Raw genomic sequence first — 57,671 nt, 5'->3', positions numbered from 1 at the left:
GCCAATCGTCAGCACGATGTCGTGGACATTGGCGATCATCGCGCCGAGCGCGAACTGCCACTCGAAGCGGAACCAGAGATAGATCAGGATCGACACGATCGCGAGCATCAAGCCGATCATGCCGTAGGCGAGCAATTCGCCGGAAACGCGCGGGCCGACTACCTCGACACGGCGATAGTCGACGGACTCACCGAGCGCGCCGCGGACCTTGCCTACGGCGTCCTGCTGCGCCTTATCGCCGCCGGGCTGTTCGGCAACGCGGATCAGCACTTCAGACGGACCGCCGAATTGCTGCAATTGGACGTCGCCGAGGCCGAGGCCGTTCAGGGTCGTACGCATCGCAGCGATATCGGCGGTACCGGACTTGGCCCGCACTTCCAGGAGCGTTCCGCCCTTGAAGTCGATGCCGAAATTCAGGCCGTGGGTGAAGAACAGCGTGATCGCGACGATCGAGAGCAACGCCGAGATCGGGAAGCTGATGCGGCGGAAGCGGGTGAAGTCGAAATGCGTATCGTCGGGCACGAGGCGCAGCGACGGCAGCAGGCCGAACACCGAGACCACGGTTAACACGGCAATCAGGATGCCCAGGCCGATGAGAACGAGATGAGTCACAATGGGCCTCTCAGATCGGCACGGTTTGCGGCCGCTTCCAGCGCACCCACCCGGCGACGATCAAGCGCGTCATGGTGAAGGCAGTGAACACCGTGGTGATGATGCCGATGCCGAGCGTCACGGCGAACCCGCGCACCGGACCGGTGCCGATATAGAACAGCACCGCGGCAGCGATGAAGGTGGTGATATTGGAGTCGAGAATGGTCGCCAGCGCCCGCTTGAAGCCGGCGTCGATCGCCGAGATCGCATTGCGGCCGCCACGCAGTTCCTCGCGGATACGCTCGTAGATCAGCACGTTGGAGTCGACCGCGATACCGACCGTCAGCACGATGCCGGCGATGCCGGGCAGCGTCAGCGTGGCATTGAGCAGCGACAACAGGCCGAAGATCATCGCAACGTTGATCGCAACAGCGATGTTGGCGAACACGCCGAACAGGCGGTAAGTGATCAGCATGAACACGATGACCAGGATCGAGCCGACATAGGCGGCGAGTTCGCCCTTCGCGATCGAGTCCTGGCCGAGGCCGGGACCGACCGTGCGCTCTTCGACGACCGTCAACGGTGCCGGCAGTGCGCCGGCGCGCATCAGAATCGCCAGATCGTTGGCAGACTGCACGTTAAAGCTGCCGGAAATCTGCCCCTGTCCCCCAGTGATCGGCTCGCGGATGACCGGCGCGGAGAGCACCTTGCCGTCGAGCACGATAGCGAAGGGCTGGCCGACATTCTCGCTCGTCGCCTGGGCGAATTTGCGCGCGCCGGCCGAGTTGAATTTGAAGCTCACGATCGCCTCACCGGTGCGCTGGTCGAAACCGGGCTGCGCGTCGGACAACTCGCTGCCGGAAACCAGAACCTGCTTCTTGACGACGGTGGGAGGATTGGGCGGCGACGCGCTCGGAAGCAGCTCGGAATCCGGTGGCACCGCGCCTTGCAGGGCCTGGTCGGACGATACCGTGGTATCGACCATCCGGAATTCCATTTTCGCCGTCTTGCCGAGCAGTTCCTTCAACCGCGTCGGGTCCTGGAGACCGGGGACCTGCACCAGGATACGGTCCGTGCCCTGCCGCTGGATCAACGGCTCGACGGTGCCGAGTTCGTTGACGCGTTTTTCGACGATCTGGATGGATTGCTCGATCGTCTTGCGCAGGCGATCAAGCGTCGCCGCCGGTGGCACGCTCAGGCGGATCACCCCGCCGCTGGCGTCCGCGACATCGAGGTCACGTTGTCCGCTCGATCCCATGAGCCCGCCGATCGGTTGCGCGAGGTCGCGCAGCTTGGACAGCGCCTGCGCCACGTCCGCGTCCTTGGAGATGCGAACCTCAACGGCATCGTTGCGTGTTGTAAGGCCGGTGTAGACGATCTTGGCCTCGCGCAGCACACGCCGCACGTCGTCGCGAATCGCCTCCAGCCTTTCCTTCTTCACATAATTCGAGTCGACTTCGAGCAGCAGATAGGAGCCACCCTGCAAATCGAGGCCAAGCACCATGCGCCGCTGCGCCCAGGCGGGCCAGCTCTTGACCTGCGCTTCCGGGAAGAAGTTCGGAACGGCGCACAGGCAGACCACCAGCGCCGTCAGAACGATCGCCAGCACCTTCCACCGCGTGAAATACAGCATCGAGTTACCTGTCAGATTCCCAAAAAGGCGGCGCGGCGATCAGTTCGCGGACGCCTCGTCCTTGGCATCGCCCTTCGCCGGCTCGCCCTTGGCGCGCACGCCCGAAATCATCTGCCGCATCTGCCGCACGCGGACGCCGTCCGAAATCTCGAACTCGATCTGGTCGTCGTCGACGACCTTGGTGACCTTGCCGACCAGGCCACCGGTGGTGACAACGGTGTCGCCGCGACGGATGTTCTTCACCAGTTCGGCGTGATCCTTCACCTTCTTCTGCTGCGGACGTAGAATCAGGAAGTACATGATGACGAAGATCAGTGCGAACGGCAGCAACGACATCAACATGCTGTTGGCATCGCCGCCGGCTCCAGCCTGGGCAAACGCAGGAGTAATCAGCATTCGAACAATCCTCGGGTAAGACGGGGAAGAACCGGCAGTGCCTGGGTGGCCCCTCAGGCGGTATGGCGGTCCGGACAAATTCGCGCGGACTATAGCGGCCGCGGTCCCAATTGCAACGTTAACGGACCCTCATTTAGGGCGCTTGCGGGAGGAGCGCCAGCCCGATAAGGCTGCGCCGTCAGGAACCGGAAAAATGCCGAAAAAAGCCAAGAAGAAAGCCAAGAAGAAAGCTGAGAAAACCGCCAGCAAAACCGCGTCCAAAGCAGCCGCCAAGACGCCGGCCAAGGCCGCGACAAAACGACCGGCGAAGGCACTCGACCGCGATACCGCCGAGCGGATCGCGGCCGCCCTGGAGACCATCGCCAGCAAGCTTGCAGCCGCCTCCCCGGCCCCGAATCCTGCCAAGTCGTTCGACGCGGCCGACGCCTTTGTCTGGCATCCGGATGGGCGCCTCGCACCCGTTCCGCACGTCAGCCGCGTCGAGATCGGCCTGCTCAAAGGCGTCGACCGGATGCGCGACATCCTGATGGAGAACACCGAGCGCTTCACCAATGGCCTTCCCGCCAACAACGCACTGCTTTGGGGCGCGCGCGGCATGGGCAAGTCATCGTTGGTAAAGGCCGCTCACGCCAGCATCAATGTCGACCGCAAGCCGGCCGATCGGCTGAAGCTGATCGAGATCCACCGCGAGGACATCGAGAGCCTGCCCGGCCTGATGGAGCTTTTGCGCAGCTCCTCATTCCGCTTCATCGTGTTCTGCGACGACCTCTCCTTCGACGGCAACGACGCGTCCTACAAATCGTTGAAGGCCGTGTTGGAAGGCGGCATCGAGGGGCGCCCCGACAACGTCATCCTCTATGCGACATCGAATCGGCGGCATCTGCTGGCGCGCGAGATGATCGAGAACGAGCGCTCGACCGCGATCAATCCCGGCGAAGCTGTCGAGGAAAAGGTCTCGCTGTCAGATCGCTTCGGCCTCTGGCTCGGCTTCCATCGCTGCAGCCAGGACGAATATCTGGCAATGGTAAAGGGCTATTGCGACCATTTCGGCATCAAGCTTGCCGACGAAGCACTCGAGCGCGAGGCGCTGGAATGGTCGACCACCCGCGGCTCCCGCTCCGGCCGCGTCGCCTGGCAATTCACGCAGGAACTGGCGGGCCGGCTCGGCGTGCGGCTGGGCGGGAAGTAGTTCCGTGAGCGGAAAGTAGCCTGACCTGCTTCCAAACCCACGATTGTCATCCTCCGCGAAAGCGGAGGATCCAGTACGCCGAGGCATCTCGGTTCAAATGAAGGTCTCTGGAAACTGGGTCGTCCGAACGAGCCGGACGACGACAGCCTTGAACTCACGCGCCGTTGAGGAATTGCAGCGGATCAAGCGGCGACGAGCCCTTGCGGATCTCGAAGTGGAGCTGCGGCGAGCCGACCTCGCCTGATTGACCCGACTTGGCGATCACCTGGCCACGCTTGATGGTGTCGCCACGCTTCACCAACAGCTCACTCGTATGGGCATAAGCGGTGACATAGCCGTTGGGGTGGCGAACCAGCACGAGGTTGCCGTAGCCCTTCAGCTCGTTACCCGAATAGGCGACGACGCCGTCTTCGGCAGCTTTCACCGGCGTGCCCTCGGGCACCGCGACATTGATGCCGTCATTGACCTTGCCGTTGGTCTTGGAGCCGTAGGCGGTGATGACCTTGCCGCGCACCGGCCAACGGAAGGTCGGCAGCGCGCCGGTTGCATCGCCCGACTTGACCGCCGGCGTATCCGCCGCGGCAGCCACAGGCTGTTCGACGCTCGCGGTCGGCTGGACCAACCGCGCGCTCTGCTGCGGCAGCGCAGTTGCGACCACCTTCGGGGTGGGTGCTGCCGCCACAGCGGCGGACGCAGGGGCAACAGCCGGCGCAACCGCGGCGGCTTTCGCGCCGGGCACAGTGAGCTTCATGCCAAGGCTGAGCTTGGCCGACGGTTCGAGATTGTTGGCGTGAGCGAGCTCGGCCACGGAGATGTGGTGCTGGTGCGCGATGCTGTGCAGCGTGTCGCCGCGATTGACAAAGTGGACACCAGGAGGAGCGACAGGCGCGGCGGCCACGGCAACCGGCTTGACGACCGGCGCCGCCACCGCGGGAGCGGCGGCCGTTGCGGTCGGGCGAGGAATGATCAGCTGCTGCCCCGGCGAGAGCGCGCGCGGCCCCTTGTAACCGTTGGCGCGCAGGATATCGGCCGTCGACACGTTGTAGCGCCTGGACAGCAATTCCAGCGTATCGCTGGTACCGACGATGATGGTGGTGCCGCTGCGGGCCGCGGCGACCGAATGCGGAACGGTGCCGGTGGATTCAAGCTGCGGGCGCGCCGGCGGCGGCGCGTAGGACGCAAGCCCGCGCCCTCCTCCGGAGACACCGCCACCCGAGACCGGATAGGACTGCGGCGCCGATACCGGCGGCGGCAACGGCTGCGATTGATACTGCGGGTTCTGCGAATATTGCTGCTGCGGCCGCGCATATTGCGGCAGCTCACGACGCTCCGGCGGCTGCTGCACCGCACCAGTCGGCTGCGGATCAAGCGCGAACGGATTCTGCGAGTAGGAATTTTGGGAGAAGCGCGACGACATATCGCCGCTGCAGCCGGCAAAGGCCACGGACATCAGCGCCAGCACCGCCACTTGCGGCACGCGACGCGAGCAAAGCAACTCGACAATACCTGACATGGTTACTCACTCGTACGCAACAAAAGACCGTTTTGAGTAAACACGTGTCGAGTAAATAAGCGCTTAACCCTGGGAATAAGACGTTGGCGGCAAGCCGCAATCCGCGATCCTAAAGCTCGCGCGCAATCCCTGGCAGCGCCGGCACGAAGCGCACATCGACCAAATTCTTGCGCTCGAATCCGCTCTCGGTCCTGACCACGCGGACGAGCGTCTGGGCGCCCTGATGCGGCCCGACCGGCGCAATCAGAACACCGCCCGGCTCAAGCCGCTGCGTAAGCTTGTCCGGTATCTGTTCCATCGCCGCAGTGACGATGATGCGATCGAAATCGCCAGCACCGGCCGGCACATCGTAGCCGTCCCCGAGCAACACCTCGACATTGAAATAGCCGAGCTTTTCAAGCCGCTTGCTGGCGCTGTCGGCGAGCGTCCGGTAGCGCTCGATGGTCAGCACCTGCTTGCACAGCCGGGACAGGATCGCGGCCTGATAGCCGGAGCCGGTCCCGATCTCGAGCACGCGGTGCCCCTTCTGCAGCTGCAACTGCTCCGTCATGTAGGCGACCACGAAAGGCTGGCTGATGGTCTGCCCGCAGGCAATCGGTAGCGCGCTATCGCGATAGGCATAAGCGCGGTCATGCGCCTCGACGAAAACCTCGCGCGGCACCTCCTCCATGGTCCGCAGCACGGCCTGGTCGCTGATCCCCCGCCGCCGCAGGGCGAGCTGAAACATCATTTTCTCGGGCGGATCTGGGTTCACGGCCATGCTCATCAGCGTCTCTGGAGCGTTTTCGAGCGAAGTGGATTCGCAAATACAGGTTTCTCAGGCAGCTTCATGCCACTTGAATTCGCAATGTCGCGTTAAGGAAAAATTTCCCGTCAGTCTTGTTCCTGACTTGGAACCCGGAGCCCTGTTTCTCGTTGCCGCCGGGGCGACCGCCCTCATATCATCGGGTGCGGCGCGCGATCAAAAGCACCGAGCACGACATCGGCCCGGGGCCCGGGCTGGCATGGAGACCGCGACTGGCTGTCGAGCAGAACCTAGCTCAACGAGGCCCACTCGGCGATAGAACGATTCGCGGTTGCGCGCTTGGGAATGCGGCAATTCCCCAACGTTTGCATTGCGCCCCTTGGTGTTATTTGCGAGCTTGGTTCCGGGACGGGCAAGGATTCCATCATGCTAGCGACACGGCCGGCGGGCTGTTCAGTTTTCCTCGTGGAAGACGAGGTCATGATCCGGATGATGGTCGCCGACATGCTGGAAGAGCTCGGCCACAGCGTCGCAGCCGAAGCCGGCGAAATCGGCGAAGCGGTCAAGCTCGCGCAATCCACCGATTTCGACCTCGCGATCCTGGACGTCAATGTCAACGGCAAGGTGATCACCCCGGTCGCCGAGCTGATCAACGCGCGCAACCGCCCCTTCATTTTCGCGACCGGCTACGGCTCCTCCGGCCTGCCTCCGGAATATCGCGACCGTCCGGCGTTGCAGAAGCCGTTCCAGCTGGAAACGCTAGCGCAGGTGATTGCCAGCGTGATGAAGCGCGCGCCGGTTTAGCCGTTACTTCAGCGTCGCGGTCAGCGTTTCGGAAAACACCTCATCGGTCCGGTCGAGCCGCAACGGCGTCACCGAGACGTAGCGCGCGGCGAGCGCTGCGAGATCGGTGCCCTCCGCCGGCGTATCCAGCATCGCGGCGCGCTCGAAGCCTATCCAGAAATACGGATTGCCGCGGCCGTCGTGGCGGCGGTCGATCTTCAGGAAGCCGAGATTGCGCTTGCCCTGCCGCGTGACCCGGATGCCCTTGACCTCGTCCGGCATGCAGGACGGGAAGTTGACGTTGACGACCGTGTTCTTCGGGATGCCGGCATCGAGCGCCTTGCGCAGGATGTCGGGGCCGAATTTCAGCGCCGTCTCCCATAGCGGCTTGTCGCGCGTCTCCAGGCTGAATTCCTGGGAGAGCGCAAACGACGGGAAGCCCAAGATCGTGCCTTCCAGCGCGCCGGCGATGGTGCCGGAATAGACGACGTCCTCGGCGACATTGCGGCCCTTGTTGACGCCGCTCAACACGAGATCTGGCAACTTCTCGCCGAGGATGTGACGCGCGCCCATGATCACGCAGTCGGTCGGCGTGCCACGCACCGCAAAATGCCGCGGGCCGACCTCGCGCAGGCGCAACGGATCATTCAGCGACAGCGAATGCGAGACGCCCGACTGGTCGAGCTCCGGGGCGACGATCCAGACGTCATCGGACAAGGCCCGCGCGATCTGCTCGACGACCTTCAGGCCGGGAGCGTGGATGCCGTCATCATTGGTGCAGAGAATTCGCATCCGTCAAAGTGCCTTTTGTTCTGGTTCGGCGCGGTTTCGACGCGGTTTTCTTGGGGCTCGCAAGCCGTCTTAACCGGCTAGGGGCGCGGAGGCAAACCCGGCAGATCTCCGCGCCAGCGCGTCAACCTGGCGCGCCACGGCTGGACGAATCTGCCTTTGCCGGCGATCTTGTGGCCGACCACCGGCCAGGTCGGCTGTGGCCGCACGAAGGGGGCTGGATCGGCCGGCTTAACCACTGGTGTCGCAGGTGGCGGCGGCTTGGGCGGCTCAGATTCGACCAATGCGGGCTTTGCCGGTTCGGATTCGGGCGGAGCGGCTATAGCTGCCTCGGCCGGCTTTGCTATTGGCACGACCTCGGCCGACTTCGACTTCAGCTTTGCCAGCAACTCCTCGAGCGCGGGCACCGCCAATGGCTCGAGAGCACGCTTCACAGGTGGCACCGCGCTGGCTATGGCCGCAGTCGCCTCCGGCTCAAGCGGCACGGGCGTACCTGGAGGTGCGGCATCGAAAAACCGCGCCCGCGCCAGTTCGAGCGCCTTGTCAAAGTCCGGCCTGTCGATCCACGCCTTGCCCTGCATCGACTGGATCAGGCCGGCTTCCCACAATCTGGAAACCGCGATGTCGTAATAGCCCATCTGCTTCTGATTGATCAGTTGCAGCCCGTGACCCGTGACGGCCCATTGCCGACCAAGCCAGTGGATGTCACGGTGGAGTGGCATCACACTGGCCCCGCCTTACATGCCGTGCTCGATGACCTTGAGCCCGCCCATATAGGGCTGCAGCACATCGGGCACCGCGATCGAACCATCCTGTTGCTGATAGGTCTCCATGACCGCGATCAAGGCGCGTCCGACCGCCGTGCCGGAGCCGTTCAGCGTGTGCACGAAACGCGGCTTGCCGTCGGGACCGCGATAGCGCGCGTCCATGCGGCGCGCCTGGAAATCACCGCACACCGAGCAGCTCGAGATCTCGCGATAGGCGCCGCCATCGCCCTGCCCAGGCATCCAGACCTCGATGTCGTAGGTCTTCTGCGCCGAGAAGCCCATATCACCGGCGCACAGCGTCATGACGCGGTAGTGCAAATCGAGGCGGCGCAGCACCTCCTCGGCGCAGGCTAGCATCCGCTCATGCTCGTCCTTGCTGGTCTCTGGCGTCGTGATCGAGACGAGCTCGACCTTGGTAAATTGATGCTGGCGGATCATGCCACGGGTGTCGCGGCCGGCGGCGCCCGCCTCGGCGCGGAAGCACGGCGTCAGCGCCGTGAGCCGCATCGGCAGCTCCTTGTCGTCGAGAATGGATTCGCGCGCGAGATTGGTCAGCGAGACCTCGGCGGTCGGAATGAGACCGAGGCGTTCGCTGCGCAGATCGCCATTGGGCGCGGCGAGTAATTCGCCCTTGATCGCCCAGAACTGGTCGTCCTCGAACTTCGGCAATTGTCCGGTGCCGAACATCGCGGCATCGCGCACCAGGAGCGGTGGATTGATCTCGGTGTAGCCGTGCTCGTTGGTGTGCAGATCGAGCATGAATTGCCCGATCGCGCGCTCGAGCCGCGCCAGGCCTCTCTTCAGCACAACGAAGCGCGCGCCGGACAGTTTCGCCGCCGCCTCGAAATCCATGTCGCCGAGCGCGGTGCCGAGATCGTCATGTGGCTTGGGCACGAAGCCGTAGTCGCGCTTCTTGCCGAAGACGTGACGCTGGACATTGCCATGCTCGTCGGTGCCAGCAGGCACTTCATCGAGCGGCAGATTTGGAATCGCGGCCAATTCCTTCGTCAGCTCCTCGTCGGCCGTTTTCGCGGTCGTCTCAAGCTGCGGCATCGTGGTCTTCAGCTCGGCAACTTCAGCCATCAGCTTCGCCGAACGCGCCTCGTCCTTGGCCTTCTTGGCGTCGCCGATTTCCTTCGACGCCGCATTGCGGCGCGCCTGCGCCTGCTCGGACGCCAGGATCGCGGCACGGCGCCGCTCGTCGATCGCGAGCAGCGACGGCGACAAGGCCTCGAGTCCGCGGCGCTTCAGGCCGGCGTCGAAGGCTGTCGGGTTGTCGCGGATCGCTTTGATGTCGTGCATGGCGGTCGGGGTCCTAACGTCGCTCTTGCAGATAGCGTTGTATGTCAACGTTTTGCAGCGGGCCTCCACTAGCACAACTGTCATCGCCCGCGAAGGCGGGCGATCCAGTATTCCAGGAGCGTGTGTGACCTATTGTGAGGCCGCAGCGTACTGGATACCCCGCTTTCGCGGGGTATGACACTGAATGTGCGGTGAAACGGCCCTACTCGGCCGGATCGGCCGCCGGCGGGGCGCCCGACGAGGCGGCCGCGGCGGCAGCCTTCTTCTCAACCATCCGCACCGCGATAATGGAGCCCTCGTACAGCAAAAGCAGCGGGATCGCCAGCGAGGCCTGGCTCAGCACGTCGGGCGGGGTCAGCACGGCCGCGATGATGAAAGCGACGACGATGAAATAGCGCCGTTTCTCCTTGAGCATCTTCGAGGTGACGATGCCGATCCGCCCGAGCAGCGTCAGGATCACCGGAAGCTGGAACGCGATGCCGAAGGCGAAGATCAGCGACATCGTCAGCGACAGATATTCGCCGACCTTGGGCAGCAACTGGATTTGCGCGGTTTCCGGGCCCGACGTCTGCTGCATGCCGAGCGAGAACCGAACCAGCATCGGCAGCACCACGAAATAGACCAGCATCGAGCCGAGCACGAAGAAGAACGGGGTCGCGATCAGATATGGCAGGAACGCGCCGCGCTCGTGCTTGTAGAGGCCGGGCGCCACGAACTTGTAGATCTGGGTCGCCACGATCGGAAACGAGATGAATCCGGCGCCGAACAGCGAAAGCTTCAATTTGGTGATGAAATATTCCAGCAGCGCCGTGTAGATGAATTTCGAGTTCTCCGGCCCCGCCACCCAGACGAACGGCCAGACCAGGATGTTGTAGATCTGCGTGGCGAAGAAGAAGCAGAAGATGAAGGCCACGCCGAATCCGAGCAGCGCCTTGATCAGCCGCGAGCGCAGCTCGATCAGATGATCCATCAAGGGGGCCTTGCTGGCCTCGATATCTTCGGCACTCATGACGCTCTCGCGTCCTTCAGAACTTCGGGCTGGGCGGGCGTGATCTCCTCCTCAGGCGCCGGTTGCGGCCGCACTTCTTGGGTGATCGCGAGCGGTTCGCTGGTGGCAACGTGGGTCTCGGCCTCGACGAAAGTTTCCGGCGTCGGTGCGGCCGGTGTCGTGGGCGTTACCGGTGCATCGCTTGCCGATGTCACCGGCGCATCGATCGCGGACGCCACCTGCGCATCGACGGGCTTGTCGATTTGCAGGGAGTCAGTGACGTCCTTCTGCAGTGAGGTCATGATGTTGCCGCTGGTGAAGCCGGTGGCGGCTTCCTTGACCTCGTCGAAGCTCTTCTTGAGGTCGGCCATTTCGGCCTCGCGCATGGCCTCCTGGAACTGGCCCTGGAATTCGGAGGCCATCTTGCGGGCCTTGCCCATCCATTGCCCGACCATGCGCAGCACGCCCGGCAGTTCTTTCGGGCCGATGGCGATCAGCGCGACGACCGCGATGACAACCAGTTCACTCCACCCGATATCGAACATGAAATCTTCCGCTTAAAGCGCGCCGCAATGACCCCAATCCTCCTAACTGGAATTAGGGCTGCCGGCGCTTTTTCTCGACCGGCGTCCATAACGCTTTCGAGCGACGGCGTCACCGTCCCGCGCAAAGAAAAACGTCGAAATGCGCGTCAGTACAATGATGTCAGCCGGGCTTGGGCCTCAGACGGCCTTGCTGCCGACATCCTGGCGCGCGGCCGACGGCGCCGCATTGTGATCGAGCGCCTTGGCGGGTTCGGACTTGTCGGCGACCTTGTCGTCGTCCTGCATGCCCTTCTTGAAGGCCTTGATGCCCTGGGCAACGTCACCCATGAGGTCCGAAATCTTGCCGCGCCCGAACAGCAGCAGGACCACTGCGATCACGACGATCCAGTGCCAAATGCTAAGCGAACCCATCCTGCAAACCTCCAGAAATGGCCGGCGAACCGACCTGAACTTTGCCGGAAGGTAGGCCCGCGGGGTGTCAAAAACAAGGACTTCAGCCGCGGCAAATCGCTGTCGCGGATACGTAATATTGCTAGCCTTAACCGGGAATATTCCGGGCTATTCGCCCTTCTCCTCAGGCCCCGCATCGCCACCCTCGTCGGCGCCGCTGGCTTCGGGCTCGGAGGCGTCCGGTGCGGAGGCTTCGGGCTCGAAGGCTTCCGGCCCGGCTGCGGGCGCGAGCAGCAGTTCCAGCGTGTCGCCGGGCTCAAGCGGCTCCTCGTCCTCGCGCAGCGTCACGTCGTCGGATGGCGAGGGAACGCTGAAGCCGGTCGGCAGACGCGAGTCGAGCAGGCCAGTGCCCTTCAGCTCGTCGAGCCCCGGCAGGTCGCCGAGCGCTTCCAGGCTGAACTGCGACAGGAACCCGTCGGTGGTCCCGAACGTCAGCGGACGACCTGGCGTCTTGCGGCGGCCGCGCGGCCTGATCCAGCCGGTCTCCAGCAGCACGTCGATTGTTCCCTTCGACGTGATGACGCCGCGGATCTCCTCGATCTCGGCGCGGGTCACCGGCTGATGGTAGGCGATGATCGCAAGCACCTCGATCGCGGCGCGCGACAGCTTGCGGGTCTCGGTGCTCTCCCGCGTCATCAGCCACGACAGGTCGCCGGCCGTGCGGAACGTCCACTTGTTGGCAACGCGAACCAGGTTGACGCCACGCGGGGCGTATTCCGCCTGCAACTGCGCCAGCGCCACCTTGATGTCGACGCCGTCGGGCATCCGCTTGGCCAGCGTCGCCTGATCGATCGGCTCGGCCGAGGCGAACAGCAAGGCTTCCAGGAGCCGCAATTCTTCGGGACGCGCCATCGAATCCGCCGGAGCAACCTCCTCGGTATCTTCTACGCGCTTTTCCGCCAGGCTTGCCATGGCTTGCTCTCCTTCTTCCACTTACTCAACCGAGAGATCCGGAGCAGCCATCGCGGCTTGCGCTGGACGCTTTCGGAAATAGATCGGCGCGAACGCCTGCTTCTGATTGATCTCCATCCCACCTTCGCGAACCAGCTCGAGGGCCGCGGCGAAGGTCGATGCGAAGACCGTCGCCTTCTGCGTGGGATCGGCGATGAAGTTCAGCAAATACTCATCGAGGCAGCTCCAGTCCTCGGCGATGCCGACCAGCCGCTCCAGCGAGGCGCGCGCTTCGGCAAGCGACCAAACGGTCCGCTTGGCCAGGTGCACCGTGGTCAGCACGCGCGACTGGCGCTGCGTCGCATAGGCCGACAGCAGGTCGTACAGCGTGGCCGTGAATTTGGGATGGCGGATTTCCGCGATCGATTCCGGATTGCCGCGCGGGAAAATATCGCGCTGGAACTGCTGCCGGTTCATCAGCCGGTTCGCCGCCTCGCGGATCGCCTCCAGCCGGCGCAGCCGGTTGGCAAGCGCGGTCGCCATTTCCTCGGCGCTCGGCCCCTCCGCGCTCGGCGGTTCCGGCAGCAGCAGCCGCGACTTCAGGTAGGCAAGCCACGCCGCCATGACCAGATAGTCGGCCGCCAGTTCGAGGCGGATCTTGCGGGCGGCCTCGATGAACGAGAGATATTGATCGGCGAGCGCGAGGATCGAGATCTTTGACAGGTCGACCTTCTGCTGCCGCGCCAGCGTCAACAGCAGGTCGAGCGGCCCCTCGTACCCCTCGACGTCGACCACGAGCGACGGCTCGCCTTCCGCGAGATCGGCCGGCCGCCCCGTTTCGAACGATAGAATTTCAGCGGTCATGCCGTCCCTACCCGATCCATCAACGCATCCAGTTCCGCGCGTGCCGCCTGCCGATCGAGCGGCTGCGGTGGCTTTCGCGCGGCCAGTGCCCGGTTGGCGCGCTCAAGCGCCGTGCCGGTCAATTCCGGCGTCTCGCGCACAACCTCGCGCATTTCGTCGATATTGCCGTTGCAGTGCAGGACCATGTCGCAACCGGCGGTAACGATGGCCCGGGTCCGCTCCGCGATCGATCCGGCCAACGCATTCATCGACACGTCATCACTCATCAACAAACCTTGGAACCCAATCACGCCGCGAATCACCTGCTCGATGATTGTCGCAGAAGTCGTCGCCGGTTGGGCGGGGTCCAGCGCGCTAAACACAACATGTGCGGTCATCGCCATCGGCAGGTCCGCAAGTGGTTGGAATGCGGCAAAATCGGTCAATTCCAGCTCGGATCTGGAGGTATCGACCATCGGGAGCCGAAAATGGCTGTCCGCCGTGGCCCTTCCATGACCGGGGATGTGCTTGAGAACGGGAAGCACACCACCCTGCTCCAGCCCCTCGGTGACGGCACGGCTGATGGCGGCGACCTTGCCCGGCTCGGTTCCGTAGGCCCGGTTCCCGATCACCGCATCCGCCCCGGCGATCGGAACGTCAGCCAAAGGCAGGCAATCGACGGTAATTCCGAGGTCGATCAGGTCGGCCGCGATCAGGCGTGAACTGAGCCTGGCCGCCGCGAGGCCGAGCTTCGGATCGATGTCAAAGAGCTCGCTGAAGCTCGCGCCGGGCGGATAGACCGGCCAGTGCGGCGGGCCCAGCCGCTGCACCCGGCCGCCTTCCTGGTCGATCAGGACCGGCGCATCGGCATCGCCAGTGGCATTCCTGAGTTCCCGAACCAGCGCAGCGACTTGCGCCGGCGTCTCGATGTTGCGCTTGAACAGGATAAAGCCCCATGGCCGCTCGGCGCGAAGGAATTCGCGTTCCGCGTCGGTGAGGACCAGTCCAGATACGCCCGTGATGAATGCGCGGTTCGCCATGCGGCCGATTAGGCCGCATGGGGCGCACGGGTCAAGGAAACGGCCGTTAATTCCTTTGGACGACGCACTGTCCGCCGGCAGATTTCAGGCTGCCACAGAACTGCGACGCCTCATCCGGCGAGCCGAACGGCCCGACCATGGCGCGGTAATAGACGCCCTTTTCGCCGAGATCGGCCCGCTTGATCACGGGAGGACGCGACCCGAGCACGGCCGGGAACTTGCTCTGCAGCGCCCGGTATGACGCCTGAGCGTCAGCCTCGTTCTTCTGTGAGGACACCTGAACCAGATATCCACCGCCGCTGCTGACCGGGGCCGGAGCAGGCGTCGTCGACGCGATCCGGGTCGGAGGCGCGGCCGGATCAGGCTGGGCGCCGGGAGCCAACGACATCGGCGCATTGGCGCTCGCATTGGCCGAGGCCGGGTTGCCGCGCGACACCAGAGGCTTTGCCCCAGGTTTGGCCGGCGCAGGGGCTGCGGCAGTCGCCGCCGGTGTGCCATCGGGCATATCGCCCTTGACGGACAGGGTCCGGATCTTGCGCGGCTCGCTGTTCGACAGCGCCCCGTTAGGTACGACCGGCGGAGGTGGCGCGACCGGCGCTACGCTGGCGACCGGCGGCGGGTTCGCATTCAGCGGCACGACACGGGGTCCGCCAGCCTTGGCGTTGACGTCAACAGGCGTTTCCTCGCGCGATACGATCTTCTCGGTGCCGTCACCCGCGGCCATCCGGTCCGGGGTTTTGGCCGGCGCATCGGCCTGGGCCGGGATCACCTTGGTCGGGGTGTTGTCGGCCTTGATGATCGGCGGGTCGCCACTGCGGGGCGAGCCGACATAGGTGCGGTACGCGAACGCACCGCCGGTCCCGATCACCGCAAGCGCCAACACCGCGGCAACCGTGATCAGGCCGCTCGAGCGCCTGCGCGGTTCGGGCTCGTCCTCGTAGCCCTGATAGGCATAGGGATCGTCAGGATAGGCCGGGTCGCGCTGAAGGTCCTGCTCGCCCGCTTCCAATTGGCCATACAACGCGTCGTCGTAGCGCGACGGATCGGCGTCGTGGTCGGCAGCCTGGTACTGCGGCTCTTCCTGATAGGTCTCAACCGGCTGATAGGTCTGGACCGGCTCGGGCGCAGGCTGCGCCGGCTGGGGCGCGTAGCGGTGCAACGGATGCACCGCGCTCGGCTGATAATCCGGCTCAGGCTCTTCGTAGTCGATCTCTGGTGACGGCTGCGGCGGTGGCGGCACGACGGCTTCCTGACGCGCGCGCTGCATCCAGGGCGGCGGGCCCGCGGGCGGCGCATCGTCATCTTCCACCGACGACTGAGAGGGCTGCGCCCGGACATTGGCGCGCGACTGCAGCGGGTGCGGCAGCGGCTTGTTGGCCGTGCCGAACGCGTCTGTCTGGCCGATCAGCCTGGCCAATTCGGCGAGCGGGTCGCTATCGGCCTTGGGCGCCGCATCGGGATGACCACGATCGTAGTCATCAGCGGCGGAAAAAGGTCGGTCCTGATATCGATCAGCCATCGTGTTGATGCATCCCCTTCGGGACAGCGCCAAATCGCCGGTACAGCCGGTACAAACGAATTGGCCCCTGCCAGATGCCCCCACGAATCCCCACTCGTGAGAGCCAAATGCCCCTGCCTACCGCATCTCGGTTGGAGCCTGGACGCCTAGTACAGCTAAGCCCGATGCCAGAACCGAGACGACGCCCTGAACCATTGCCAGTCGCGCCCTCGTGATCTCTGCATCATTAGTGATAATGAAGCGTAAATAGGGCAAATCGCGCCCCTTGGTCCAAAGCGCATGAAATTCGCTGGCCAAATCATACAGATAAAAAGCGATTCGGTGGGGTTCATGTGCAACCGCCGCCGCCTCGACCATCCGCGGATAGAGCGCCAGCTGCTTCAGCAGCTGGAGCTCGGCCGGGTCGGTCAGCCGGTCGACGGCGGCATTCCGCAGGTAGGCCAGCCGGCCATCATCGGCCTCGGGCAGATCCGGAACCGCCTCCTCCCGCGCGTTGCGGAAGATCGAATGGCCGCGGGCGTGGCCGTACTGAACGTAGAAGACGGCGTTGTCCTTGGATTGCTCGATCACCTTGGCGAGGTCGAAATCGAGCACCGCGTCGTTCTTGCGGAATAGCATCATGAACCGCACGGCGTCGGAGCCAACCTCGTCGACGACCTCGCGCAGGGTGACGAATTCGCCAGAGCGCTTCGACATCTTCACCGGCTCGCCATCGCGGAGCAGCTTCACGAGCTGCACGACCTTGACGTCGAGCGACGCCTTGCCGGCAGAGATTGCCTTCACGGCGGCCTGCATGCGCTTGATGTAGCCGCCGTGATCGGCCCCGAACACGTCGATCAGATTAGTGAATCCGCGCTCAAACTTGTTCCTGTGGTTGGCGATGTCGGACGCGAAATAGGTGTAGGAGCCGTCCGATTTGATCAGCGGACGATCGACGTCGTCGCCATAGGCAGTGGCCCGGAACAGCCACTGTTCGCGGTCCTCGTAATCCTCGACCGGCTTGCCTTTCGGCGGCGGCAGGCGGCCCTCGTAGATGTCGCCCTTGGCGCGCAGGAAATCGATGGTCTCGGCAACCTTGTTGTTGCCAGACGCGATCAGCGACCGCTCGGAGAAGAACACGTCGTGATGGATGTTGAGCGCGGCGAGATCGCCCTTGATCATCTCCATCATGTCGGCGATCGCCTTGTCGCGCACGATCGGCAGCCACGCAGCGTCCGGCATCGTCAGCAGCTTGTCGCCGTATTGCTTCGCCAGAGCTTCTCCGACCGGCACCAGATAGTCGCCGGGATAGAGCCCTTCCGGGATCGCACCGATATTTTCGCCGAGCGCCTCGCGGTAGCGCAGGAAAGCCGAGCGCGCGAGCACGTCGACCTGGGCGCCGGCATCGTTGATGTAATATTCGCGACAGACGTCGAAGCCGGCAAATTGCAGCAGGCTGCACAACGCGTCGCCGAACACGGCGCCGCGGCAATGGCCGACATGCATCGGCCCGGTCGGATTGGCCGAGACGTATTCGACGTTGACCTTCTCGTCCCTGCCGATACCGCTCTGCCCGTAGGCCGAACCGGCGGCCAGCACAGCGCGCAGCGCATTGGCCCAGACCTGCGGCTTCAGTGTGAGGTTGATGAAGCCGGGTCCGGCGACATCGACGGACGCCACCAGCGCGTCGGCGCGCAGCCGCTCCGCGATCTTGTCGGCGAGCTCGCGCGGCTTGGCCTTGGCATCCTTGGCAAGCACCATCGCGGCATTGGTCGCCATGTCGCCATGGCTGGGATCGCGCGGCGGCTCGACCACGACGCGGGCGAGATCGATGCCCGCCGGCCAGTTGTCCTCGGCGGCAACAGTGCCACAAACGGCGTGCACGCGCGCCAGCACGTCGGCGAAAAGATGAGGTGAAGCAGTGGTATCGGCCATGGGGGGCGCCTAACGCAAATCCGGGGTCGAGTCAAAAAGCCTCTGGTGCTCGATCAGGGCGAAACGGTCGGTCATTCCAGCGATGAAATTGCCGATCCGCCTGCTCCGCGCGCCCTCGGTCTCCTGCTCGGTGCCCTCGATCCATTCGCCCGGCAGGTCGGCGGGCGATCGCCGGTAGCGTTCGAATAGGTCGCGCACCACCTGTTCCGCCTCCCCCATGACCTGCATTACCCGGCGATGATGATACATCCGCCGGTACAGGAACGCCTTGATCGCCGCCTCCTGCTCGGCCACGTCAGGTGGAAACGCGATCAGCGGTGCGTGGTGATGGCGCACGTCGTGGGCGGACTGCGGCCGGGCGGCCTCAAGGCGCTTGCTCGCCTCGGCGAAGACAGCGCCGATGAAGTGAGAGATCAGCTCGCGCACCAGCTCGGCGCCCCGCCTGACCTCATCGAGCCCGGGATAATGCCGGTCGATCTCGCCGATGATCTCGGCGGCCAGCGGCATCTCCTTGAGATCGTCGACGGCGAACAGCCCGGCGCGCAGCCCATCATCGATGTCATGGGCGTCATAAGCGATGTCGTCGGCGAAGGCCGCCACCTGCGCCTCGAGCGAGGCGTAGCTCCAGAGCTCCAAATCGTAGGTCCTGTTGTAGTCGGCAATCCCGACCGGAATGCCGGTTTCGACGTAGCGCCCAGCCGGCGAGCCGCCGCGCTCGGTCAGCGGGCCATTGTGCTTGACGATGCCCTCGAGCGATTCCCAGGTCAGGTTCAGCCCGCCGAATTCGGGATAGCGATGCTCCAGCGAGGTCACGACGCGCAGCGTCTGCGCGTTGTGGTCGAAGCCGCCATGGCCGTTCAGGCACTCGTCGAGTGCCCGCTCCCCGGCATGGCCGAACGGTGGATGGCCGAGGTCATGCGCCAGCGCCAGCGTCTCGGTCAGGTCCTCGTCGAGCCCAAGCTGCCGGGCCAGCGCGCGGGCAACCTGCGCCACCTCCAGCGAATGTGTCAGCCGGGTGCGGTAGTGATCGCCCTCGTGGAAGACAAAGACCTGGGTCTTGTGCTTGAGGCGGCGGAAGGCGGTGGAATGGATCACCCGGTCGCAATCACGCCGGAACGGGCTCCGGGTCCGGCTTGGCGGCTCCGCAAACAGCCTGCCGCGGCTGCGATCGGGGTCGCAGGCATAAAGCGCGCGGGGGGCAGCCATTCCGACCGACACGGTATTTTAGTCCTTATCCATTTGATTCCATGGCCCGACGCACTTAACTATGTGGGGTGCGGGATACCAAGTGAATTGGGTATGACGCCGTCTACCGGAGACCGACCATGACCTCTGCCATCACCGTCAGCGAGCGGGCTGCCCGCCGCATCGGGCAAATCCTCAGCAAAGAGGGCGACGGCGCCAAGCTGCGCATTTCGGTCGAGGGTGGCGGCTGCTCTGGTTTCCAATACAAATTTGACGTCGAGCGCACCCAGGCCGATGATGACCTCGTGATCGAGCGCGACAACGCCGTGGTGCTTGTCGACCCCGCCTCGGTCCCGTTCCTGGCAGGCTCGGAAGTCGACTTTGTTGACGATTTGATCGGCGCCTCGTTCCGCGTTGTCAATCCGAACGCCACCGCCTCCTGCGGCTGCGGCACCAGCTTCTCGATCTAACTTTTTGCACGGATAGGGCCTGCTCCGTCGCGACCACCTCGCGCAGCTGCACCGCGCGTGGTAAGCCGCGCGTGAAATTTTGCGGCTTCGATCCGGGTCCTTCGCATGCGCATTGCTACATGGAACGTCAATTCGGTCCGGCAACGGCTCGAACATCTCGTGAGCTGGCTGAAGGAATGTTCTCCGGACATCGTCTGCCTGCAGGAGATCAAATGCGTCGACGAGGCATTTCCCCGTCTCGAAATCGAAGCGCTCGGCTACAACGTCGTCACCCACGGCCAGAAGACCTTCAACGGCGTGGCGCTACTGTCGAAATTGCCGTTCGACGAGACCAAGTCGGGGCTGGCCGGCGACGATGAGGACGCCCACGCCAGATTCCTGGAGGGCGTCGTCACGCTGAAGCACGGCGTGGTCCGGGTGGCCTGCCTTTATCTGCCCAATGGCAATCCCGCGAATACCGACAAATATCCCTACAAACTCAAATGGATGTCGCGGCTTCTTGAGTACTCGAAGGAGCGGCTTAAGACCGAGGAGCCGCTAATCCTCGCCGGCGACTTCAACGTGATCCCAGCCGCCCGCGACGTCTACAATCCGGCCGCCTGGACCGACGACGCGCTGTTCCGCCCCGCCACCCGGGAAGCCTTCCAGTCGCTGCTCGGCCTCGGACTGACCGACGCGCTACGCGCGGTCAACGACGACCCCGGCCAGTATACTTTCTGGGACTACCAGGCCGGCGCCTGGCAGAAAAACTGGGGCATCCGGATCGATCACCTGCTGATGTCGCCGCAGGCCAGCGACCGGCTGATCGATGTCGGGATCGACAGCTACGTGCGCGCCTGGGAGAAGCCGTCCGACCACGTGCCGGTCTGGGCCGATCTGGATTTCGAGACGGCGTGACCCCCAACTAGAAAGTCAGCTGCACCTTCATTGAGCGCGAGCGATCGCTGGCGAGTTCGAAGGCATCGACCGCCGACTCGAACGGAACTGACGCCGACACCAACGGCTTCAGGTCGACCAACCCCTCGCCCATCAGCCGCAGCGCCAGCTCGAATTCCGGATCGAACCGGAACGTGCCGCGGAGTTGCAGCTCCTTGGCGACGATGGTGTTGATCGGCAGCGTCATCTCGCCGCCGAGCCCGACCTGGACGATGACAGCACCCGGCCGCAACAGGTCGAGCGCCGACCGCAGCGCTGCCTGATTGCCGGAGGCCTCGAACAGCACATCGAGCTGCCCCTTGCCGGCCTTGTAAGGTTCGAGCGCGGCAGCGTCCGTGGCGCTGTTGATCGCCAATGTCGCCCCGAGCTTCCGCGCGATCGCAAGCGGCGCCTCGGCGATATCGGTCGCGACGATCTCGGATGCTCCGCCATAGCGCGCGACGACCACCATCAGCGCGCCGATCGGACCGCAACCCGTGACCAGCACCCGCTTGCCGAGCAGGCTGCCGGCCTGATGTTCGGCGTGGAGACAGACTGCAAACGGTTCGGCCATTGCCGCTTCCGCGAACGACAGACGGTCCGCGATCGGGATCGCCTGCGAGCCGTCGACCGTCACGAACTCACGAAAGCCACCCTGCACATGGGGAAAGCGCATCGCACTGCCGAGGAAGCGCATGTCGGTGCATTGGTTACGCATGCCCTCGCGGCAATAGGAACATTGCCCGCACGGCAGGCTCGGATTGATCGCGACGCGCATGCCGGGCCGGAGGTGGGAAGCACCTGCGCCGACATCGGCAATCGTTCCTGATATCTCGTGCCCCAGCGCCATCGGCTCTCGAATCCGCACCGTGCCGAAACCGCCGTGATGGTAGTAATGCAGGTCGGACCCGCAGATGCCGCCGGCCGCGATCTTGACGCGCACCTGATGCGGCGCCGGCGCGGGATTCTCAAAACTGTCGATCCGCAAATCGTGGGGAGCGTGGATGACGACGGCGCGCATGGCCTACTCTCTCGATTGATGTCCGGCCGGATTGTCGCGGTCACATCGCCGCGAGCATTCCGCCGTCGACATAGATGATCTGTCCGTTCACGTAACTGGAAGCCTCCGAAGCCAGGAAGATCGCAGCGCCGACCAGCTCATCCGGCTTGCCCCAGCGTTTCGCTGGGACGCGCGACATCAGCCAATTGTTGAACTCGGGATTCGACATCAGCGCCTCGTTCATGTCGGTCAGCATGTAGCCCGGCCCGATCGCGTTGGCCTGGATGCCGCTCACCGCCCATTCGACCGCCATCGCACGCGTCAGATTGCGGATGCCGCCTTTCGCCGCCGTGTAGGGTGCGATCGTCGGCCGCGCCAATTCGCTGCCGAGCGATCCGATATTGATGATCTTGCCGCGCTTGCGCGGGATCATCCGCTTGGCCGCCTCGCGCCCGATCACGAAGGCGCTGGTCAGATTCGTCTCGATCACCTTGCGCCACTCATCGGTCGTGAATTCGACCAGCGGCTTGCGATGCTGGATACCGGCATTGTTGACGAGGATGTCGACCGCGATGCCCTCGCGGTCGAAACGTTCGAAGGCGCCGACGACCGCCGGCTCGTCGGTGACGTCGAAGGCTGCGCCCTCAGCCTTGTGTCCGGCGGCACGGAACTCGGCAACCGCTGTTTCGACCCGTGCGGGGTCGACGCCGTTGATGATCAGCCGCGCGCCGGCCGCAGCCATGCCCTCGGCGATAGCGCGACCGAGGCCGCGGGAGGAGCCAGTGACAAGCGCCGTGCGGCCGGAGAGATCGAACAAAGCGGTGCTCATTTAGAATCCTCAAGCGTTGGAACGGCGCACGGTCAGGTCGGAACGGTCGTAGACGGCCGGAAGCAGATCGACGCCGAGGCCCGGCCCTTCCATCGGGTAGACATAGCCATCTTTGATCACAGGCATGGTGGTGACAAGCTCGTTGTACCAGCCCCTGTAGAACGCGCGTACCGATTCCTGGATCAGGGTGTTCGGTTGGCTGAACGACATGTGGATCGCAGCGATGAAGCCGATCGGGCCGATGCAATCATGCGGCGCGAACGGCCGATGATACGTCTCGGCCATCGCCGCGATCTTGCGACCCTCGGTGAGGCCGCCGGTCCAGCAGAGGTCCGCCATCACCACATGCATGGCATCGCGGTCGAGCATGTCCTTGTAGGGGAAGCGCGAGCCGAGCGTCTCGCTGGCGCAAACCCAGACGTCAGTCGAGCGCGCATATTCGGCCAGCGCCTGCGGCGAATTCATCCGGATCGGATCCTCGTACCAGGTCGGCTTGTAGGGATCGATCGCGCGCGCGATCTGCTTTGCGGCCGGGAGATTCCACAGCGAATGGAGTTCGACCATGATCTCCATTTTGTCGCCGACGGCCTTGCGGATTTTCTCGAACGGCTCGAGCGCCTGCTTCATCTGGGCGGCCGTGATGTAGAGGCCGTTGTTCTCCTGCGCAGGCGGATCGAACGGCCAAATCTTCATCGCCGAGATGCCGCTCTCGAGCAGGCTTTCGGCGAGTGCGTCGGCGCGGGTCATGAATCCATCGAGGTCTTCGTATGGACCCGCCGCCTCGCCGAGGTTCCAGTTCGACACTGGACGGATGTTGGTGGAGCGGACATATTGGGTGCCGGCGCAGGTGTTGTAGATGCGCTGCTTGTCGCGGCAGAGACCACCGAGCATCTGGTGCACCGGCTGGCCGCAGACCTTTCCGAACAGATCCCATAACGCGATGTCGATGGCCGATGCCGCGCGATACTCGACACCGGTCGACGACTGCGCCATCGGCAGATTGAGCATGTCGCGATGGATCGCCTCGATGTGCAGCGGATTGCGCCCGAGCAGCCGCCCGGCAAACGTATCGTGGATCTGCGCCTCGACCGCGCCGGCGCCGTAGAAGGTCTCGCCGAGCCCGATCAGTCCGGTGTCGGTGTGGACGCGGACCCAGATCACATTGGCGAACTCTTCCGTGCGCAACGTTTCGATCGAGGTGATCTTCATCGCGATGTCCTCCCGGGGCACCGCTTCGCGCGGGGCCATGTTCTTGATTGCGAGTGCGCCCCCCTGTTGCGGAGGCCCTTTGGGTCGATTGATACGACTGCTTGTAATATTTCACAACATGTTTTAAGTGACGATCAGCAAGATCGGTCCGCGCGATGAACGCAGGCTGGCAGGAGGAAGCAAAATGGTACGGCGCAAACGCACGCTTGAAGTTGTGCGTTCCGACGCGAGGGACGCGGCACAAGGCCGGCGCAACCGCATCAATTTTTTCGAACTCGCCTATCAGCGGATCGAGGAACTGCTGGTCAATTGCGCACTCAGGCCGGGCCACTCCCTCACCGTGCAGGACCTGCAGGACCTCACCGGCTTCGGACGCACCCCGGTCCACCACGCCGTCAACACGCTGGCCGCCGACACGCTGATCATCATCCGTCCGCGCCATGGTCTGCAGATCGCGCCGATCGATCTGGCGCGCGAGCGTATTCTGCTGGCGCTGCGGCGCGACATCGAGCGCTTCGTCATTCGGCTGGCCGCCGAGCGCGCCAGCCTCTCGCACCGCAATCAGGCGCTGCACATCGAGCGGGTGATGAAGGACAAGCGGGCGACGCTGACGCTCGACGAGTTCAATAATCTCGACCGCCGCATCGACAGCCTGATCCTGGGCGCCGCCGGCGAGCCGTTCCTGGCGCATACGCTGCGGCCGCTCCACACCATCTATCGCCGCATCGGCTTCATCCATCACCGCCACATGCCCGGACAGGCTGAGCTAACAGGCACGATCGATAGCCATCTCGCCATTCTCAGTGCGGTCGCCAACCGCCGCGTCGATCGCGCGATGGCGGCGAGCGATGCGCTGATCGATTACATGGACACGATGTTCGACGGCATGGAAGCCGGCATCGATCCGCGGTTGCTCGATTGCAGCATCGAGCCGCTGCTCGGGGCGTAACAGATCACGGGACACTTGTTTACAGGACACTTGATTTCACGACACTTGGGAGCAACGGCGATGTCGACAATGGCAATTCCACAGCAGCAGGCGGCGATCGACGGCGCGGTCCGCCACCTCGTCACCAATTACAGCCCCAAGGGCAACAAGGTCGGCTGGCTGATGATGGCCTCGATCCTGGTCGAGGCCTGGGATCTCTATTCGATCGCCTTCGTGCTGATCTTCATCAAGGAGCAGTACAATCCGGATCCGCTGATGCTCGGGCTCGCCGCGGCCGGTACGCAAGGCGGCGCCCTGATCGGTGCGCTGATCGGCGGCTGGCTGTCCGACAAGATCGGCCGCCGCGTGATGTTCATCGCGACCATGATCATGTTCATCGTGCTGGCGCTGGCGCAGGCCTTCGTGCCCAACGTGACCTGGCTGATCGTGATCCGCTTCCTGCTCGGCATTCCGCTCGGCAGCGATATCTCGACCGGCTACACCTACATCATGGAATCCATGGCCAAGGGCGAGCGCGAGGTCATGGGCAATCGCTGGCAGTTCATGTTCGCGGTCGGCGAAGTCCTGACGATCGGCGTCATCATCCTGTTCCTGCTTGCCGACATCAACCACGAGACGCTGTGGCGCGTCACGCTCGGTCTCGGCGCCCTGCCGGCGCTGATCATCCTGATCATGCGCCACGATGTGCCGGAAACCGCGGTCTGGCTGGTGCAGCAGGGCCGCTTCCGCGAGGCCAAGCAGGTGGCGCGGCAGATGTACAACGACGATCTCGCGATGCTGCCCGACCAGGACGTTGTGGTGCCGAAGCCGCGCACGACCGCCTTCATCGCCGATTTGCGCAAGGATCCGATCCGCTGGCGCGCCACGGTCTACGGCTGGATCGCCTGCTTCGCCCAGGCGAGCGAATTCTCCACCTTCGCGTTCTATTTGCCGGTGCTGTTCGCGATGGTCGGGGTCTCGACGATCCTCGGCAACAACCTCGTGACCATGGCGCTGTTCGCGTTCGCTGCGGTGTCGGGCTGGGTCGGGCCGTTGCTGACGCCGAAGATCGGCCACCGCGGCATCAGCATCGCCGGCTTTTCGATCGTGCTGGTGTCGCTCTTGGTCGCGGCGGGTGCGCTCTACACCGACCACAAATACGTCCTGCCGTTCGCGGCTGCCGCCATGCTGTGGGGCCACTATTGGGACGCCTCGAACTGCATGACGATCCCGACCATGGTCGCCCGGCCGCAGTACCGCGGCACCGCGTCGGGCTTTGCCTACATGTTCGTGAAGCTGCCGTCGTTCCTGGCGATCTTCCTGTTCCCGTCGCTGTTCGCCGCGATCGGCCAGGCCAACGCGACGCTGTTCGTCGCGATCTTCCCGCTGATCGGGCTGCTTGCCGCGATCTTCATCCTGCCGGAGGTCTATGGCTACGAACAGGACTGACGGGGATCAGTCGCGACGGCCCTGCACCCAGTGCTCGAGCATCTGCAGCGCCATGGCGCGGTCGTCCTCGGAGGCCTTGGCCATCGCGCGGTTGTAGCCGTCCTTGATCCAGGCCTCGTCGGCCGTGGCGCTGTCGCGTGCCAGGGCGAGCCACATCAGGCCGCGTGCCCGCTGCGGCGGCACGCGGTCGCCATTGAACAGCATCTGGCCAAGCAGTGCCTGCGCCTGGTGCTGGCCCTTCTGGGCGGCAAGGCCAAGCCAGCGGGCGCCGTAGCGGAAATCATCCCGCGAGGCGTCCGGCGTCTTCAGGTACAGCCGGGCCAAATCGTACTGGGCGTCGGCGTTGCCGAAATAGGAGGCAGCGTAGGAGAACATCTCCCGCGCACGTTCGGTGTCCGGCTTGATCTTGGAATTGGGAATGCCGCTCAGATAGTAGCGGCCGAGCGCCACGAAGGCATTGGCCACGATCGAGGCCTGCGGCGCCGACGGCGAGTCCTCGGCATGCGCGTTGGCGATCCGGCTGAAATATTCGAAGGCGCGCATGTCGTCCTGGGCGACGCCGTCGCCTTCCGCATACATCTTGCCAAGCTTCCACTGCGCCACGGGGTGGCCGGCCTCGGCCAGCGACATGACGCTCGAATTTGGCAAATCCGTTGGCGTGACGGGGTTCGCGGCCCGCTTCAGGGCTGCGGTACCGGGCTGCGGGGCAACCACGGGAAGAGCGGTGTCTTGCGGATTGACCGGGGCTCCGTCGAATCCGAATCCGGGTCCTGCGACCGGAACGGCCGCCAACGCAAATGCCAATATGGTACGCTTAAACGTCCGCATAACACTGTTTCTCGTACGCGCCACCCGGATGGGTGACAGCACCATCCACCGCCGGCCCCACTTGCTCGGCGTATTTCCACAGCGCACCAGATGTATGGTTGGTCGCGCGAGGGGCCCATTTGGTCTTACGATTTGCGAGCTCGGCGTCGCTCAATTTTACGTTAAGAGTGCCGACGTCAGCGTCGATCTCGATGATGTCGCCGTCCTGCAACAGGGCGATCGGCCCGCCGACGGCCGCCTCGGGCCCGACATGGCCGATGCAGAAGCCGCGGGTGGCGCCGGAAAACCGGCCATCGGTGATCAGCGCGATCTTGCCGCCCATGCCCTGCCCGGTCAGCGCCGCAGTGGTCGACAGCATCTCCCGCATGCCGGGGCCGCCCCTGGGGCCCTCGTAGCGGATGACGATGACCTCGCCTTCCTTGTAGGTGCGATTCTTGACGGCCTCGAAGGCGTCTTCCTCACGGTCGAAGCACCGGGCCGGCCCGGTGAACTTCAGATTGGACATGCCCGCGACCTTCACGATCGCACCCTCCGGAGCGAGATTACCCTTCAGCCCGACAACGCCACCCGTAACGGTGATCGGCTTGTCGGCGGGCCGCACCACATCCTGGTGCGGATTCCATTTCACGCCTTTGAGGTTTTCAGCGATCGTTCGGCCCGTGACGGTTAAGCAATCCCCGTGCAGGTGGCCATGGTCGAGCAGCGTCTTCATCAACAGCGGAATGCCGCCAACCTCGAACATGTCTTTGGCAACATAACGGCCGCCCGGCTTCAAATCCGCGACGTAAGGAGTCTTTTTGAAGATTTCCGCAACGTCGAACAAATTGAACTTGATTCCGCACTCATGCGCGATCGCGGGCAGGTGCAATGCAGCATTGGTCGAACCACCTGAGGCTGCAACCACGGCAGCGGCATTCTCCAGGGATTTCAACGTGACGATGTCGCGGGGCCGGATGTTTTTGGCGATCAGCTCCATCACCTTCTCGCCGGCGGCGGTGCAGAAGGCGTCGCGAATCTCGTAAGGCGCCGGAGCCCCGGCAGAATACGGGAGTGCGAGCCCGATCGCCTCGGAGACGGTCGCCATGGTGTTGGCGGTGAACTGGGCGCCGCAGGCGCCGGCCGAGGGGCACGCCACCCGCTCGATTTCGTCGAGGTCCGCGTCCGACATTTCGCCGACCGAATGCTTGCCTACGGCTTCGAACATGTCCTGCACGGTGACCGGCTGCCCGCGGAAGTTGCCGGGCAGGATCGAGCCTCCATAGATGAAGATCGAGGGCACGTTGAGCCGGACCATGGCCATCATCATGCCCGGCAGCGACTTGTCGCAGCCGGCGAGCCCGACCAGCGCGTCGTAAGCATGGCCCCGGATCGTCAGCTCCACCGAGTCAGCGATGCATTCGCGGGACGGCAGCGACGAGCGCATGCCGTCATGGCCCATGGCGATGCCGTCGGTGACAGTGATGGTGCAGAATTCGCGCGGCGTGCCGCCGGCCGAGGCGACGCCCTTCTTCACCGCCTGCGCCTGGCGCATCAGCGAGATGTTGCAGGGGGCGGCTTCATTCCAGCATGAAGCAACGCCGACAAACGGTTGATGAATCTGGGTTGTCGTCAACCCCATCGCATAGAGATAGGAGCGATGCGGCGCGCGTTCGGGCCCCTCCGTCACGTGACGGCTCGGCAGCCTGCCCTTGATGTTCGTCTTGATGTTCGACTTGGCGTCCATCGCAACCCTGCCCCAGCTGTCTCTCCCTCAACGTCCGGAGGCCTCAAAGGTCTCCCGTCGTCGCGAGCGCTGGCTCATTCAGATTTATGAACATGGTTTCATGGAGGGGTGTGGCTAAAAAGCGGCGCGAGTGCGAACTGGCTGCTCATAAGGTTAAATGTTCAGGAACTGTTGCGGTAACGCAACAATCGTGGCCGCAGTGCAACCATCTATTATCGGTCCTTATGGGAACCTGACGGAACCCTGACAGGAATCCACAAGAAGCTGTACCCTCGCGACGGAACTCGCCCGAGTTGTGGATCGATGGTGCCCTCCTCTTGAACAGGGCGCAGGAAAAGCCGTGTGCCGATCGCACCCATGGGCCCGGCGCAACAAAAAGCACCGGGGTAGGACCACAGGTGTAACCGGAAACGCCGGCTTTCCCTGCGCGGTGGCTTTACGGCTTATACGTGCTCCCCGGTGAGCGCTTGGTTGCCACCGTTGTCTGTGAGTAGCGTTAGCCTCTCACGGACTTTCCGCCTGCATTGCAGCGTAAGGACCACACGACTTCGCCGTCCGCGTCACGCGCACTCGTCTGTTGCGCATTCCGCGTCCACCGCATCCCACCGCGCGTTCGTGACGTGCGCTCGCCCCTCAATCGGGTGGGACGGGGGATTCATACACTGAGTTACCCTTCTGATAAAGCGAAATATTTTGCGCGAGGGGCTTGCGCCGTCGGGCAACTCAGTGATTGAGCCAGCGCGGCACGATACGTCCACTATCGTAGGTCATTGCATTGGACTGCACCGCATAAGTGAGACGCGGTCATTCGGGAGCGGGCCATCACGCAGCTTCGCGCTCCCGCTCGGACAGAGCCCTCTCGATTTGACGTCTGACAGAAGCGGTCGGACGCCCTTCCCGCGCAAGCCGGCGAAGCTCGTTCCACAACCTGATGATGTCTCGGTCTTTCTCGGCGTCCATGGCAGCCTCTCGGAGAATTCTCATGTAGGACAAAACGAGAACAAATCCAAACGGCGAGAATGAGGCGTCGCACACGGAACCACACAAGGGCCTCAAGATTGGTGTTCCATGAAGATGTCCAAGGCGATTCGACGGCAGGCGCTGACCGCGGAGCGGGTCGCAGCAACGACAGGCGACGCCGGTGTCGCCAACGAGATGCGCTCGCTCGCCGAGGCGTTCAGGAGCCAGGCCGACATCCTGAAACGAAAGAAGAAGACGAAGAAAAAATGAGCTTCACCGTCAAGGCGAGATCCAAGCATGGAGACATCGTCCATCGCCGCCGCACGTCGGATGCAGCTCTTCGAAAAGCCAGGGAGCTGGCAAAGGCGCACTGCTACGACATCCACATCGTGACGCCGGAGGGACGCGACTACGCCGCCTCAGAGTTCGGGGATCTGCCACGGACGCCACACACGCCTGTCAGAGAGCGATCCGTTCAGAGCGGATTTGGGGCTCGCGTGATGCGCGCCCCGCAATGACGCGGCGGAGCGCGCGCTCAGGGATATCCGTCGCCCGGCGTTTCGACCTCGATCACGTCGATCCGCGACGACGACTTGCCCTTTCGCAGTTCTTCAAACGAGGTCGCAGCGCTCAGGCAGAACAGCGTTCGCCGGTCCGCACCGCCAAGCGCGCAGGCCAGTGCGCGGCGGCCGGCTACGGCGATACGCTCGCACTCTTCGCCGTCGCGGCCGATCCGGATGAAGGCGTCCTCGGTGAAGGATGCGACCCAAACTGATCCCTCGCGGTCAAGGCAGATGCCGTCGGGGTCACTCATGCGGCCGAGCCGTCCGCGCAGGCGCAGGCCGCCGTCCGCTTCGATGTCGTAGTCGGCGAGGCACGCGCCATCCATTTCGGCGACGACGAGACGGCGATGATCGGAGGAGACCGCAATGCCGTTCGGAAAGCGCAAGCCGTCCGCGACGACACGGGCGCTGCCATCCGGCGTCACCAGGATGATCCGGCCGACCGCGCCGCGACCCTCCGGCGGCGGCAGATTGAAGCCGAGATCGCCGACATAAGCACGGCCCTGCCCGTCCACTATCATGTCGTCGATGGTGCCGGTGGCGAGCTGCGAGAGGTCGGCGTAGAGCGAGAGCTTTCCATCGGCAAATCGCAGCAGGCGTTTCCTGGACATCGTCAGCACCACGATGTCTCCGTCAGGCAGCACGCCGAGGCCGCATGGCGTGTCGTCGGCGATCCCTGCATGTTCTGTCACTTCGCCGGCCGGGCTGACGCTGAGCAACGTCCGGGCCATGCAATCGACGAACCAGAGCCGCCCATCGTGCCAGCGCGGGCCTTCGAAATAGCGGCCGCCATCAAGGATGGTTTTCAGTTGGGTCTCTCTCATGACGGCCACCTCACCATAGGATATGTGCTCGGAACACCCGGATGAGGCCAAGCCGCCCACCAGCCGCCCGCCATGGAACTCGGGTTCCCCCCGAGTTCCACACCCTGTGTTCTACATTTCGCCGCCTTTTCCCTGTTGAGTTGCGCCGCCTTAACGCTTGCGAATCAAGGGTGTGATAATCTGCGGCCCGTTGTGCCGCGTATGACGTGATCTGTTTGTGCCTGATGGTTTCGCAGGGGGGACCAGGGAATGAACCGTAGCCACCGTCTGCTGGCGTGCTTCGCCACTGTCGCCGCGCTCGCTTTGATTCCGGTCCAGGCGGCCGCGAAGTCGCATCGCCAGGCCAAAGACCATGTCAAGGCCGCGCATGCGGCGGACAGCAAGGCGCATGGCGCCAAAGCGACCCACGAGGCAGCATCAGGAAAGCGCCGGCATGCCAGGCGCGGCGCCGACGAGCGCAAGTCCGCGAAGGCCAAATCGACCGAGTCCAAATCAGCAGACTCCAGGAAGTCACCCGCAGCAGACGAGGCCTCAGGCCCCCAACTCACCGGCGATCTCGCCACGGTGAGGGATGCGATCCTCGCCGTACGCAGGGGCAAGACCAGCGACGCGACCGATATCCAAAACAAGATCACCGACCCGGTCGGCCGCAAGCTCGTCGAATGGTACCTGCTGCGACACTCCGAATCGGAGGCGAATTTCAGCCGCTTTGCCGCGTTCATATCAGCCAATCCGGACTGGCCGAGCATCACGATGCTGCGCCGGCGGGCCGAGGCACGGCTGTGGCAGGAGCGCAGCGACGCCGCCACGGTGCACGGCTTCACCCTCGATCAGCCCCTCAGTGCCAAGGGCAAGTTCGCCCTCGCCCGCGTGCTGCTCGCCGAGGGCGACCGCGACGGCGCAACCCGTCTGGTGCGCAACGCCTGGCAATCGGAGGAATTATCCGATCGTACCGAGAGCGACGCCTATGATGCGTTCAAGGACCTGCTGACTCGCGACGATCATCGCGCGCGCATGGACAAGCGGATCGGCGCCAAGGACCTCGCCGGCGCCAGGCGCGCCGCCAAGCTGCTCGGCAGCGACGAACTGGCGATCGTGAAGGCCTGCGGTGCCGTGCGGGGGCAATCAAACAAGGCGCAAGATGCGCTCGACAATGTCCCGACTGAGGCGCGCGGCGATCTCGGCTACACGCTCTGCCGCATCCAGGGACTGCTGGCGCAGAACAAGATCGACGACGCGGCCCGCGTCACGATCGCAGCCGCCCCGCAGACCATGGCGCAGCAGGACACGGACGCGTGGTGGCGCGAGCGGCGCCTGCTGGCCCGCAAGCTGCTCGATCAGGGCAAGGTCCAAGCCGCCTATGACGTGGTCCGCCCGGCGGCGCTGCCCGACAACCCGTATTACCGTTCCGACCTGCATTTCATGAGCGGCTGGATCGCGCTGCGTTATCTCGACGACGCCAAAACCGCGGCGGCGCATTTCGCGCGGATCGACGAAGGCCAGAGCAATCCGACCGTGCTGGCGCGCGCCGCCTATTGGCGCGGCCGCGCCGCCGAGGCGCTCGGCGACACCACGGCGATGCGGGCTGATTACGAGGCCGCTGCGCGTTATCCGACGGCGTATTACGGTCAGCTTGCGCTGGAAAAGCTCGGGCGTGATGGCGTCGACCTGCACCCGCCCTCGCCCGCCGCTATCGCCGGCAACGGCGCTGCGGACGAGCGGGTGCGCGGCGCCGACATGCTCTATGCGATCGGCGAACCCGACGTCGTGCTCTACTTCGCCGCCGACCTTGCCGAGGAAAGTGCCGACGTCGGCATGCTCGAGGCGCTTGGCGAGCTCACCGGCCGGCACAACGACGCCCGCGCCATGCTGCAGATCGGCAAGATCACGCTGGCGCGCGGCTTTGCCTTCGACCACTACGCCTTCCCGGTCATCGGCATTCCCAAGCACGCACCGATCGCCCCCGACATCGGGCGCAGCATGACCTATTCGATCGCACGCACCGAAAGCGCGTTCGATCAGCGCGACAAATCATCCGCCAATGCCGTCGGCCTGATGCAGGTGACGCCGGAAGCCGGCCGCGACACCGCAAAACGCTTCGGTGTCAGTTACGACTGGGACAAAATGGTCTCTGATCCCGTCTACAACACCCAGATGGGCGCGGCCGAGCTCAGCGCGCTGCTGTCGGAATATCACGGCTGTCACATCATGACCTTCGCCGGCTACAACGCCGGCCGCGGCCGCGTCCGCGACTGGATCAAGGCCTATGGCGATCCGCGCGATCCGAAGGTCGATTCGGTCGACTGGGTCGAACGGATCCCGCTGTCGGAGACGCGCAATTACGTGCAGCGCGTGATGGAGAATTTTGCGGTCTACCGCGCGCGGTTCGAAGCCAGCGACGCCGCCGTGGTGGCGAAGAACGGCGAGCGTGTCGTGACGCAGGAGACGAATGCGGCGCCAATGGCAACGATGCCGTCGCAGTAAGCGATGTCGCAGCGAGATAGGCTGTCGTCCCGGCGAAGGCCGGGACCCATAACCACCGATGCTCGTTGCTAGAAAGTCGTCGGGCCGCGTGCCCTTTGCGATGGCCGCGGCGTATGGGTCCCGGCCTTCGCCGGGACGACGTAAATCAATCCACCTTCACGTTTGCAGCCTTGATCATCGGCCACCACTTTGCGATCTCCGCCTTCTGCCAGGCGCCGAGTGCTTCCGGCGTGAGCTGGTCCTTTGGCGGCATCTGCAAGCCCAAATTCTCGAGCTGCTTGATCACCGCCGGATCGCTCAGCGCCGCGACGGCAGCAGTGTTGAGTTTGGCCACGATCTCCTTCGGCGTGCCCTTCGGCACCCAGAGGCCCGACCACAGCGTCATGTGGAAGCCCGGCAGGCCGGCTTCGTCGACGGTCGGGATGTCGGGCGCAGTCTCGACACGCTGGGAGTCGGTGACGGCATAGGCGCGGATGTTGCCGCCGCGGACCTGGTTGATCGAGTTCGAGGTCTGGTCGACGATGATGTCGATCTGGCCGGCGACGAGATCGTTCAGCGCAGGGCCAGTGCCGCGATACGGCACGTATTGCAGCTTGATGCCCGAGACATTCTCGAAATAGAGCCCGGCGATGTGGCTGCCGGAGCCGGCACCGGCGGTCCCTGCGGTCGGCGGCGACGGGCGCGACTTCAACCAGTCCAAAAGCTCCTTCAGCGATTTCGCCGGCACGGCGTTCTTGCTGACGATGATCATCGGATTGCTCGGCAGCAGCACCACCGGCTCGAGATCGTCGACCAGGTCGTAGCCGAGCTTGTAGATCGCGCCGTTGGCGACATGGGTGCCGAGATGACCGAACGAGATGGTGTAGCCGTCAGGTGCGGCACGCACCGCGCGGCCGACGCCGATCGATCCCCCGGCCCCCGTGACATTCTCGATCAGCAACACCTCGCCGAGCGATTGCTTCATCCGCTCGCCGAGAACACGCATCATCGCATCCGACGGGCCGCCGGCGGAAAACGGCACGATGATGGTGATGGGACGCGAGGGGTAGGTTTCGGCCGAGGCGATGCCGGTGAAGGCGAGCATCGCCAACGCGGCGAGAAATAGCTTCCGCATCACGTCCTCCGAAATCGCAATGACGGTTCAGAACTGCGAATAGTCGATCGGCTTGTGACGATCGAGCGTGCGCGTGACCGGCGGCAGCGGGTATTTCAGCCCGCTCGCGCAGTTGAACAGCATCACGCGCTCGTTTTTCGTGACCCGGCCGTCGGCGAGGCTCTGCTTGTAGGCGGCGTAGGTCGCCGCACCTTCGGGGCACAGCAACAGGCCCTCCTCGCGCGCGACCTCGTTGAGCGCAGCCGATATCTTGTCGTCGTCGACAGCGATGGCAAATCCCTTGCTCGTGCGCACCGCGCGCAGGATCAGGAAGTCGCCGATCGCCTGCGGCACGCGAATGCCTGAGGCGATGGTGTGGGCGTCTTCCCAGCGCGACGCGTGCTCGGTGCCGGCCTCATAGGCGCGCACCATCGGCGCGCAGCCGGAGGCCTGCACCGCGACCATGCGCGGGCGCTTTGAGCCGATGAAGCCGATTGTCTCGAGCTCATCAAAGGCCTTCCACATGCCGATCAGGCCGGTGCCGCCGCCGGTCGGGTAGAAGATCACGTCGGGCACCTCCCAGCCGAGCTGTTCGGCGAGTTCGAGCCCCATCGTCTTCTTGCCTTCGATCCGGTACGGCTCCTTCAGCGTCGAGGTATCGAACCAGCCGACTTTTGCCTTGCCCTCGCCGACGATCTTGCCGCAATCATCGATATAGCCGTTGACGCGGTAGACAGTCGCGCCCTGCAGCTCGATCTCGCTGACGTTCACCTCCGGCGTATCGGCCGGGCAGAAGATCGTGGTCTTGATACCGCAGGAGGTGGCGTAGGCCGCCAGCGCCGCGCCGGCATTGCCGTTGGTCGGCATCGCCATGTGCTTGATGCCGAGCGCCTTGCCCATCGACACCGCCATGACAAGGCCCCGCGCCTTGAACGAGCCGGTCGGCAGCCGCCCCTCATCCTTGACGATAATCTCGCCGCCGCCGAGTTTGTGCGAGAGCTTCGGCAGCCGGATCAGCGGCGTCGTGACTTCGCCGAGGCTGACGATGTCCTTGCACTTGCGCACCGGCAACAGCTCGCGGTAGCGCCACATGTCGGCCGGCCGTTCGGCCAGCGCATCCTTGGTCAGCGCCGTCTTGACGCACGCAAGATCGTAGCGCACCAGCAGCGGCTTGCCGGCCCTGGAGAGGTTGTGCACCTGGTCGGCCGGATAATGATCGCCCTCCATCGCGCATTCGAGATGGGTGACGAAGGTCGGGCGTTCGAGGATGAGGTTGTCGTTGTCGTGCACGGCTAGTGTCTTTCTTGTTGGGCCAACAGCCTATCCTCGTCATTGCGAGGAGCGTTAGCGACGAAGCAATCCATAGCGCCGCAAGCGGATGGATGGATTGCTTCGCTCCGCTCGCAATGAAGCCGGTGTCAGATATTCAGCACCCGTCCGTAGGCATCGAGCACCGCTTCCTTCATCATCTCCGACAGCGTCGGATGCGGGAACACAGTGTGCATCAATTCCTCTTCCGTGGTCTCCAGGTTCATCGCGACGACGTAGCCCTGGATCAGCTCGGTGACCTCGGCGCCGATCATGTGCGCGCCCAGCAGCTGTCCGGTCTTCTTGTCGAAGATCACCTTGACCAGGCCCTGGTCCTCGCCGAGCGCGATCGCCTTGCCGTTGCCGACGAAGGGGAAGCGGCCGACGCGGATCTCGCGGCCGCCCTCTTTCGCTTTGGCCTCGGTGAGGCCGACGGAAGCGACCTGCGGATTGCAGTAGGTGCAGCCGGGAATCAGGTTCTTGTCCATGGCGTGCGGATGCAGGCCCTTGATCGCCTCGATGCAGATCACGCCCTCATGCTCGGCTTTGTGCGCCAGCATCGGCGGGCCGGCGACGTCGCCGATCGCATAGATGCCGGGGACGCTGGTCTTGCCATAGCCGTCGATCACGATGCAGCCGCGGTCGGTCTTAACGCCGAGCTTCTCCAGCCCGAGATTCTCGATATTGCCGACCACGCCGACCGCCGAGATCACACGATCGAACTCGACGCTCTCCGGTTTGCCCTTGCCGTCGTCGATGGTCGCAACCACGCTGTCGACCTTCTTCTCCAGCTTCGTCACCTTGGTCGAGGAGCGAATCTTGATCCCCATCTTCTCGAAGCGTTTTCGCGCGAGCCCTGCGATCTCCGCATCCTCGACAGGAAGGATCTGCGGCAGCACCTCGACCACGGTGACATCCGATCCCATGGTGTGGAAGAACGACGCGAATTCGATTCCGATCGCGCCGGAGCCGACCACCAGCAGCGATTTCGGCATCCGCTCCGGCACCATCGCCTCGAAATAGGTCCAGACCAGTTTCTTGTCGGGCTCGAGCCCGGGCAGCACGCGCGGCCGTGCGCCGGTCGCGACGATGATGTGTTTTGCCTGATAGGTACCCTCGCCGAGCGTACCCTTGGGGCCCTCGACGTCAGACTTCTTCACGGTGATCTTGCCGGGCGCGTCGATCGAGGCGGCGCCCCAGATGATCGAGACCTTGTTCTTCTTCATCAGGAAGCCGACGCCGTCATTGAGGCGCTTCGAGACCCCGCGCGAGCGCTGCACCACGGCCTTCGGATCGAACAAGACGTTGTCCGCCGACAGCCCGTAATCCTTGGCGTGCTGCATGTAGTGGTAGATTTCCGCGGAGCGTAAGAGCGCCTTGGTCGGGATACAGCCCCAGTTCAGGCAGATGCCGCCGAGATAGGATTTCTCGACGATCGCGGTCTTGAAGCCGAGCTGGGCTGCGCGGATCGCGGTGACATAACCGCCGGGGCCGGAGCCGATGATGATGACGTCGAAGGATGTGTCGGCCATTATCTATACTCCAGCCAAATTCCGCCCAGGATCGCAGTCCAAACCAGCGCCAGCGCGCCGGCGCCGATGATCATGATCCTGCACTGGGTCGTGGATACGAGGTCACGATTGAAGGCAAACAACGAGGCGATGACGACGGCAACGAGCAGGATGTACGGACCGTAGATCGCGTACATGGACACTGCTCATCACACCATCATCATCACGGGATTTTCGATCAGCTGCTTGAACGCCCCGATCAGCTCGGCGCCGAGCGCGCCGTCGATCGCGCGGTGATCGCACGACAACGTCACGCTCATCATCTGTGCAATCTCGATCTTGCCGCCGCGCACCACCGGGCGTTCCTCCGAGGTGCCGACCGCGAGGATCGAGGCATGCGGCGGGTTGATCACCGCGGTGAAGTGGTTGATGCCGTACATGCCGAGGTTGGACACCGCCGTGGTGCCGCCCTGATACTCCTCAGGCTTCAGCTTGCGGGCACGCGCGCGGGCGGCAAAGTCCTTCATCTCGCTGGAGATGGTCGACAGCGTCTTGGTCTCGGCCTTGCGGATGATCGGCGTGATCAGGCCGCCCGGCATCGCCACCGCGACGCCGACGTCGGAATGCTTGTGCTTGAGCATGCCGCCCTCGGTCCAGCTGACGTTGCAGTTCGGAATCCTCTGCAGCGCGACCGCCATCGCCTTGATGACGAAGTCGTTGACCGATATCTTGTAGAGCGGCTTCTTTTCCTTGTCCTTTGGCGCCGATGCGTTGATCTCCTCGCGCGCGGCGAGCAGCTTGCCGATGTCACAGTCGATGGTCAGGTAGAAGTGCGGAATGGTCTGCACCGACGCCGTCAGGCGCTGGGCGATGGTGCGGCGCATGCCGTCATGCGGCACGACCTCGTAACTGCCCGGCTCGAACAGCGCCAAAATCTGCTTGTCCGACATCGACGGTGCGACGCTCGGCCCGACTGCGGCGGGTGCTGCCGCCGGCGCCTTCAGGCCCTTGCCGGACTTGGCCTCCGCGACGTCGTGCGCGATGACGCGGCCGTGCGGGCCGGTGCCGGTGATGCGGGCGAGATCGATGCCAGCTTCCTTGGCGAGACGTCGCGCCAGCGGCGACGAGAAGATACGGGCGTGGCCGTTGGCCTGCGCGGCCGGAGCGGCAGCAGCCTGAGGCGCCGGGGCAGCCGCAGGTTTGGGCGCAGGCGCAGCCGCCGGTGCGGCAGCCGCAGCCGCTGCAGGCGCAGCAGCAGCGGGCTTCGGCGCCTCGGCCGGCTTCGGTGCGGGCGCAGCACCCGCGCGTGCTCCAGCGCTCGCCGCCTTCACATCCTCGCCGTCGCCGGCGAGGACAGCGATGATGTCGTTGACCGGGACGTCCTGGGTGCCCTCGGGCACCAGGATCTTGGCGATCGTGCCTTCATCGACGGCTTCGACTTCCATCGTCGCCTTGTCGGTCTCGATCTCGGCGATCACGTCGCCGGATTTGACCTTGTCGCCCTCTTTCTTGAGCCACTTGGCGAGGTTGCCCTTCTCCATCGTGGGCGACAGCGCGGGCATGAGAATGTTGATCGGCATGTCAGTGACCTTGTTGCGACCGCGGCATGGTTTTGCCCGTGTCGGTCGGCCGGGCGATTTCGGCTTCAAACATCTCGACGATGCGCGCAAGCGCCTCGTCCTCGGTGTATTCACTCTCGCGCGAATAAGCACGTGCGGCGTGGCGGGCGATGTCGACGAGCAGCAGCCCCCACATGTCCGGCTCCTCGAAAGCGCGCTGGAACGCGATCGACAACCCGCCATCGACCACGAAGGCGCGCAGCACCTCGATGGCGTCATCGCGGGCCATCACGTCGGGCGGCAGCGGCTGCTCCTTGGGACCGGCCATGACGTTACCGATAGGAAACGGCCTTGGCGGCAGCAACCACCTCGGCGACGGACGGCAAAGCGAGTTTTTCCAGATTGGCGGCATAGGGCATCGGGACGTCCTTGCCCGACACGCGCGCGACCGGCGCATCCAGATAGTCGAAGGCGTGCTCCATGATCCGCGACGCGACCTCGGCGCCGACACCGCTCTGCTGCCAGCCCTCCTCCACCGTCACCGCGCGGCCGGTCTTTTTGACCGATGCGATGATGGTCTCGGTGTCCATCGGGCGGATGGTGCGGAGATCGATGACCTCGGCCTCGATGCCTTCCTTGGCGAGCTCGTCGGCGGCCTTCAGCGCATAGGACATGCCCATCGACCACGAGATGATGGTGACGTCCTTGCCGGATCGCGCGATGCGCGCCTTGCCGATCGGCACCACGAAATCGTCGAGCTTCGGCACCTCACCGGTGTGCCCGTACAGCATTTCGTTCTCGAGGAAGATCACTGGATTGGGATCGCGGATCGCGGCTTTCAGCAGCCCCTTGTAGTCGGCGGCCGAATACGGCGCGACCACCTTCAGCCCCGGCACCTGGGAATACCAGGCGGCATAATCCTGGCTGTGCTGGGCGCCGACGCGCGCGGCGGCGCCGTTGGGGCCGCGGAACACGATCGAGCAGCCCATCTGACCGCCGGACATGTACAGCGTCTTGGCAGCGGAGTTGATGATCTGGTCGATCGCCTGCATGGCGAAGTTGAAGGTCATGAACTCGACGATCGGCTTCAGGCCCGTCATCGCCGCACCGACGCCGATGCCGGCAAAGCCGTGCTCGGTGATCGGGGTGTCGATCACCCGCCGTTCGCCGAATTCCTGCAGCAGGCCCTGCGTGATCTTGTAGGCGCCCTGATATTCCGCGACTTCCTCGCCCATGATGAAGACATCGGGATCGCGCCGCATTTCCTCGGCCATCGCGTCGCGCAAGGCTTCGCGGATGGTCTGGGTGACCATCTCGGTGCCCGCAGGGATTTCGGGATCCGGCGGGGCAACCGCGGCGGGCGCAGCCGGTGCCGTCGCATCGGACTTGGCTTCAGGCTTGGGCTGAGGCGCCTCCGCCTTTGACTCCGCCGGAGCGGCTTCAGCTTTGGCCGGCGCGGCCGGCGCCTTGTCGAGATCGGAGGCGCTCTCGCCGTCGGCCAGGATGGTGGCGATCGGCGTATTCACCGCGACATCGGCGGTGCCTTCAGGAATCAGGATCTTGCCGAGCGTACCCTCATCGGTCGCCTCGACCTCCATCGTCGCCTTGTCGGTCTCGATCTCGGCGATCACGTCGCCGGACTTGATGGTCTCGCCTTCCTTCTTCAGCCACTTGGAAAGGTTGCCCTTCTCCATGGTGGGCGACAGCGCAGGCATCAGCACTTGAATGGGCATATCAGCTCCCGAAAATCGGTCTTGAAATTTCTTCTGCGCGGGGTGAGGTCAGCGGTAGATGTCGGTGTAGAGCTCGGACGGATCGGGCTCCAGATCGTGCTGGGCGAAGTCGGCCGCCGCATTGACGATCTCGCGCACCTCGGCGTCGATCGCCTTCAGCTCCTGCTCGCTCACCTTCTGCTCCAGCAGGCGGTTGCGGACCTGCTCGATCGGGTCCTGATCGTGACGGACCTTCTCGACCTCCTCGCGGGTGCGGTACTTGGCCGGGTCGGACATCGAATGACCGCGATAGCGATAGGTCTGCATCTCCAGGATCATCGGCCCCTTGCCGGCGCGGCACCAGGCCGCAGCCTCGTCGCCGGCGGCCTTCACGGCGCGGACGTCCATGCCGTCGACCTGCATGCCGGGGATGTTGAAGGAGGCCCCGCGCTTGGAAAAATCCTGCTGGGCGGAGGCGCGCGATACCGAGGTGCCCATGGCGTAACGGTTGTTCTCGATGACGTAGATCACCGGCAGCTTCCACAACTCCGCCATGTTGAAGCTCTCATAGACCTGGCCCTGGTTGGCCGCGCCATCGCCGAAATAGGTCACGCTGACGGCGTCGTTGCCACGATAGCGGTTGGCAAAAGCAAGGCCGGTCCCGAGCGACACCTGGGCGCCGACGATGCCGTGGCCGCCGAAGAAGTTCTTCTCCTTGCTGAACATATGCATGGAGCCGCCCTTGCCCCTGGAGTAGCCGCCACGGCGTCCGGTGAGCTCGGCCATCACGCCCTTGGCGTCCATGTCACAGGCGAGCATGTGGCCGTGGTCCCGGTATCCGGTTATGACCTCATCGCCCGGCTTCAGAGCCATCTGCATGCCGACGACGACTGCCTCCTGGCCGATATAAAGATGGCAGAAGCCGCCAATCGCACCCATGCCGTAGAGCTGGCCGGCCTTCTCCTCGAAGCGCCGGATCAGGAGCATGTCGCGCAGCGCCTTGAACTCCTGTTCCCTGGTGAATTCGGGCGGCGAGCCAGCCTTCTCCTGCCCTGATTCTTTTGCGACGCTTTTCTTGGGTGCGGCCATGGCAATTCCGGGTGAGAGAAGTCGGAGAACCCTCTCTAACCCAACTCAAATCACCTTGGAAGGATTGCGTTCGCTGAATGGAATATTGCTATGCCGCACTGCAGCGCAGCGCGACATTTTTGTGATGATGCGCGAAAATTTTTGAAATTTGCGAACGCGTCAGTTCGACTTGTTGATCCGGACGAGGTCCCGCGGATTGACGTAGTCGAGCTGGAAGCGCGCGCGCTCATCCAGCATATCGGGATCGACGCGATCCGAGCGCAACAACGACACCCGCTGCTCGCCCTCGGCCCGCTCCTGCTTCAGCCGCGCCAATTCCGAGGTCAGCGCGATGATCTCCTGGTCGAGCTCCTGTCGCGCGTTGAGGCCGTATTTGCCGGTATAGGCATTGACGCCGAAATAGCCGACCATCATTGCCGCCATCGTATAGAGGGCGAGTCCGGTCAGGATCGATTTGAGACGGGTGCGGGAAACCATGGCCGCGAGCATGCGGCCATGGAGTTAATGGAAAGCTAAAATTGATTTAGCGGTTCTGCTTTTCGATAAAGGCCGCGAAGGCGTCAAGATATTGCACCAACACGGCCTTGAGCGACTCCTTGGTCAACTCGCCCTTGTCGTCAAAGCCGTCGCCGCAGCCGTTGAGATAGGTTTCCGGTTGGCCAAGGATCGGGCCGGAGATGCCCGGCAGGATATTCTGCAGGTGTTTTGCGGCGCTGACGCCGCCGAGCGGCCCCGGCGAGTTGGAGATAATGCCGGTCGGCTTGCCGAGGAACGAGCTCTTGCCATAAGGACGCGAGCCAACGTCGATGGCGTTCTTCAGCACGCCCGGGATCGAGCGGTTGTATTCGGGGGTCACGAACAGCACGCCGTTCGACTTCTGCAGCTTCTCGCGGAAGGCCAGCCAGTCTGCCGGCGGGGCCGCCTCGAGATCCTGGTTGAAGAATGAAATCCCATTGAGCGTCGTGACGTCGAGCTTCAGCGACGCCGGCGCAAGCTTGGCCAGCGCATTGGCGATCTTGAGCGAGAAGCTCTCCTTGCGGAGACTGCCGACAATGGTGACGATGTTATAGGCCATAGCAATTTTCCTCGCGGGGTGTGCTGGTGAAGCTAAACTGGCTGCCCTCACCTACCGGTGCACCGATAAAGATGCAAGTGCATGGACCGTCCAGTTCCGGAAACCCAGCGTTCGCGGATATTCCCTTGAACGCATGGCGACCGGGCCGCCGGGCGGCCCGGTCGCCCCCAATCAGATCGTCGGATTCCAGGCTGAGGGTATCAGACGATACTTCGAGCCGTCCTTCTCGACATGGCCGATCGAGGGGAAGGTGAAGTGGAAGCCGACCACGGTCGCCTTCTCTGCGGCCGCCATGTCATAGAATTTGTGGCGCGTCTCCTGCGCCACCGCTGGATCGACGTCGAACAGGACATGCCAGTCCGGATTGCGCAGGAAGAACTCCGGAATATTGGTGACGTCGGACTGGATCAGCACCTTGGAATTTCCTGACGCGACGGCAAAGGACGAATGTCCCGGCGTGTGCCCGGGCGTCGAGATCGAGGTGATGCCGGGTGCCACTTCCTTGCCCCAGTCATAGCGCGTCACCTTGGTCTCGATACCGGCAAAGGTCTTCTTCACATTGGCGAAGTAGTTCTTCATCATCGGGTTCGATTGGGCCTTGGCCGCGTTCTCGTCGCTGGTCCAGAACTCCCAATCCTTGGCCGGCACCATGATCTCGGCATTGGGAAACGCGATCGAGCCATCGGCCGCGCGGATGCCGTTGGTGTGATCGGGATGCAGATGCGACAGCAGCACAATGTCGATCGCCTTGGCATCGACGCCGGCGGCGGCGAGGTTCTGCAACGTGCGGCCGACGGCGCCCTTGCTCGGTTCGAGGTTCGCGACCCCGTTGCCGGTATCGATCAGGATCAGCTTGCTGCCGGTGTTGATGAGCTGCGGATTGAACGGGACCGTAACCATGCCCTTGGGCATGTAGGCGGCTTCGGCGGCGGCAAGCGCCTGCTCCTTCGGCAGGTTCTTCACAAAGCCATCCGGCATCGGGAACGTGTTGGCCCCGTCATTGATCGAGGTGCATTCGTAAGCACCGACCTTGTAGCGATAGAAGCCGGGCGCCTGGGCGCCTGCGGCAGGCGCCGCGGCCTCCGCGGTCGACATCAGTGGTGAAAGCGTTGCGTTGGCGCCGGCAACAGCGGCGCCCGCCAAGAGTTCACGGCGGCTCAAGCTCATGGAATCCTCCCCGTTGGCCCGGCGGCACTCCCGTCGCCACGGCGGCGGGAATGTTCTCCCGATGTCGAGAGAAGGCAAGCCGGACAAACGACTGAGCGCCCCGCCAAGTCTAAGCCAATTCAAGTCTAAGGCCAATTGTCGACATGTTCGTTTCGCTATATTGCACGCAGATTCCTTGCATCATGCGGGCACCTCACGGGAAGCAAGACCATGACGGAGCGCAAGACACGGGTTGCAATCCTGTTCGGCGGGCGTTCTGCCGAGCATGACGTATCGAGGGCGTCCGCGGCAAACGTGCTTCGTTCCCTCGACCCTGACAAATACGACGCCACGCTGATCGGCATCACCCGGGACGGCCGCTGGATGGTTGCCGACACAGGGAACGGTGTCGGCACCGGTGCCGGCGCGCTGACCATTCCAACCGATGGACCGCAACTGGCGCTGCTGCCGGGAGGCCAAGGCCGCGCACTGGTTCTTGAAGCCCGCGCTGCTGACATCAGGGAATTGCCCGCGTTTGATGTCGTCTTCCCGGTGCTGCATGGCCCGAATGGCGAGGATGGTACGGTCCAGGGCGCACTTGAACTGTCCGATGTGGCCTATGTCGGCTCGCGCGTGATGGGATCGGCCGCCGCAATGGACAAGGACGTCGCCAAGCGGCTGATGCGCGATGCGGGATTGCCTCTCGTCCCCTACGTCGCAATGTCGGCCGCGGCGCCAATCACCTATGACGACGCGGTCAGCGCCGTCGGATCGCCGGAGGTCTTCGTCAAGCCGGCCAATATGGGCTCATCGGTTGGCGTATCGAAGGCGCGAACCGCCGCCGAGTTCGAAACAGCTTGCAGATTGGCGTTTCGCTTCGACACGAAGATATTGATCGAGCGATGCGTCGCGCCAATCAGCGAAGTCGAGTGCGCCGTGCTCGAAGACTCCGATGGCCGCATCTGCGCGTCGCAGCTCGGAGAGATCGTTCCGTCCGACAAGCACGGCTTCTATTCTTACGACGCGAAGTATCTTGATGCGGATGGCGCCCTGCTTCAGGTGCCTGCCAAGGTGCCGCCTGCCCTTGCCGATCAGATCAAGGAGCTGGCCATCAAGACGTTCCGCGTGCTGGGTTGCGAAGGGATGGCGCGCATCGACTTCTTCGTCCACGGCGAGCAGGCGTTCGTGAACGAGGCCAACACCCTTCCCGGCTTCACTGATATCAGCATGTACCCACGGCTGTGGGAAGCCAGCGGATTGCCTCAATCCGAGCTGATGAATGTCTTGATCGGCCACGCATTGGCGCGTCACAAGCGTTCCAGGAGCCTGGTTTTTGATCGCGCGTGATTGGTCCGCCTCGCCCTCGCCGTCCGGTTCGATGGTCCGGCTCAATGATGGTGTCCCGCCGCCATCGGCGGCGGGAGTCTTGCGAGCGCGCACGCCGGTTCAAACCGGCGGATGTTCGCCCTTACCCTGCCTTGTTCGGATCGATCAGGAATTTCTCGCCGGTCGCGCGCTTGCCGTAGACCGCGATGTTGTCTGGTCGCAGCGCCTCCTGCAGCGACACCACCCTGGTGTAGTGGCTGGCGAAGGTGGTCTTCAGCTCCGCCACCACGCGATGGCGCAGCTTGTTGCCCGCCTCCGGACCGATCTTCATCAGGAACGGAAACAGCAGCCAGCCGCCGATGCCCCAGGCCATGCCGAAGCCGCGCGGCAACTCGATCTCCCGGGTATCGAGGCCGCCATAGACATAGACCTGCTTGTGCACGTTCGAGCCGTAGCGGCTGTAGGCCTTGGCTGATTTGTTGATGGCGGTCTCCATCGCCACCAGGATCTGGCCCGCGAGCTTGCCGCCACCGATCGCATCGAAGGCGATGGTGGCACCGGTCTCGACCAGCGCATTGGTGAGATCATCCATGAAGCCGGGCGCGCTGGAATCGACGACATGTTTGGCGCCGATCTGGTGCAGGATGCCGGCCTGCTCCTTGCTGCGCACGATATTGACGAGGCCAATGCCGTCCTTGAGGCAGATCCTGTTGAGCATCTGGCCAAGATTGGATGCCGCCGCCGTGTGCACCATCGCCTTGTGACCTTCACGCCGCATCGTCTCGGTCATGCCGAGCGCGGTCAGGGGGTTGACGAAGCAGGACGCCCCCTCCGCCGCCGTGGTACCTTCAGGCAGTGGCAGGCATTCATTGACCCGCAGCGTGCGATATTGTGCATACATCGCACCGCCGATCATCGCGACCGTCCGGCCCAGCAGAGCCTTGGCGGCCTCCGAGGACCCGGTCCTGATCACGACGCCGGCGCCCTCATTGCCAACGGGCATGGATTCATCGAGCCGCGCGGCCATGGCGCCCATCGCCGCCTCTGGTACCCGGGCGGTGACGACCGGTAACTCCCTGGAACCGGAGACTTTCGCTGTCGACATGTCGGCCGGACCGATCAGCAGACCGAGGTCCGACGGATTGATCGGCGCCCCTTCGACGCGGACCACGACCTCATCGGGGCCGGGCTCAGGCGTCGGGACGTTGACCAGCGATATCTCCAGTTCGCCGCTCTTCTTGAGCAGCGATCGCAGCTGAAGCCCATTTTTGCCGTCGCTCATCGCATATCCTCCCTCGACTTCCCTTGTACTGCCCTGTGCATACGGCATGCCCGGAGGGGCGCCGGAGTGTTCTTGGGCCTTGCCGATATGGGCCGGCTCGGCAATGATGTCCAGCCATCCGGCGATTTCAAAAAAAGACCGTTTCAAGAAAAGCTGCATTCCCGCAGACATTTAGAAACAACAATTGCACATGCCGTCACTTGTCTTGGGGCTTCCCGGCCGGGATTCCCGTGCGGCCCGCCTCGTGTCATTGATCGCGATTGTCGGCGGTCTCGCCATCCTGCGCGGCATCTTCGCTGCGAGCCTCGATCTGCGGGTCGACGAAGCCTATTACTGGACCTGGTCGAAGGAGAGCGTGATCTCCTATCTCGACCACCCGCCGCTGATCGCCTGGTGTATTCGCGCCACCACATTCGTGTTCGGCGACACCAATTTCGGCGTCCGATTCAGCGGCCTCGCCGCGATGCTGATCATGCAGCTGCTGTCTGCCGACATCGTGCGCCGCCTGGTGGACGACAGCCGTTACGTCGTCCTCGCCGTGCTGCTGCCGGAGGCCTCACTCGACTACGGGCTCACGATGGCCAAGATCACGCCAGATATCGCGCTGATCCCCTGCGAGCTTGCGATGATCTGGGCGCTGGTGCGGCTGTGGCAATCGAACGATTTGCGCTGGTGGCTGGCGGCCGGACTGTTCGGCGGCCTGGCGCTGATGTCGAAATACACCGCCATCCTGCTGCTGCCGGCGGTGCTCGCCTTTGCACTCGTCCCGAGCTGGCGCAGGCGACAGCTCGCGAGCCCGTGGTTCTGGACCTCTGCCCTTATCGTCCTGATCGTGATCTCGCCGCTGCTGTACTGGAACGCGGTCCACGACTGGGCTTCATTCCGGTTCCAGCTCGACCGCGCGCCGCAGGCGGACGGCGTTTCGGGGCGCTTCCTCGGCGATTTCCTCGGTCTGCAATTCGTGATGGTCGGCATCTTGCTGCTGCCGATCACCTTGATCGGAACCGTGATGATGGCCGTCCGCGGCTATCGCACACGGGCCCCGGTTCCGATCCTGCTCTCGACAGCCATGATCGTTCCGTTCGGATTTTTCCTCGAGCATGGCCTCGACGCCCGGGTCGGCGACAGCTGGCTGTTGTTCGCGTGGCCGATTGGATTCATCTGCGCAACGGTCAACCTGAAACTCTGGCACACGGAGTCCCGCTCGCGACTGGCGCTGTCAGCACCGAACGTGATGATCTTCGCGATCGCCTCGGGCGTGGCCACCGTCGTCGCGGCCGGACTCTATTATGTCGTCGGAACCGCCAATTATTTGGGAAAGGACGATCCGATCGGCAAGGAAGCCGGCTTCGCCAGCGTCGTCGCCGCCGCCGAAGCCGAGCGCATCGCGTCCGGCGCGACTTGGTTCGTCACCACCGACTACCGGATGTATTCGATGCTGCGATGGCACCTGGACGACAAGGTGCCGGTCGCGCAGATCAACGAACGGACCCGCTATATCGGATTTCGCGACCCCGCGCTCGATGGCCCGGTCGGGCTGTACGTTGCCCCGAAGGTCGATCGCCGGCGCGCGCTCTTGGACAACACCGGCGCGGTGCTGCAAACCGTCGGCGAAGCCGACCTGACGTGGCGCGGCTTCCGTTACGATGTCTACGCGTTGCAAAGGCTGACCGGCTGGAAGCCGGTGCTATCGCCCCCGGCCGGCGACGCGTTTTACGTCGCCAGCCCCAACTAGAGCGTTTTCGAGCGAAGTGGACGCCGGTTCGCGTGAAGAAAACGCGTCAAAACGAGAGTCCAGAGATTCGGGCTCTGATTTAATCAGAGCCCGAATCTCTGAGGGCCTACGCCAGCGCCTTCAAGGCCGACCGGCCGGCATACTTCGCCTGGTCGCCGAGCTGCTGCTCGATGCGCAACAGCTGGTTGAACTTGGCGGTGCGGTCGGAACGCGACAGCGAACCGGTCTTGATCTGCCCGCAATTGGTGGCGACGGCGAGGTCGGCGATGGTTGAATCTTCGGTCTCGCCAGAGCGGTGCGACATCACGGAGGTGTAGCCGTATTTGTGGGCGAGCTCGACAGCTGCGAGCGTTTCGGTCAGCGTGCCGATCTGGTTGACCTTGATCAGGATCGAATTGGCGCGGCCGTTCTTGATGCCGTCGGCAAGGCGGGTGACGTTGGTGACGAACAGATCGTCGCCGACCAGCTGGCACTTGCTGCCGATCGCGTCGGTCAGCTCCTTCCAGCCCTCCATGTCGTCCTCGGACATGCCGTCCTCGATGCTGACGATCGGATAGCGGGAGACGAGATCGGCAAGATACTTGACCTGCTCTGAGCGCGAGCGCGTCTTGTTCTCGCCGCCATAGACGTAGGCGCCTTCCTTGAAGAATTCGGTGGACGCGCAGTCGAGGCCGAGCATGACGTCGCCTCCCGCCTTGTAGCCGGCCTTGCCGATCGCGGTCATGACGAACTCGAGCGCAGCATCGGCCGACGGCAGGTTCGGCGCGAACCCCCCCTCGTCGCCGACATTGGTGTTGTGGCCGGCCTTCTTCAATTCGCCGCGCAGCGTGTGGAAGATTTCAGAGCCGCAGCGCAGCGCCTCGGCGAAGCTGGTCGCGCCGACCGGCAGGATCATGAATTCCTGGAAATCGATCGGATTGTCGGCGTGCACGCCGCCATTGATGATGTTCATCATCGGCACCGGCAGCGTCCGCGCCGAGGTGCCGCCGACGTAACGGTACAGCGGCATGTCGAACGATTCGGCGGCCGCCTTGGCGCAGGCCAGCGAGACGCCGAGGATGGCGTTGGCGCCGAGCCGGCTCTTGTTCGGTGTGCCGTCGAGATCGATCATGATCTGGTCGATCGCGACCTGGTCCTCGACGGAGTAGTCGTTGAGCGCCTCGAAGATCTCGCCGTTGACGGCCGCGACCGCCTTCTGCACGCCCTTGCCGAGATAGCGCGATTTGTCGTCGTCGCGCAGTTCGACCGCCTCATGCGCGCCGGTCGAGGCGCCCGACGGCACCGCAGCACGGCCGATCGACCCATCCTCCAGCACCACATCGACCTCGACCGTGGGATTGCCGCGGCTATCCAGGATTTCGCGGCCGATGATGTCGATAATGGCAGTCATGAGAACCTCTTTTGACAGGGAGGGGGTCGGATGGCCGAGCTTCTACCGCAATGCATCGGAACGGAAAAGGCCGGGTGACGGCAGGCGCGACGAATTCGGAGCCCATTATTTCGACACCGCGCGGCCGGCTGGCTGCATCAGATCGCGATGCCGGTCGCTGCAGGCCCATCTTCATGGCCGATATTTAATCCGCAGACTCCGAACCGGCGAGACGGCCTGCCGCGACGGACGAGCAGACCGCCGCAAGGCAAGCCACACAACATGCAGGTCGCGAAATGCCGTCATTCAACTTCGAATCGATCGATGTCCCCGCCGCAGCGGGAACTTATAGCTATATCGGCGTGACCGGCGTCGACGCCGCCGGCGATGCCGTCGGCTATTACGGCTATGTCGACGGCGACGACGACGCTTATTGGCACGGCTTCATCGCCGCGACCCCCAATGGGGCCACTTTCGATCCCCCCGGCTCGACCAGTACAGACGTTAACGGCGTCACGCCCGGCGGCGAAATCTTCGGCGACTACACCTACCTCAACAAGGAGCATGGCTACGTCGACAACAACGGCGTCGTCACGACCATCGACATACTGCTCGCCAACAGCACGACGGTCACCGGCATCACCGTATCAGGCGAGATTTACGGAAACTTTGCCGGCAACAATGCAGTTTCCGGCTTCATCGACAACAATGGTAACTATTCCGTCGTCCAGGTTGCCGGGGCCGCCGCCACGACCGTGGCCGCCATCAATGCCGCGGGCGAGATCGTCGGGACCTATTCCGACTCGAGCTACATCTCACACGGCTTTGCCAGGGTCGGCGGCGTCACCACGACAATCAACGCCCCTAACGCATACTCCACCAGCGTGGTCGGCGTCAGCGGCAACGGCACCGTGGTCGGAAACTTCCAGGACCTATCGAACAACCAGCACGCCTTCATCGACAGCAACGGCGTCGTCACGCAGTTCGATATCGCCGGATCCACCGAAACTCAAATCAACGCCATCACCGACAGCGGCGAAATCGGCGGCTGGTACCTCGACGTATCAGGACATGTTCACGGCTTCACCGACCAAGGCGGGACCATCACGACGGTCGACGTTCCCGGATCAACCCAAACCAACATCACGGGCGTCAATTCTAACGGCGAAATCTTCGGGTATTACGAAGATGCCAGCTTCCAGCAGCATGGCTTTGTCGGCAATCCGGTGCCGACCGTCATCGAAGCACTCGGGTCAACCAGCCTGGTGCAGGCTGGAAATGTCTATGACCTCAATCCTGTCGCCGGCGGCACCGGGCCGACGATGAAGTATCAGGGGTCAGCGATCACCGTCGACGAGTTCGCGGGTTGGTCACCGATCGGCGCTGAAGCGACGTCTACCGGATATGATGCGGCCTGGAAGCTCGCCGGCGCCGATCAATATACGGTCTGGGCCACCGACGCCAACGGCAACGATACCGTCCAATTGCTCAATTCCGTCTCCGGCAGCAGCGCAGCGCTGGAAGCCCTGGAGACGACCTTCCATCAGGACCTCAATGGCGATGGTGTGATCGGCATTCCCTCGACGACGATCGAGTCGTTCGGATCGACGAGTTTGGTGCAGTCCGGAAATGTCTATGATCTCGATCCTGTCGCCGGCGGCACCGGACCGACGCTGAAATACCAGGGATCAGCGATCACGGTCGGCGAGTTCGCGGGCTGGTCGCCGATCGGCGCTGACGCAACCTCAACCGGATATGATGCGGCCTGGAAGCTCGCCGGCGCCGATGAGTATACGGTCTGGGCCACCGACGCCAATGGCAATGATACGGTCAAGCTGGTCGATTCCGTCTCCGGCAGCAGCGCAGCGTTGGAGACCCAGGAGACGACCTTCCATCAGGATCTCAATGGCGATGGTGTGATCGGCATTCCCTCGACGACGATCGAGTCGCAGGGATCGACGAGTCTCGTCCAGTCCGCGAATGTCTACGATCTCGATCCTGTCGCCGGCGGCACCGGGCCGACGCTGAAGTACCAGGGGTCGGCGATCACGGTCGGCGAGTTTCCCGGCTGGTCGCCGATCGGCGCTGAGGCAACTTCAACCGGATATGATGCCGCGTGGAAGCTCGCCGGGGCCGATGAGTATACCGTCTGGGCCACCGACACCAACGGCAATGACACCGTCAAGCTGGTCGATTCCGTCCCCGGCAGCAGCACAGCGCTGGAGGCGCTGGAGACCAGCTTCCACCAGGATCTCAATGGCGACGGCGTGATCGGCGCAGCCGCGACCATCAACTCTGGTGCGATGCTCGAGATTTCGGCTGCCAGTTCGGTATCGATTACGTTTGGTGGCGCAACAGGAAAATTGACCCTCGACCACTCCACGACATTCACCGGCGAGATCATCGGCCTCACCGGCACCGGCAGCCCGGCGAGCTCGGACCAGATCGATCTCAAGGACATCGCGTTCGGCGCGGGAACCACTGAATCGTTCAGCGGCAATTCGGCCGGCGGCACCCTCACCGTCAGCGACGCCGCGCATGACACCGCCAGCATTGCGCTGGTGGGAAACTATACAGCTTCGACGTTCACGCTCTCCAACGACGGCTCCGGCGGCACGTTGGTGATCGATCCGCCCAAGACCGCGAGCGGCAATGCTGCCACAGGCGGACAGCCGCAGCCGGACAGTTTCAATTTCAATTCCAGCTCCACTCCTCAAACCGCTGCTCAGTCACCCTCCGTGACAGTCGGAGGATCGGCCAGCGATCACTTCGTGTTTCAGCCCGGCAATGGCGTCGACCATTCCGGAAATGCTCTCGCGTTCACCGATCTCTCTTCGGCGCCCGCCAACGAGCATTTCGCGGCAATTCTGCATGACGCGCAGCCCCTGTTCGGGGGCGCGAATGGCGACCCGGGCTTCGTCGATTTTGGCGATCACAACAGCCTGACGGCCCATTTAACCGATCTCTCCAGCCACAACTTCTTCCACTAGTTTCTCGCAGTTGGATCGCGTAAGAGCCGAAGCTGTCATTCGCACCCGTTTGCGAACGGCAGTTTCGAATGTCATAGTTCGTGTTCACTGCTAGAGGCGGTGGAATGCGTCGGACTCTGAGAGATCGCTGAAACGATGAAACGCCCCCTGCAACTCGGCCGTGCGGTCGAATGGCCGCAAAGCCCCGAGAAAGCGACGCTCGACCGCGTGCCCAATCCGCAAGCCGGAACCGATTATCTGGTGCGTTTTGCGATTCCGGAATTCACCTCGATCTGCCCGGTGACGGGACAGCCGGATTTTGCGCATCTGGTTATCGACTACGTGCCGGGCCGCTTTCTGCTCGAATCCAAATCGCTGAAGCTCTACGCCGCGAGTTTCCGCAACCATGGTGCGTTCCACGAGGACTGCACAGTGATGATCGGCAAACGCATCGCTGGCGAGATCAAGCCGAAATGGCTGCGCATCGGCGGCTACTGGTATCCGCGCGGCGGCATCCCGATCGACGTGTTCTTCCAGACCGGCCGGCTGCCGAAGGGCCTCTGGGTCCCCGACCAGGGCGTCGCACCCTACCGCGGGCGGGGCTAGCCCGCAGCGCGCGACGACGTCCGGTGATGCTGGACGCGCGGCGGCTCGCGTCGTTGTGCTTCACCGATCGTCACGGCACGGCAGCAAAACAATCACATCCGGCAACGCTCAGTCATGCAGCGTCGTTTCTCGCGCTGCATGATTTTGCGACAACGCTTCCGTGATGCGCTCGCAACGCGCGCGAAGCGATTGAGCGATCAAGCGAATTCACAACACCAAATAAGTTCCGGGTTCTTTAGAAAATTTTACGCGGCGGATCGTCACATACACGTCGTCGGCCATGTGTTTCTTCCCGTTTCTCACGTGACAACCAGGGAGGATCGACATGGTCACGATCAGCTGGATGAAAACCTTCGCATCGGGCGCGCCGATTGGCGCAACGGCTCCCGACTCCATCACGACCGCGAACGGAACCATCTTCGTCGAATACGGCAACGGCGCGGATTCCACCGGCGCCGGCGGCTCGAGCACGATCGTGCAATACGACAAGAATGGCGATGTCGAGCAGAAGTACACGATTGCAGGGTCCGTCGATGGGCTGAAATACAATCCTTACACCGGACAGATCTGGGCACTGCAGAACCAGGACGGCAATTCCACGCTGACGCTGATTGATCCCGTCACCCACAAGGTGACCGGTCCGCTGAGCTTTGCCAATCCGTCCGCGACGAGCGGCTATGACGACGTCGTGTTCAAGGGCGACAGGGTGTTCCTGAGCTACACCAATCCGAACGGCACCGGCGATCCGACGCTGGTGGAATTGCTCAACGGTGACCATCCGCGCGGCACGCTGCTGACCGCGACGATACTGACCGACGGTGCCATGGGCCTCGACACGGTTACCGGCAAGACCGAGGTCGTTCCGCAGACGGATCCGGATTCGCTGAAGCTCGCCCCGAATGGCGATCTGATCTTCTCCAGTGGCGCCGACGGCTCAATCATCGATATCCAAAATCCCGGAACGGCCAGCCAGGCGATCTCATTCACGCCGATCACGGGAATCCCCGCCGGCTCCGTCGGCAATGCCGGCCTCGATGACGTGATCAAGTCCAGCGCGACGGCGGGCACATTCTACATCACCGACACCAAATCGGGGAACGTCTACTCGTTCCACGCCAGCGGCCTCAACACCAACGACTACTACGCGTCGGTCGCGAGCCTAGGCGGCTTTGGCCAGGTCGATCCGACCACCGGCGCCTTCACGCCGATCGTCACCGGACCGAATTTTGCCTCCGCGCACGGCCTGATCTTCATTCCGGATAAGCATGCGCCGCAGGTGGCGCATGTCGATTCGATTCATACGTTCGCCAGCGCCCCCAATGGCGTGACCGGGCTCGACTCGATCACGCTCGCCGGCAAGTACGTCTTCGTGGAATACGGCAATGGCGTCGACTCGACGGGTGCGGTGCCGGGCGACAGCACGATCATCCAGTACGATCAGGCCGGGCACTTTGTGCATGCCTATTCGATCGAGGGATCGGTCGACGGGCTGAAGTACAATCCCGAAACCGGGATGGTCTGGGCATTGCAGAACCAGGACGGCCGCTCCTCGCTGTCACTGATCGATCCCAACACGCAGAAGGTCACGGCGCATTTCGACTATGCCAACCCGTCTACCTCGCGCGGATATGACGACGTCGTGTTCAAGGGCAACGATGTGTTCCTGAGCTACACGAACCCGACCGGCAACGGCGATCCGACCATCGTCAAGCTGTTGAACGGCACGAACCCGAAGCCCGGCGATCTCCTCACCACCGCCCCGGTGCTGCTCGACGGCGCCATGGGATATGACTCCGTGACCGGCAAGATGGAGCTCGTGCCGCAGGCCGATCCGGATTCGCTGAAGCTCGCCCCCAACGGCGATCTGATCTTCTCCAGCGGCGACGACGGCACGATCATCGATATCCAGAATCCCGGCACGTCCAAACAGGCGATTGCCTTCACCCCGATCCAGGGACTTCCCGCCGGGGGCGGCGCCGGCCTGGACGACGTCATCAAGCCGAGCGCGACGTCGGGCACCTTCTACATTTCGGACGCGAAGGACGGCCACGTCCTGTCGGTGCATATGAGCGGCCTCGACCCCAACGCATACTATGCGTCCGTCGGCGCATTTGGCGCCTTCGGTCAGGTCGACGAGAACACCGGCGCCTTCACCGCGCTGGTGTCGCAGGACAATGCACCGGGCTTCACCTTCGGTTCGCCTCATGGCGTGGTGTTCGTGCCCGACAAGAATGCGGCTCCGTTTCCGCATATCGACTCGGTCAAGACCTTCCAGGCTCCCCTCGACGGCTCCACCCAGCCGGATTCCGTCACCACCGCCCACGGCTCGACCTTCGTCGAATATGGCAATGGCGCGGATTCGACCGGTGCCGGCGGCTCGAGCACGATTGTCCAGTACGACAAGCACGGCGATATCGAGTTCAGCTATTCGATTCCTGGATCGGTCGATGGCCTGAAATACAACGCCGCCACGGGCGAGATCTGGGCCCTGCAAAACCAGGACGGCAATCCCACCCTGACGCTGATCGACCCGGAGAGGCATGCGGTCTCGGCGCCGCTCAGCTACGCCGATTCGTCGGCCAGCCGCGGCTACGACGACGTGGTGTTCAAGGGCGACAAGGTGTTCATGAGCTACACCAACCCGGTCAATCCGGGCGATGCGACCGTGGTTCAGCTCCTCAACGGAGATCACCCGACGGGGACGCTGACCACCAAGCCGATCCTCGCATTTGGCAACACCGGGTTCGATACCGTGACCGGCAAGATCGAGGCCATGCCGCAAAACGATCCCGACTCGCTGAAGCTCGCGCCAAATGGCGACCTGCTGCTGTCGAGCGGCGACGACGGCACCATCATCGACATCAGGGACCCCGGCACCAATCACCAATGGGTGTCGTTCACGCAGGTGGCCGGCGTCGGCGCCAAGGCCGGCCTCGACGACGTCATCGAGCCAGGCGCCAAATCCGGCACCTTCACCCTGACGGATTCGGCGACCAACAAGGTCTTCTCGTTCCATGCGACAGGGCTGAACCCCGACGATTTCTACGCCTCGGTCGGAAGCCTGAAGGCGTTCGTTCAGGTCGACCCGCACACCGGCGCCTTCACGCCGCTGCTGTCCGCCGACAACGCGCCGGGGTTCAACTTCAGTTCGCCGCATGGCGTCAGCTTTACACCCGATCCGTCGCCGGCTCCGGCGGTTGCGGCCGTCGATCACATCGCCGCGTCGGTCGGGGCCACCGGCGATGGCTTCGTATTCGGCAACGGCGGCAACGCCGGTCACGCGACCGACAACGCTCCGCCCGCCTTCTTCGGAGGCCTCTCACACGTGGATGTGCTTGCGCAGCTTGCGTCCGACGCCTCCCAAACGTCGCACAGCCTTGACGCTCAGCACGACGCTTCGGCGATCCATGCCACGATCGACATGCATGCCTTCCATCTGATCTAGCGGTCGGACGCATAATGATGGGCTGCGAGGGGATGATCTCCTCGCAGCCTCTTGCTCTCATCGGTTTGCGCGCGCATCCGCCGGCCGCGTCTGACGCAGGAATTTGGCGCAGACAAATCCAAGCACGATGATGATGGCCGCCGCGCTCATCAGCGTCGCCGACTTGCCGGCATGCTGCAGCCCAAACCCAAAGGCGATCGGGCCGACGGTCTGGCCCATGAAAAAGAAGAACGAATGCAGCGACAGCGCGGTCGCGCGCGCTTCGACGGATAGCTCGCTGGCGAACACCTGCAGGCAGCCGTGGATCATGTAGAAGCCCCAGCCCATCACCAGCAGGCTCAGCATCTGCGGCTTCCAGGTCAGGCCGAACGCGACCGCCCCGAGTTGCATGCCGACCAGCGTGGCGCCGACGATCATCATGCCCCGCATCCCGAGCCATGGCAGCAGCCGCGCCACCGTCAGCGTGTAGAACAGCCCGCCGATGGCAAAGCCCGCAATGACGATGCCGGCGATCGACAGCGAGGTTTCGCCGAGTTCGAACAGGAACGCGGCGATGAAGGGAAACAGCCCGAGCACGCAGCAGCCCTCGATGAAGACCGCCGAATAGCAGATCCGCGCATTGGGGTTGGTGAAGATGGTGCGGTAGCCGTGCCGGAGCGCGGTGAGACTCGTCCGCGGCGGATGCGCCAGCGCCGCGCCGCGAAAGCCCGCCGCCACGGCCATCGCGACGATGATCACGAGGCCGCCGAGCACGGCGAGCACGCCGCGCCAGCCGAGCAGATCGCCGATCAACCCGGAGGCCGTCGCACCGAGCAGGTTTCCGGTCATCGAGCCGGCCAGCGTCCGCCCGATCGCAAGCTGCCGCTTGTCGGGTCCGACCAGATCAGAGGTCAGCGACAGCGCCACCGGAAACACGCCGCCCGAGCCGATGCCGGCGAGAATGCGGGTCACGAACAGCATCGGGAACGAGGTCGAGAGAGCACCGAGGATGTTGGCGACGCCGAGCAGCACGAGGCAGATCGTCATCAGCCGCGCCTTGCCGAACAGATCGGCGGCGGCGCCGATCGCGGGCTGGATGATCGCGAAGGTGAAGGCGAACACCGCGGCAAAGCTCGCGGCGGTCGCGATGTTGATGCCAAAGTCCTCGGCGACGTGCGGCAGCACCGGATCGAGCGCGCGCA

50 protein-coding genes (2 of these 50 cut by a window edge) are annotated in these 57,671 nt (G+C 63.8%); 13 read left to right on the top strand and 37 right to left on the bottom strand.

Annotation, left to right across the window (positions count from 1 at the left end; genetic code table 11):
* The 3 genes in view from secF to yajC are tightly spaced (at most 39 nt apart) and all read right to left on the bottom strand, a layout consistent with a single transcriptional unit that may run on beyond the window.
* Window positions 1–612, bottom strand: the 5' portion of a protein-coding gene (gene secF / locus UP10_RS18300; protein WP_044542272.1) for a protein translocase subunit SecF. It extends 414 nt beyond the left edge of the window; 612 of the gene's 1,026 nt are visible here — the first part of the coding sequence; the start codon lies at window positions 610–612; its stop codon lies off the left edge, out of view.
* A gap of 10 nt (window positions 613–622) precedes the next feature.
* The gene (secD, locus tag UP10_RS18295; RefSeq protein ID WP_044588679.1) at window positions 623–2,224 is read right to left on the bottom strand and encodes a protein translocase subunit SecD; all 1,602 of its coding nucleotides are present in this window, start codon (window positions 2,222–2,224) and stop codon (window positions 623–625) included.
* Window positions 2,225–2,263: 39 nt separating this feature from the next.
* Entirely contained in the window at window positions 2,264–2,620 is a 357-nt protein-coding gene (gene yajC / locus UP10_RS18290; RefSeq protein ID WP_044588678.1) for a preprotein translocase subunit YajC, read from the bottom strand.
* Between the two features lie 193 nt (window positions 2,621–2,813).
* Here yajC and UP10_RS18285 point away from each other — a divergent pair, with 193 nt between their 5' ends.
* The gene (locus UP10_RS18285) at window positions 2,814–3,809 is read left to right on the top strand and encodes an ATP-binding protein (protein ID WP_044588776.1); all 996 of its coding nucleotides are present in this window, start codon (window positions 2,814–2,816) and stop codon (window positions 3,807–3,809) included.
* A 154-nt stretch (window positions 3,810–3,963) separates the two neighbouring features.
* Here UP10_RS18285 and UP10_RS18280 read toward each other — a convergent pair whose 3' ends face one another.
* Window positions 3,964–5,322, bottom strand: coding sequence for a LysM peptidoglycan-binding domain-containing M23 family metallopeptidase (locus tag UP10_RS18280; RefSeq protein WP_044588677.1), 1,359 nt, complete (start codon window positions 5,320–5,322; stop codon window positions 3,964–3,966).
* A 109-nt stretch (window positions 5,323–5,431) separates the two neighbouring features.
* Window positions 5,432–6,088 carry a protein-L-isoaspartate(D-aspartate) O-methyltransferase gene (locus UP10_RS18275; protein ID WP_044588676.1) on the bottom strand — a complete coding sequence of 219 codons (657 nt, stop codon included), beginning with the start codon at window positions 6,086–6,088 and terminating at the stop codon, window positions 5,432–5,434.
* Between the two features lie 405 nt (window positions 6,089–6,493).
* On the opposite strand from UP10_RS18275, the gene UP10_RS18270 reads away from it, so the two are divergent.
* Window positions 6,494–6,871, top strand: coding sequence for a response regulator (locus UP10_RS18270; RefSeq protein WP_082070363.1), 378 nt, complete (start codon window positions 6,494–6,496; stop codon window positions 6,869–6,871).
* Window positions 6,872–6,874: 3 nt separating this feature from the next.
* On the opposite strand, the gene surE is transcribed toward UP10_RS18270, so the two are convergent.
* The 12 genes from surE to UP10_RS18210 form a co-directional block, all read right to left on the bottom strand.
* The gene (surE, locus tag UP10_RS18265; RefSeq protein ID WP_044588675.1) at window positions 6,875–7,642 is read right to left on the bottom strand and encodes a 5'/3'-nucleotidase SurE; all 768 of its coding nucleotides are present in this window, start codon (window positions 7,640–7,642) and stop codon (window positions 6,875–6,877) included.
* Window positions 7,643–7,719: 77 nt separating this feature from the next.
* A complete protein-coding gene (locus UP10_RS42130; RefSeq protein WP_050043729.1) occupies window positions 7,720–8,361 on the bottom strand; it encodes a hypothetical protein in 642 nt (213 codons plus the stop codon).
* 15 nt (window positions 8,362–8,376) lie between these two features.
* A complete protein-coding gene (gene serS / locus UP10_RS18255) occupies window positions 8,377–9,708 on the bottom strand; it encodes a serine--tRNA ligase (RefSeq protein ID WP_044588674.1) in 1,332 nt (443 codons plus the stop codon).
* A 202-nt stretch (window positions 9,709–9,910) separates the two neighbouring features.
* Complete coding sequence (tatC, locus tag UP10_RS18250; protein WP_044588673.1) at window positions 9,911–10,717, bottom strand: twin-arginine translocase subunit TatC; 807 nt, start codon at window positions 10,715–10,717, stop codon at window positions 9,911–9,913.
* Window positions 10,714–11,241, bottom strand: a complete 528-nt coding sequence (gene tatB / locus UP10_RS18245; protein ID WP_044588672.1) for a Sec-independent protein translocase protein TatB — start codon at window positions 11,239–11,241, stop codon at window positions 10,714–10,716. Before tatB ends, tatC begins: the two co-directional genes overlap by 4 nt.
* Window positions 11,242–11,418: 177 nt before the next feature.
* Complete coding sequence (locus UP10_RS18240) at window positions 11,419–11,652, bottom strand: twin-arginine translocase TatA/TatE family subunit (RefSeq protein ID WP_044542283.1); 234 nt, start codon at window positions 11,650–11,652, stop codon at window positions 11,419–11,421.
* Window positions 11,653–11,799: 147 nt separating this feature from the next.
* The gene (gene scpB / locus UP10_RS18235) at window positions 11,800–12,603 is read right to left on the bottom strand and encodes an SMC-Scp complex subunit ScpB (protein ID WP_044588671.1); all 804 of its coding nucleotides are present in this window, start codon (window positions 12,601–12,603) and stop codon (window positions 11,800–11,802) included.
* 21 nt (window positions 12,604–12,624) lie between these two features.
* Entirely contained in the window at window positions 12,625–13,446 is an 822-nt protein-coding gene (locus tag UP10_RS18230; protein WP_044588670.1) for a segregation and condensation protein A, read from the bottom strand.
* Window positions 13,443–14,465, bottom strand: coding sequence for a beta-N-acetylhexosaminidase (gene nagZ / locus UP10_RS18225; RefSeq protein ID WP_044588669.1), 1,023 nt, complete (start codon window positions 14,463–14,465; stop codon window positions 13,443–13,445). Before nagZ ends, UP10_RS18230 begins: the two co-directional genes overlap by 4 nt.
* A 46-nt stretch (window positions 14,466–14,511) precedes the next feature.
* Window positions 14,512–15,984 carry an SPOR domain-containing protein gene (locus UP10_RS18220; protein WP_044588668.1) on the bottom strand — a complete coding sequence of 491 codons (1,473 nt, stop codon included), beginning with the start codon at window positions 15,982–15,984 and terminating at the stop codon, window positions 14,512–14,514.
* 117 nt (window positions 15,985–16,101) lie between these two features.
* Entirely contained in the window at window positions 16,102–17,898 is a 1,797-nt protein-coding gene (gene argS, locus UP10_RS18215; RefSeq protein ID WP_044588667.1) for an arginine--tRNA ligase, read from the bottom strand.
* A 9-nt stretch (window positions 17,899–17,907) separates the two neighbouring features.
* A complete protein-coding gene (locus UP10_RS18210) occupies window positions 17,908–19,116 on the bottom strand; it encodes a deoxyguanosinetriphosphate triphosphohydrolase (RefSeq protein WP_156180115.1) in 1,209 nt (402 codons plus the stop codon).
* Window positions 19,117–19,223: 107 nt separating this feature from the next.
* On the opposite strand from UP10_RS18210, the gene erpA reads away from it, so the two are divergent.
* The gene (gene erpA, locus UP10_RS18205) at window positions 19,224–19,553 is read left to right on the top strand and encodes an iron-sulfur cluster insertion protein ErpA (RefSeq protein ID WP_044588665.1); all 330 of its coding nucleotides are present in this window, start codon (window positions 19,224–19,226) and stop codon (window positions 19,551–19,553) included.
* A gap of 105 nt (window positions 19,554–19,658) precedes the next feature.
* Window positions 19,659–20,450 carry an exodeoxyribonuclease III gene (xth, locus tag UP10_RS18200; RefSeq protein ID WP_044588664.1) on the top strand — a complete coding sequence of 264 codons (792 nt, stop codon included), beginning with the start codon at window positions 19,659–19,661 and terminating at the stop codon, window positions 20,448–20,450.
* Window positions 20,451–20,457: 7 nt separating this feature from the next.
* Here xth and UP10_RS18195 read toward each other — a convergent pair whose 3' ends face one another.
* From UP10_RS18195 to UP10_RS18185, 3 genes are read right to left on the bottom strand one after another with little or no spacing between them, the layout of a single operon-like run.
* Window positions 20,458–21,489 carry an L-idonate 5-dehydrogenase gene (locus UP10_RS18195; RefSeq protein ID WP_044588663.1) on the bottom strand — a complete coding sequence of 344 codons (1,032 nt, stop codon included), beginning with the start codon at window positions 21,487–21,489 and terminating at the stop codon, window positions 20,458–20,460.
* 40 nt (window positions 21,490–21,529) lie between these two features.
* Window positions 21,530–22,297, bottom strand: a complete 768-nt coding sequence (locus tag UP10_RS18190; protein ID WP_044542293.1) for a glucose 1-dehydrogenase — start codon at window positions 22,295–22,297, stop codon at window positions 21,530–21,532.
* A gap of 9 nt (window positions 22,298–22,306) precedes the next feature.
* Entirely contained in the window at window positions 22,307–23,506 is a 1,200-nt protein-coding gene (locus UP10_RS18185; protein ID WP_044588775.1) for a mandelate racemase/muconate lactonizing enzyme family protein, read from the bottom strand.
* Window positions 23,507–23,690: 184 nt separating this feature from the next.
* Here UP10_RS18185 and UP10_RS18180 point away from each other — a divergent pair, with 184 nt between their 5' ends.
* Window positions 23,691–24,455 (top strand): GntR family transcriptional regulator, encoded by a 765-nt coding sequence (locus UP10_RS18180; protein WP_044588774.1) that lies wholly within the window; start codon window positions 23,691–23,693, stop codon window positions 24,453–24,455.
* 60 nt (window positions 24,456–24,515) lie between these two features.
* Window positions 24,516–25,883 carry an MFS transporter gene (locus tag UP10_RS18175; protein ID WP_044588662.1) on the top strand — a complete coding sequence of 456 codons (1,368 nt, stop codon included), beginning with the start codon at window positions 24,516–24,518 and terminating at the stop codon, window positions 25,881–25,883.
* 6 nt (window positions 25,884–25,889) lie between these two features.
* On the opposite strand, the gene UP10_RS18170 is transcribed toward UP10_RS18175, so the two are convergent.
* Window positions 25,890–26,711, bottom strand: coding sequence for a tetratricopeptide repeat protein (locus UP10_RS18170; RefSeq protein ID WP_044588661.1), 822 nt, complete (start codon window positions 26,709–26,711; stop codon window positions 25,890–25,892).
* Window positions 26,698–28,434: a dihydroxy-acid dehydratase gene (gene ilvD, locus UP10_RS18165; RefSeq protein ID WP_044588660.1), complete on the bottom strand. Its 1,737-nt coding sequence runs from the start codon at window positions 28,432–28,434 to the stop codon at window positions 26,698–26,700. The genes UP10_RS18170 and ilvD overlap by 14 nt, the downstream gene beginning before the upstream one ends.
* 1,068 nt (window positions 28,435–29,502) lie before the next feature.
* Between ilvD and UP10_RS44370 the strand changes: the two genes are divergently transcribed.
* A complete protein-coding gene (locus UP10_RS44370; protein ID WP_156180111.1) occupies window positions 29,503–29,664 on the top strand; it encodes a hypothetical protein in 162 nt (53 codons plus the stop codon).
* 265 nt (window positions 29,665–29,929) lie between these two features.
* On the opposite strand, the gene UP10_RS18160 is transcribed toward UP10_RS44370, so the two are convergent.
* Window positions 29,930–30,781: an SMP-30/gluconolactonase/LRE family protein gene (locus UP10_RS18160; RefSeq protein ID WP_044588773.1), complete on the bottom strand. Its 852-nt coding sequence runs from the start codon at window positions 30,779–30,781 to the stop codon at window positions 29,930–29,932.
* A gap of 249 nt (window positions 30,782–31,030) precedes the next feature.
* Here UP10_RS18160 and UP10_RS18155 point away from each other — a divergent pair, with 249 nt between their 5' ends.
* Window positions 31,031–33,265 (top strand): lytic transglycosylase domain-containing protein, encoded by a 2,235-nt coding sequence (locus UP10_RS18155; protein ID WP_044588659.1) that lies wholly within the window; start codon window positions 31,031–31,033, stop codon window positions 33,263–33,265.
* Between the two features lie 145 nt (window positions 33,266–33,410).
* Here the strand turns inward: UP10_RS18155 and UP10_RS18150 are convergent, their stop codons facing one another.
* The 11 genes from UP10_RS18150 to UP10_RS18105 form a co-directional block, all read right to left on the bottom strand.
* Window positions 33,411–34,379, bottom strand: a complete 969-nt coding sequence (locus UP10_RS18150; RefSeq protein WP_044588658.1) for a tripartite tricarboxylate transporter substrate binding protein BugD — start codon at window positions 34,377–34,379, stop codon at window positions 33,411–33,413.
* Between the two features lie 27 nt (window positions 34,380–34,406).
* Entirely contained in the window at window positions 34,407–35,648 is a 1,242-nt protein-coding gene (locus tag UP10_RS18145) for a threonine synthase (RefSeq protein ID WP_044588657.1), read from the bottom strand.
* Between the two features lie 128 nt (window positions 35,649–35,776).
* Window positions 35,777–37,198, bottom strand: coding sequence for a dihydrolipoyl dehydrogenase (lpdA, locus tag UP10_RS18140; protein WP_044588656.1), 1,422 nt, complete (start codon window positions 37,196–37,198; stop codon window positions 35,777–35,779).
* Window positions 37,198–37,374 carry a hypothetical protein gene (locus tag UP10_RS45320; RefSeq protein ID WP_197086849.1) on the bottom strand — a complete coding sequence of 59 codons (177 nt, stop codon included), beginning with the start codon at window positions 37,372–37,374 and terminating at the stop codon, window positions 37,198–37,200. The genes lpdA and UP10_RS45320 overlap by 1 nt, the downstream gene beginning before the upstream one ends.
* Before the next feature lie 12 nt (window positions 37,375–37,386).
* Complete coding sequence (locus UP10_RS18135) at window positions 37,387–38,757, bottom strand: pyruvate dehydrogenase complex dihydrolipoamide acetyltransferase (RefSeq protein ID WP_044588655.1); 1,371 nt, start codon at window positions 38,755–38,757, stop codon at window positions 37,387–37,389.
* A 1-nt stretch (window position 38,758) separates the two neighbouring features.
* Window positions 38,759–39,064, bottom strand: coding sequence for a DUF5076 domain-containing protein (locus tag UP10_RS18130; RefSeq protein ID WP_044542305.1), 306 nt, complete (start codon window positions 39,062–39,064; stop codon window positions 38,759–38,761).
* A 4-nt stretch (window positions 39,065–39,068) separates the two neighbouring features.
* A complete protein-coding gene (locus tag UP10_RS18125; RefSeq protein ID WP_044588654.1) occupies window positions 39,069–40,469 on the bottom strand; it encodes a pyruvate dehydrogenase complex E1 component subunit beta in 1,401 nt (466 codons plus the stop codon).
* A gap of 48 nt (window positions 40,470–40,517) precedes the next feature.
* Entirely contained in the window at window positions 40,518–41,537 is a 1,020-nt protein-coding gene (pdhA, locus tag UP10_RS18120; RefSeq protein ID WP_044588653.1) for a pyruvate dehydrogenase (acetyl-transferring) E1 component subunit alpha, read from the bottom strand.
* Between the two features lie 159 nt (window positions 41,538–41,696).
* The gene (locus UP10_RS18115) at window positions 41,697–42,014 is read right to left on the bottom strand and encodes an FtsB family cell division protein (RefSeq protein ID WP_044588772.1); all 318 of its coding nucleotides are present in this window, start codon (window positions 42,012–42,014) and stop codon (window positions 41,697–41,699) included.
* A gap of 46 nt (window positions 42,015–42,060) precedes the next feature.
* The gene (locus tag UP10_RS18110; RefSeq protein ID WP_044542308.1) at window positions 42,061–42,612 is read right to left on the bottom strand and encodes an NADPH-dependent FMN reductase; all 552 of its coding nucleotides are present in this window, start codon (window positions 42,610–42,612) and stop codon (window positions 42,061–42,063) included.
* A gap of 171 nt (window positions 42,613–42,783) precedes the next feature.
* Window positions 42,784–43,779: an MBL fold metallo-hydrolase gene (locus UP10_RS18105; RefSeq protein ID WP_044588652.1), complete on the bottom strand. Its 996-nt coding sequence runs from the start codon at window positions 43,777–43,779 to the stop codon at window positions 42,784–42,786.
* A 210-nt stretch (window positions 43,780–43,989) separates the two neighbouring features.
* On the opposite strand from UP10_RS18105, the gene UP10_RS18100 reads away from it, so the two are divergent.
* Window positions 43,990–45,105 (top strand): D-alanine--D-alanine ligase family protein, encoded by a 1,116-nt coding sequence (locus tag UP10_RS18100; protein ID WP_044588651.1) that lies wholly within the window; start codon window positions 43,990–43,992, stop codon window positions 45,103–45,105.
* A 121-nt stretch (window positions 45,106–45,226) separates the two neighbouring features.
* Here the strand turns inward: UP10_RS18100 and UP10_RS18095 are convergent, their stop codons facing one another.
* A complete protein-coding gene (locus UP10_RS18095; protein ID WP_044588771.1) occupies window positions 45,227–46,366 on the bottom strand; it encodes a zinc-binding dehydrogenase in 1,140 nt (379 codons plus the stop codon).
* 190 nt (window positions 46,367–46,556) lie between these two features.
* On the opposite strand from UP10_RS18095, the gene UP10_RS18090 reads away from it, so the two are divergent.
* A complete protein-coding gene (locus UP10_RS18090; protein WP_044588650.1) occupies window positions 46,557–48,101 on the top strand; it encodes a glycosyltransferase family 39 protein in 1,545 nt (514 codons plus the stop codon).
* Window positions 48,102–48,207: 106 nt separating this feature from the next.
* On the opposite strand, the gene eno is transcribed toward UP10_RS18090, so the two are convergent.
* Window positions 48,208–49,491: a phosphopyruvate hydratase gene (gene eno / locus UP10_RS18085; protein WP_044588649.1), complete on the bottom strand. Its 1,284-nt coding sequence runs from the start codon at window positions 49,489–49,491 to the stop codon at window positions 48,208–48,210.
* A 275-nt stretch (window positions 49,492–49,766) separates the two neighbouring features.
* On the opposite strand from eno, the gene UP10_RS42120 reads away from it, so the two are divergent.
* The 3 genes from UP10_RS42120 (at window position 49,767) to UP10_RS18070 (ending at window position 56,490) form a co-directional block, all read left to right on the top strand.
* Window positions 49,767–52,460 carry a hypothetical protein gene (locus UP10_RS42120; protein WP_050043726.1) on the top strand — a complete coding sequence of 898 codons (2,694 nt, stop codon included), beginning with the start codon at window positions 49,767–49,769 and terminating at the stop codon, window positions 52,458–52,460.
* A 135-nt stretch (window positions 52,461–52,595) separates the two neighbouring features.
* On the top strand, window positions 52,596–53,045 hold the full coding sequence (queF, locus tag UP10_RS18075) for a preQ(1) synthase (RefSeq protein WP_156164875.1): 450 nt from the start codon (window positions 52,596–52,598) through the stop codon (window positions 53,043–53,045).
* Between the two features lie 325 nt (window positions 53,046–53,370).
* A complete protein-coding gene (locus UP10_RS18070) occupies window positions 53,371–56,490 on the top strand; it encodes a hypothetical protein (RefSeq protein WP_044588648.1) in 3,120 nt (1,039 codons plus the stop codon).
* A 57-nt stretch (window positions 56,491–56,547) separates the two neighbouring features.
* Here the strand turns inward: UP10_RS18070 and UP10_RS18065 are convergent, their stop codons facing one another.
* Window positions 56,548–57,671 carry the 3' portion of an MFS transporter gene (locus UP10_RS18065; RefSeq protein ID WP_044588769.1) on the bottom strand. It continues 55 nt past the right edge of the window, so 1,124 of the gene's 1,179 nt are visible here — the last part of the coding sequence; the start codon falls outside the window, past its right edge — the gene reads right to left on this strand; its stop codon occupies window positions 56,548–56,550.

Origin of the sequence: Bradyrhizobium sp. LTSPM299 (assembly GCF_000938235.1) — a bacterium.
Classification (GTDB): domain Bacteria; phylum Pseudomonadota; class Alphaproteobacteria; order Rhizobiales; family Xanthobacteraceae; genus Bradyrhizobium.
The sequence above is the reverse complement of the archived record's forward strand: the minus strand, read 5'-3'. Positions and strand labels throughout refer to the sequence as shown.

Excerpts from the sequence above, each read along its gene's own strand:
- secD (WP_044588679.1), bottom strand. The coding sequence starts at position 2,224 with ATGCTGTATTTCACGCGGTGGAAGGTGCTGGCGATCGTTCTGACGGCG.
- yajC (WP_044588678.1), bottom strand. The coding sequence starts at position 2,620 with ATGCTGATTACTCCTGCGTTTGCCCAGGCTGGAGCCGGCGGCGATGCC.
- UP10_RS18285 (WP_044588776.1), top strand. The coding sequence starts at position 2,814 with ATGCCGAAAAAAGCCAAGAAGAAAGCCAAGAAGAAAGCTGAGAAAACC.
- UP10_RS18280 (WP_044588677.1), bottom strand. The coding sequence starts at position 5,322 with ATGTCAGGTATTGTCGAGTTGCTTTGCTCGCGTCGCGTGCCGCAAGTG.
- UP10_RS18275 (WP_044588676.1), bottom strand. The coding sequence starts at position 6,088 with ATGAGCATGGCCGTGAACCCAGATCCGCCCGAGAAAATGATGTTTCAG.
- UP10_RS18270 (WP_082070363.1), top strand. The coding sequence starts at position 6,494 with ATGCTAGCGACACGGCCGGCGGGCTGTTCAGTTTTCCTCGTGGAAGAC.
- surE (WP_044588675.1), bottom strand. The coding sequence starts at position 7,642 with ATGCGAATTCTCTGCACCAATGATGACGGCATCCACGCTCCCGGCCTG.
- UP10_RS42130 (WP_050043729.1), bottom strand. The coding sequence starts at position 8,361 with ATGCCACTCCACCGTGACATCCACTGGCTTGGTCGGCAATGGGCCGTC.
- serS (WP_044588674.1), bottom strand. The coding sequence starts at position 9,708 with ATGCACGACATCAAAGCGATCCGCGACAACCCGACAGCCTTCGACGCC.
- tatC (WP_044588673.1), bottom strand. The coding sequence starts at position 10,717 with ATGAGTGCCGAAGATATCGAGGCCAGCAAGGCCCCCTTGATGGATCAT.
- tatB (WP_044588672.1), bottom strand. The coding sequence starts at position 11,241 with ATGTTCGATATCGGGTGGAGTGAACTGGTTGTCATCGCGGTCGTCGCG.
- UP10_RS18240 (WP_044542283.1), bottom strand. The coding sequence starts at position 11,652 with ATGGGTTCGCTTAGCATTTGGCACTGGATCGTCGTGATCGCAGTGGTC.
- scpB (WP_044588671.1), bottom strand. The coding sequence starts at position 12,603 with ATGGCAAGCCTGGCGGAAAAGCGCGTAGAAGATACCGAGGAGGTTGCT.
- UP10_RS18230 (WP_044588670.1), bottom strand. The coding sequence starts at position 13,446 with ATGACCGCTGAAATTCTATCGTTCGAAACGGGGCGGCCGGCCGATCTC.
- nagZ (WP_044588669.1), bottom strand. The coding sequence starts at position 14,465 with ATGGCGAACCGCGCATTCATCACGGGCGTATCTGGACTGGTCCTCACC.
- UP10_RS18220 (WP_044588668.1), bottom strand. The coding sequence starts at position 15,984 with ATGGCTGATCGATATCAGGACCGACCTTTTTCCGCCGCTGATGACTAC.
- argS (WP_044588667.1), bottom strand. The coding sequence starts at position 17,898 with ATGGCCGATACCACTGCTTCACCTCATCTTTTCGCCGACGTGCTGGCG.
- erpA (WP_044588665.1), top strand. The coding sequence starts at position 19,224 with ATGACCTCTGCCATCACCGTCAGCGAGCGGGCTGCCCGCCGCATCGGG.
- xth (WP_044588664.1), top strand. The coding sequence starts at position 19,659 with ATGCGCATTGCTACATGGAACGTCAATTCGGTCCGGCAACGGCTCGAA.
- UP10_RS18195 (WP_044588663.1), bottom strand. The coding sequence starts at position 21,489 with ATGCGCGCCGTCGTCATCCACGCTCCCCACGATTTGCGGATCGACAGT.
- UP10_RS18190 (WP_044542293.1), bottom strand. The coding sequence starts at position 22,297 with ATGAGCACCGCTTTGTTCGATCTCTCCGGCCGCACGGCGCTTGTCACT.
- UP10_RS18185 (WP_044588775.1), bottom strand. The coding sequence starts at position 23,506 with ATGAAGATCACCTCGATCGAAACGTTGCGCACGGAAGAGTTCGCCAAT.
- UP10_RS18180 (WP_044588774.1), top strand. The coding sequence starts at position 23,691 with ATGGTACGGCGCAAACGCACGCTTGAAGTTGTGCGTTCCGACGCGAGG.
- UP10_RS18175 (WP_044588662.1), top strand. The coding sequence starts at position 24,516 with ATGTCGACAATGGCAATTCCACAGCAGCAGGCGGCGATCGACGGCGCG.
- UP10_RS18170 (WP_044588661.1), bottom strand. The coding sequence starts at position 26,711 with ATGCGGACGTTTAAGCGTACCATATTGGCATTTGCGTTGGCGGCCGTT.
- ilvD (WP_044588660.1), bottom strand. The coding sequence starts at position 28,434 with ATGGACGCCAAGTCGAACATCAAGACGAACATCAAGGGCAGGCTGCCG.
- UP10_RS44370 (WP_156180111.1), top strand. The coding sequence starts at position 29,503 with ATGAAGATGTCCAAGGCGATTCGACGGCAGGCGCTGACCGCGGAGCGG.
- UP10_RS18160 (WP_044588773.1), bottom strand. The coding sequence starts at position 30,781 with ATGAGAGAGACCCAACTGAAAACCATCCTTGATGGCGGCCGCTATTTC.
- UP10_RS18155 (WP_044588659.1), top strand. The coding sequence starts at position 31,031 with ATGAACCGTAGCCACCGTCTGCTGGCGTGCTTCGCCACTGTCGCCGCG.
- UP10_RS18150 (WP_044588658.1), bottom strand. The coding sequence starts at position 34,379 with ATGCGGAAGCTATTTCTCGCCGCGTTGGCGATGCTCGCCTTCACCGGC.
- lpdA (WP_044588656.1), bottom strand. The coding sequence starts at position 37,198 with ATGGCCGACACATCCTTCGACGTCATCATCATCGGCTCCGGCCCCGGC.
- UP10_RS45320 (WP_197086849.1), bottom strand. The coding sequence starts at position 37,374 with ATGTACGCGATCTACGGTCCGTACATCCTGCTCGTTGCCGTCGTCATC.
- UP10_RS18135 (WP_044588655.1), bottom strand. The coding sequence starts at position 38,757 with ATGCCGATCAACATTCTCATGCCCGCGCTGTCGCCCACGATGGAGAAG.
- UP10_RS18130 (WP_044542305.1), bottom strand. The coding sequence starts at position 39,064 with ATGGCCGGTCCCAAGGAGCAGCCGCTGCCGCCCGACGTGATGGCCCGC.
- UP10_RS18125 (WP_044588654.1), bottom strand. The coding sequence starts at position 40,469 with ATGCCCATTCAAGTGCTGATGCCTGCGCTGTCGCCCACCATGGAGAAG.
- pdhA (WP_044588653.1), bottom strand. The coding sequence starts at position 41,537 with ATGGCCGCACCCAAGAAAAGCGTCGCAAAAGAATCAGGGCAGGAGAAG.
- UP10_RS18115 (WP_044588772.1), bottom strand. The coding sequence starts at position 42,014 with ATGGTTTCCCGCACCCGTCTCAAATCGATCCTGACCGGACTCGCCCTC.
- UP10_RS18110 (WP_044542308.1), bottom strand. The coding sequence starts at position 42,612 with ATGGCCTATAACATCGTCACCATTGTCGGCAGTCTCCGCAAGGAGAGC.
- UP10_RS18105 (WP_044588652.1), bottom strand. The coding sequence starts at position 43,779 with ATGAGCTTGAGCCGCCGTGAACTCTTGGCGGGCGCCGCTGTTGCCGGC.
- UP10_RS18100 (WP_044588651.1), top strand. The coding sequence starts at position 43,990 with ATGACGGAGCGCAAGACACGGGTTGCAATCCTGTTCGGCGGGCGTTCT.
- UP10_RS18095 (WP_044588771.1), bottom strand. The coding sequence starts at position 46,366 with ATGAGCGACGGCAAAAATGGGCTTCAGCTGCGATCGCTGCTCAAGAAG.
- UP10_RS18090 (WP_044588650.1), top strand. The coding sequence starts at position 46,557 with ATGCCGTCACTTGTCTTGGGGCTTCCCGGCCGGGATTCCCGTGCGGCC.
- eno (WP_044588649.1), bottom strand. The coding sequence starts at position 49,491 with ATGACTGCCATTATCGACATCATCGGCCGCGAAATCCTGGATAGCCGC.
- UP10_RS42120 (WP_050043726.1), top strand. The coding sequence starts at position 49,767 with ATGCCGTCATTCAACTTCGAATCGATCGATGTCCCCGCCGCAGCGGGA.
- queF (WP_156164875.1), top strand. The coding sequence starts at position 52,596 with ATGAAACGCCCCCTGCAACTCGGCCGTGCGGTCGAATGGCCGCAAAGC.
- UP10_RS18070 (WP_044588648.1), top strand. The coding sequence starts at position 53,371 with ATGGTCACGATCAGCTGGATGAAAACCTTCGCATCGGGCGCGCCGATT.